Origin of the sequence: Thiocapsa roseopersicina, assembly GCF_900106925.1 — a bacterium.
GTDB classification, from domain to species: Bacteria; Pseudomonadota; Gammaproteobacteria; order Chromatiales; family Chromatiaceae; genus Thiocapsa; species Thiocapsa roseopersicina.
This window is the reverse complement of record NZ_FNNZ01000029.1, coordinates 1-43,688: the sequence shown is the minus strand read 5'-3', so window position 1 is coordinate 43,688 and position 43,688 is coordinate 1. Positions and strand designations below refer to the sequence as shown.

38 protein-coding genes and 2 tRNA genes are annotated in these 43,688 nt (G+C 64.8%); 9 read left to right on the top strand and 31 right to left on the bottom strand.

All coding sequences use genetic code 11. From position 1 onward, the window contains the following. Window positions 1-1,010: 1,010 nt before the first annotated feature. Window positions 1,011-1,445, top strand: a complete 435-nt coding sequence (locus BLV04_RS21000) for a hypothetical protein (RefSeq protein ID WP_093037180.1) — start codon at window positions 1,011-1,013, stop codon at window positions 1,443-1,445. A gap of 337 nt (window positions 1,446-1,782) precedes the next feature. Here BLV04_RS21000 and BLV04_RS20995 read toward each other — a convergent pair whose 3' ends face one another. From BLV04_RS20995 to BLV04_RS20945, 11 genes are all read right to left on the bottom strand, one after another. After that, window positions 1,783-4,686 carry a class I SAM-dependent DNA methyltransferase gene (locus tag BLV04_RS20995; protein WP_093037177.1) on the bottom strand — a complete coding sequence of 968 codons (2,904 nt, stop codon included), beginning with the start codon at window positions 4,684-4,686 and terminating at the stop codon, window positions 1,783-1,785. A 476-nt stretch (window positions 4,687-5,162) separates the two neighbouring features. Continuing rightward, window positions 5,163-5,239, bottom strand: a tRNA-Pro gene (locus BLV04_RS20990). Window positions 5,240-5,276: 37 nt separating this feature from the next. Next, window positions 5,277-5,651, bottom strand: a complete 375-nt coding sequence (locus BLV04_RS20985; RefSeq protein ID WP_093037174.1) for a MerR family transcriptional regulator — start codon at window positions 5,649-5,651, stop codon at window positions 5,277-5,279. Beyond that, window positions 5,632-5,931 carry an integration host factor subunit alpha gene (gene ihfA / locus BLV04_RS20980; protein WP_007194180.1) on the bottom strand — a complete coding sequence of 100 codons (300 nt, stop codon included), beginning with the start codon at window positions 5,929-5,931 and terminating at the stop codon, window positions 5,632-5,634. The genes BLV04_RS20985 and ihfA overlap by 20 nt, the downstream gene beginning before the upstream one ends. A 4-nt stretch (window positions 5,932-5,935) precedes the next feature. Then, complete coding sequence (pheT, locus tag BLV04_RS20975) at window positions 5,936-8,314, bottom strand: phenylalanine--tRNA ligase subunit beta (RefSeq protein WP_093037171.1); 2,379 nt, start codon at window positions 8,312-8,314, stop codon at window positions 5,936-5,938. Window positions 8,315-8,394: 80 nt separating this feature from the next. Continuing rightward, window positions 8,395-9,426 (bottom strand): phenylalanine--tRNA ligase subunit alpha, encoded by a 1,032-nt coding sequence (gene pheS, locus BLV04_RS20970; RefSeq protein ID WP_093037168.1) that lies wholly within the window; start codon window positions 9,424-9,426, stop codon window positions 8,395-8,397. Between the two features lie 116 nt (window positions 9,427-9,542). Next, complete coding sequence (gene rplT / locus BLV04_RS20965; protein ID WP_093037165.1) at window positions 9,543-9,899, bottom strand: 50S ribosomal protein L20; 357 nt, start codon at window positions 9,897-9,899, stop codon at window positions 9,543-9,545. A gap of 44 nt (window positions 9,900-9,943) precedes the next feature. Beyond that, window positions 9,944-10,141 carry a 50S ribosomal protein L35 gene (rpmI, locus tag BLV04_RS20960; RefSeq protein WP_093037163.1) on the bottom strand — a complete coding sequence of 66 codons (198 nt, stop codon included), beginning with the start codon at window positions 10,139-10,141 and terminating at the stop codon, window positions 9,944-9,946. A gap of 149 nt (window positions 10,142-10,290) precedes the next feature. After that, window positions 10,291-10,824 carry a translation initiation factor IF-3 gene (gene infC / locus BLV04_RS20955; protein ID WP_093037160.1) on the bottom strand — a complete coding sequence of 178 codons (534 nt, stop codon included), beginning with the start codon at window positions 10,822-10,824 and terminating at the stop codon, window positions 10,291-10,293. A 59-nt stretch (window positions 10,825-10,883) separates the two neighbouring features. Further along, window positions 10,884-12,803, bottom strand: a complete 1,920-nt coding sequence (gene thrS / locus BLV04_RS20950) for a threonine--tRNA ligase (protein WP_093037157.1) — start codon at window positions 12,801-12,803, stop codon at window positions 10,884-10,886. A 125-nt stretch (window positions 12,804-12,928) separates the two neighbouring features. Beyond that, window positions 12,929-13,005: transfer RNA gene (locus BLV04_RS20945), tRNA-Val, on the bottom strand. Between the two features lie 92 nt (window positions 13,006-13,097). On the opposite strand from BLV04_RS20945, the gene BLV04_RS20940 reads away from it, so the two are divergent. The 3 genes from BLV04_RS20940 (at window position 13,098) to BLV04_RS20930 (ending at window position 16,262) form a co-directional block, all read left to right on the top strand. Then, on the top strand, window positions 13,098-13,610 hold the full coding sequence (locus BLV04_RS20940; RefSeq protein WP_245731978.1) for a DUF29 domain-containing protein: 513 nt from the start codon (window positions 13,098-13,100) through the stop codon (window positions 13,608-13,610). A 101-nt stretch (window positions 13,611-13,711) separates the two neighbouring features. Then, window positions 13,712-15,235, top strand: a complete 1,524-nt coding sequence (locus tag BLV04_RS20935) for a fumarate hydratase (protein ID WP_093037154.1) — start codon at window positions 13,712-13,714, stop codon at window positions 15,233-15,235. A 13-nt stretch (window positions 15,236-15,248) separates the two neighbouring features. Then, complete coding sequence (locus tag BLV04_RS20930; RefSeq protein WP_093037151.1) at window positions 15,249-16,262, top strand: YhdH/YhfP family quinone oxidoreductase; 1,014 nt, start codon at window positions 15,249-15,251, stop codon at window positions 16,260-16,262. A 47-nt stretch (window positions 16,263-16,309) separates the two neighbouring features. Here BLV04_RS20930 and BLV04_RS20925 read toward each other — a convergent pair whose 3' ends face one another. The 4 genes from BLV04_RS20925 to BLV04_RS20910 all read right to left on the bottom strand — a co-directional run bounded on the left by BLV04_RS20925 (window position 16,310) and on the right by BLV04_RS20910 (window position 21,886). Further along, window positions 16,310-16,549 (bottom strand): acetyltransferase, encoded by a 240-nt coding sequence (locus BLV04_RS20925; RefSeq protein ID WP_093037148.1) that lies wholly within the window; start codon window positions 16,547-16,549, stop codon window positions 16,310-16,312. 120 nt (window positions 16,550-16,669) lie between these two features. Continuing rightward, a complete protein-coding gene (locus BLV04_RS20920) occupies window positions 16,670-16,912 on the bottom strand; it encodes a BolA family protein (protein WP_093037145.1) in 243 nt (80 codons plus the stop codon). A gap of 166 nt (window positions 16,913-17,078) precedes the next feature. Then, the gene (locus BLV04_RS20915) at window positions 17,079-20,621 is read right to left on the bottom strand and encodes an ATP-binding protein (RefSeq protein WP_093037141.1); all 3,543 of its coding nucleotides are present in this window, start codon (window positions 20,619-20,621) and stop codon (window positions 17,079-17,081) included. Continuing rightward, a complete protein-coding gene (locus tag BLV04_RS20910; protein ID WP_175534734.1) occupies window positions 20,618-21,886 on the bottom strand; it encodes a metallophosphoesterase family protein in 1,269 nt (422 codons plus the stop codon). Before BLV04_RS20910 ends, BLV04_RS20915 begins: the two co-directional genes overlap by 4 nt. Before the next feature lie 142 nt (window positions 21,887-22,028). Here BLV04_RS20910 and BLV04_RS20905 point away from each other — a divergent pair, with 142 nt between their 5' ends. Continuing rightward, window positions 22,029-23,108 (top strand): RibD family protein, encoded by a 1,080-nt coding sequence (locus BLV04_RS20905; RefSeq protein WP_093037135.1) that lies wholly within the window; start codon window positions 22,029-22,031, stop codon window positions 23,106-23,108. 40 nt (window positions 23,109-23,148) lie between these two features. On the opposite strand, the gene BLV04_RS20900 is transcribed toward BLV04_RS20905, so the two are convergent. The 6 genes from BLV04_RS20900 to mdoH form a co-directional block, all read right to left on the bottom strand. Next, window positions 23,149-24,042, bottom strand: coding sequence for a class I SAM-dependent methyltransferase (locus BLV04_RS20900; RefSeq protein ID WP_093037132.1), 894 nt, complete (start codon window positions 24,040-24,042; stop codon window positions 23,149-23,151). After that, the gene (locus BLV04_RS20895; RefSeq protein WP_093037129.1) at window positions 24,035-25,099 is read right to left on the bottom strand and encodes a glycosyltransferase family 4 protein; all 1,065 of its coding nucleotides are present in this window, start codon (window positions 25,097-25,099) and stop codon (window positions 24,035-24,037) included. The genes BLV04_RS20900 and BLV04_RS20895 overlap by 8 nt, the downstream gene beginning before the upstream one ends. Then, window positions 25,096-25,512, bottom strand: a complete 417-nt coding sequence (locus BLV04_RS20890) for a 6-pyruvoyl trahydropterin synthase family protein (RefSeq protein WP_093037126.1) — start codon at window positions 25,510-25,512, stop codon at window positions 25,096-25,098. Before BLV04_RS20890 ends, BLV04_RS20895 begins: the two co-directional genes overlap by 4 nt. A 137-nt stretch (window positions 25,513-25,649) precedes the next feature. Further along, window positions 25,650-26,684, bottom strand: a complete 1,035-nt coding sequence (locus tag BLV04_RS20885) for a zinc-dependent alcohol dehydrogenase (RefSeq protein WP_217633761.1) — start codon at window positions 26,682-26,684, stop codon at window positions 25,650-25,652. Beyond that, complete coding sequence (locus tag BLV04_RS20880) at window positions 26,665-27,435, bottom strand: FkbM family methyltransferase (protein ID WP_245731977.1); 771 nt, start codon at window positions 27,433-27,435, stop codon at window positions 26,665-26,667. Before BLV04_RS20880 ends, BLV04_RS20885 begins: the two co-directional genes overlap by 20 nt. Further along, window positions 27,425-29,218 carry a glucans biosynthesis glucosyltransferase MdoH gene (gene mdoH / locus BLV04_RS20875; protein WP_245731976.1) on the bottom strand — a complete coding sequence of 598 codons (1,794 nt, stop codon included), beginning with the start codon at window positions 29,216-29,218 and terminating at the stop codon, window positions 27,425-27,427. The genes BLV04_RS20880 and mdoH overlap by 11 nt, the downstream gene beginning before the upstream one ends. A 310-nt stretch (window positions 29,219-29,528) precedes the next feature. Between mdoH and BLV04_RS20870 the strand changes: the two genes are divergently transcribed. Continuing rightward, the gene (locus BLV04_RS20870) at window positions 29,529-30,971 is read left to right on the top strand and encodes a L,D-transpeptidase (protein ID WP_093037120.1); all 1,443 of its coding nucleotides are present in this window, start codon (window positions 29,529-29,531) and stop codon (window positions 30,969-30,971) included. After that, window positions 30,968-32,101 (top strand): aminotransferase class V-fold PLP-dependent enzyme, encoded by a 1,134-nt coding sequence (locus BLV04_RS20865; RefSeq protein WP_093037115.1) that lies wholly within the window; start codon window positions 30,968-30,970, stop codon window positions 32,099-32,101. Before BLV04_RS20870 ends, BLV04_RS20865 begins: the two co-directional genes overlap by 4 nt. On the opposite strand, the gene BLV04_RS20860 is transcribed toward BLV04_RS20865, so the two are convergent. The 6 genes from BLV04_RS20860 to BLV04_RS20835 form a co-directional block, all read right to left on the bottom strand. Next, window positions 32,098-32,283, bottom strand: coding sequence for a hypothetical protein (locus tag BLV04_RS20860; RefSeq protein WP_093037113.1), 186 nt, complete (start codon window positions 32,281-32,283; stop codon window positions 32,098-32,100). The two genes, BLV04_RS20865 and BLV04_RS20860, sit on opposite strands and share 4 nt — an antisense overlap. 97 nt (window positions 32,284-32,380) lie before the next feature. Continuing rightward, window positions 32,381-33,127 (bottom strand): bifunctional 2-polyprenyl-6-hydroxyphenol methylase/3-demethylubiquinol 3-O-methyltransferase UbiG, encoded by a 747-nt coding sequence (gene ubiG, locus BLV04_RS20855; protein WP_093037110.1) that lies wholly within the window; start codon window positions 33,125-33,127, stop codon window positions 32,381-32,383. Window positions 33,128-33,239: 112 nt separating this feature from the next. After that, the gene (gene zapE / locus BLV04_RS20850) at window positions 33,240-34,328 is read right to left on the bottom strand and encodes a cell division protein ZapE (RefSeq protein ID WP_093037107.1); all 1,089 of its coding nucleotides are present in this window, start codon (window positions 34,326-34,328) and stop codon (window positions 33,240-33,242) included. A 3-nt stretch (window positions 34,329-34,331) separates the two neighbouring features. Next, a complete protein-coding gene (locus BLV04_RS20845) occupies window positions 34,332-35,519 on the bottom strand; it encodes an aminotransferase class I/II-fold pyridoxal phosphate-dependent enzyme (RefSeq protein WP_093037103.1) in 1,188 nt (395 codons plus the stop codon). A 10-nt stretch (window positions 35,520-35,529) separates the two neighbouring features. Beyond that, window positions 35,530-36,309 carry an HAD family hydrolase gene (locus BLV04_RS20840; RefSeq protein WP_093037100.1) on the bottom strand — a complete coding sequence of 260 codons (780 nt, stop codon included), beginning with the start codon at window positions 36,307-36,309 and terminating at the stop codon, window positions 35,530-35,532. Between the two features lie 75 nt (window positions 36,310-36,384). Then, entirely contained in the window at window positions 36,385-36,849 is a 465-nt protein-coding gene (locus BLV04_RS20835; protein WP_093037097.1) for a c-type cytochrome, read from the bottom strand. A gap of 202 nt (window positions 36,850-37,051) precedes the next feature. On the opposite strand from BLV04_RS20835, the gene BLV04_RS20830 reads away from it, so the two are divergent. Further along, a complete protein-coding gene (locus tag BLV04_RS20830) occupies window positions 37,052-39,472 on the top strand; it encodes a 2OG-Fe(II) oxygenase (protein ID WP_175534733.1) in 2,421 nt (806 codons plus the stop codon). Window positions 39,473-39,484: 12 nt separating this feature from the next. Here the strand turns inward: BLV04_RS20830 and BLV04_RS20825 are convergent, their stop codons facing one another. Then, on the bottom strand, window positions 39,485-40,003 hold the full coding sequence (locus BLV04_RS20825) for an SRPBCC family protein (RefSeq protein WP_093037089.1): 519 nt from the start codon (window positions 40,001-40,003) through the stop codon (window positions 39,485-39,487). A 545-nt stretch (window positions 40,004-40,548) separates the two neighbouring features. On the opposite strand from BLV04_RS20825, the gene BLV04_RS20815 reads away from it, so the two are divergent. After that, window positions 40,549-40,941, top strand: a complete 393-nt coding sequence (locus BLV04_RS20815; protein WP_093037086.1) for a hypothetical protein — start codon at window positions 40,549-40,551, stop codon at window positions 40,939-40,941. A 136-nt stretch (window positions 40,942-41,077) separates the two neighbouring features. Here BLV04_RS20815 and BLV04_RS20810 read toward each other — a convergent pair whose 3' ends face one another. The 3 genes from BLV04_RS20810 to BLV04_RS20800 form a co-directional block, all read right to left on the bottom strand. Then, a complete protein-coding gene (locus tag BLV04_RS20810) occupies window positions 41,078-41,782 on the bottom strand; it encodes a transposase (protein WP_093037083.1) in 705 nt (234 codons plus the stop codon). A gap of 461 nt (window positions 41,783-42,243) precedes the next feature. Continuing rightward, window positions 42,244-43,248 (bottom strand): HNH endonuclease, encoded by a 1,005-nt coding sequence (locus BLV04_RS20805; RefSeq protein WP_093037080.1) that lies wholly within the window; start codon window positions 43,246-43,248, stop codon window positions 42,244-42,246. A 173-nt stretch (window positions 43,249-43,421) separates the two neighbouring features. Then, window positions 43,422-43,688 (bottom strand): IS4 family transposase (locus BLV04_RS20800; RefSeq protein WP_281241861.1); only part of this gene is annotated, 267 nt, incomplete at its 5' end.

Sequence of the window (43,688 nt, the reverse complement as noted above, 5' to 3'; positions counted from 1 at the left end):
GCCCACACCCCGGCCGCGCGAGACCGGGGGAGCGCTTCGCCGACCCCTATCACGCAACTTGATCGCGAAACCATCAAAATCGCTGACCGCACTCAAGGAGCAAACGGATGCGTCGGTTAAGTGAAACAGCCGCGATCTGACCACCCGTCTGCGTATCGATTAGCTGCGAACCGCTCTGGAGCTGGTCCGCGCGGCGAACATGCAATCCGCAGCGGGTCTCGCCGTCCATCTCGACGGCGATTGAGGACGTCGCCTCGTGCAACGCCTTCGGTATTAAGCCCAACAGGTTCCCGACGCCGAGAGGATGAACGCGATCTTGCCCCCCGTCCTAACAGCCCGGTCTTAATGTGATTCGATACGTTGGAATCGTCCGCCCGCTCCACGGGTCGACCACGCCGCCGGCGCCGTTGGACTCGTACCGCCGCCCGTCGCCGCCGATCAGATCGCGGCCTGACCTGGAGAAGGTCTGCCCGGTCTGCACATCCATGCCGTTGCTGATGGATCGCGGGGAAGAGTCGCGTTGCGCGCTCGATCGGCCTCCGGCATGCCCCCAAACATTCCCGTTCGCGCCGCGCCATGCGGTCGAGTCGTCGGGGTAGGTTATCAACTCGTCGGCGCTTGTTGAGCCGACAGAGATAGCCGCAGCCGCGGCAACCAGCAGGATAAAAAAAGTCCGTTTCATGGCAATTTCCTTCGCTGCCCGCCCCGCGCGCCGGGGAGAGTCGGGACAACTGTAGGTCATGCACGCAATGTTTTCTTGTGACGTGCCTCACGATTACGATGCGGGCCGTGGACAGAGGCACCCGGCCGACACCCTGGACTCGGCCGCAATCCTGAGTGCCACCGGACAGGTCGCAATGATGCTCCGTATCGGCGCCGTGACCCTGTTCGAGCCGAAGAAAAAACTGGAAACCGAAGAAGATGGATGCGGACGAAGCCGGCCGGTCCCCTTGCCTTTCCCGTTACGTGACGCATAATCGGAGCATCCCGAATTCGCGTAACGTGACGCCATGACCGCACCCGTATCGACTCCCAAACCCCGCGGTCGGAAGCCCTCCGGCACCGCCTTGACGGCCGCCGAGCGCCAGAAGCTCTACCGGGAACGCCAGAAGGCGAAGCTCGCAGAAGCGCCGGCCATTCCGTTACGTGACGAGAAGGCCGAGGCGCGCACCGTGGAGCTGAACCGCAAGCTGGCGGATGCGCTGGAGGAGGTCTCGCGGCTGAACCGGGAGAGCGACGCCCTTGCCTACAAGGTCGATCGGCTCACCCGCGACCTGAAAGCCGGGCAGCGCGAGAACATCCGCCTGCGCAAGCGCCAGGATGAGCTGGTCAAGGATCTGGAGCATCTTCGGAGCCGAGTAGCCCGCTGGAAGGCCCAAGACGGGAGCGAGACCACCGAGGAGCCGATCCGCCCGAAGACCAGGCGGAGAAAAGCCGTCACGTAACGGCTTGGGTCGGCCGCTTCAGATCCGAGGCGGCATCGGCGGCATGAGCAGAAGAGGCCCCTGCGGCTTGGTGGGTTGACGCATCTGCCGACGCCGCCGGCATCGACCTGACTTCAACCCGCTCCGCAGGGGTGAGTGAACCGTAGATCAACGACCGACCGAGAACAAGGCGCAATCGGTCAAGGGGAGCCCCTGCGGCTTGGTGGGTAGACTCGACTGTTCGAGACGATGGTCTCGACCCGACTTCGACCCGCTCCGCAGGGGCTCCGAGACGGTAGCCCATCGGCTGATATCTTGCCAGCAGAGCACAGCCGGTCGAGCTGGCGCTTCCCCTCGCTTACCCGCCGCTCGATCGTTCCAGGTTGAGCGCCAAGAGCCGCGCGAGGATCTCCTCCTCGGACATGTCGGGCGAGTAATCGGACCACTCGTAAGCCGCCGCAACGGTAGCATCAAGCGCCTTGTGGGCGTTGTCGAGCCAGGTGGGACGCGCGTTGTAGAGGTTCGTGAGGGTGCGCTTCTTCAGCTCCGCCACATGCTCGGGTTTGGGGATGATCCGGTCCGGATAGCCGGGCACAACCTCGGGGACACGATCGACCCACTCGGGCGGATTCAGCCAGTTCTCGCGGAGCTGATTCAGCCGATGGGCCGCGTCGGCGATTGCCAGGGCCGCCGCGCGCCGCTCCGGGGCGACAGTCGGTAGGATGACCCCGGTATCCAGGGTCTCGGTCGGGCCGGCCGTGTCGGCAGGCGTAAGGCCCTCGGGGAAGGGGAAAGTGTCGAATGTTTTCGACGGTGAGTACCTCGGATCATTGCCGACGCCGTGTCTTCCACCTTGTCGAAGTGACCAAAGCTCATGGATGCGAGATTGAAGGATTCCAAACGTAGCGTCGTCCTCTCTCGCAATCACCATGATCTTCGAATCCGCCAACACCGGTTGCGGTAGCCAGGCGAAGATCCGGTGCCGTGAAACTTCTGGCGTGACGAGGAACCTTCGAAGTCGGGAGACCGCTGCACGCATCGCTGGCTGCCCGTCGCCATGTCGCCACCAGTTCTTTCGTCTGGTATCTCTCCGATTCTCATCCCTCTCAGGCTTCACCACGTTTAGGACATGTTCAAACGGCAGTTCATATAGCGAAGCGTTGTCCACGGAAAGGATAAGGCCAAAATCAACGATCCAGACATCCCTTGAGCGGCGTGTTATGTCAATGCCATTGCAATATGGAAACAGTACCTCGGCATTTGAACGATTGTTGGGGTTTGGTTTCCTAAGCCAGTCCCTTGCGACATGGTAAGGAATATCGAACGAGCCGACCTTCTTAGAGCCCTGAAAAGAAGTGCGTGCGTTTTCTGCGAGCTTTGAGGCGGCACCAAAACGCAATCCTTCGGCGATTGCAGTCAGGTCCGGCTCGATACCATCGACTGCGCAGCCGTTCAGATGTGCCAGCCCCGGGTGATCCTTTCGGCTGAAAGCCACCAGAGACACCCGCACGGCAGCACCTTCGTTGACCCACGGCTCATCGGACCATGCCTGGAAGATTCTTCCGGAGTTTGAGATCCGCTCCAGCACGACGCGATTACTGCCCTTCCTGATCGCCTGGGTTGCGACCAATCCGGCGTATCGGACCCTACCCGCCTCAATCTGCGCGCGCGCCTTCTCGAACCAGTAGGTGACGAGATCCGCCCCGCCTGGCACGCGCCCACTGTAGAGCTTGCGAAGCTGTGTCACATACTCCTCGCCGAGTGCCCCGAGCATCTTCTTGTCGCCCAAGAACGGCGGATTCCCCACGATGGCATCCGCGTCGGGCCACTCGAGTTCCGTCCCGTCGGGGTTCACGACCGCGTCGCGCTGTTGGATGGTATCGAGCGGTTTCAGGATAGGGTTCTTCGACAGCGAGAAGCCGTGACCGAGCATCCATTGAATCTCGCCGATCCAGATGGTGACCCGTGCCAGCTCCGCCGCGTAGGGGTTGAGCTCGATCCCGAGCACGTTCTCGGGTCCGACCATCGGGAAACCCCGCGGCAAGCCAAGACCCTCGGCTTCGAGCAACACCAGATGCTCCAGATCCTTCAGCCCGAGCAGCGAGAGCAGGAGGAAGTTCCCGGACCCGCACGCCGGATCGAGCACGCGAAACCGTCGCAGTCGCTCCAGGAAGCCCTGAAATAGACTTTGGGCCGCGAACCGCGCCTTGGTTGCCGCCCCGCCGTCTTTGGTAGCCGCGGCAGCCTTCTCCATCAGTGCGGCGATCTGCTCGCGTACCGCCGCCCACTCGTCCCGCAGCGGATCGAGCACGGCCGGATCGACCAGACGCATGATCGAGGGCTCGTCTGTGTAGTGGGCGCCGAGCTGCGCCCGCTTCTCCGGATCAAGCCCCCGCTCGAACAAGGTGCCGAAGATGGACGGCTGGATCGCCGACCAGTCGAGCGCCGCAAGGTCGAGGAGCTGCTGAAGATCGGCCTTCTCCAGCGGCAGGGCATCGCGTGCCGCGAACAGGCCGCCGTTGAACCAGTCGATCGACGTGAAGCCGATCCGCCCGCCCGTGGCCATCGCCCCGAAGAGGTCTTCGAGCATCGCCTTGGAGCCGGCTGGATCCCGGAGCCCCGCCGTCACGAGCTGGGTGAAGAGCTGACTCGGAAGGAGCCCGATGTCTTCGGCGAACAGACAGAACAGCACCTGTTGGCTGAAGTGCGCCACCTGGAAGGGGTCGTGACCGCGGGATCGCCAGACTTGGGCGAGGTCGCCGAACTGGCCCGCCGCCGTCTCGGTGAGCGCTGCCCTGGTCAGGTCGGGCCGGAGTCGATCGGGATCGGTGAAGGCGTCCTTGAGTAGCCGCCGCTTGGTCGAGTCGCGGAGGTCTTCGAGGGTCAGGACATGGACCGCCGGCACCAGGCCGGTGAAGGCGGTATGAATGACGATGCTCTGAATGTCGGAAACGATCAGGAGCGGAGGGTATTCCAGCGCCGGGGTGTAGAGCTGGAGCTGCTTGAAGGCTTTCTTCAGATCGCCGCCCGGTCGCTTGTACTCCCACCCGAAGTGCCGGCGCTTCCAGACATCCGCCCAACCGTCCCCGCCGCCCGCCTTGTCGGCACCTTTCTCGAAGGCGTAGCGCGTCCCGGTCGGGTCCGCCTCGGTCGGGGTCTGCTCTCCGAGCATCCGACAGATGTCGATGAAGTGCTCTTGAGCCGAGGCGCGCTCGGTGAGCGTTACACCCTGCCACTTGGCGATGAAGTCATCCGGGGACATGCAGTGTTCTCCTTGTCCTCATCACCCTAAGGGAATCGCTCATCCCTTCTGGTGCCATGGTGGACGATAGCGCTCCCGAGCATCTGCCCAGCGGTCCGGACCCGCACGGAGACCTTGAGGCCCCGCCGTCTTGATCAGATCCGGAAACGGGTACCCGATTCGGTAACGGTTACCGAATCGCGGTCCGGGCGTTACGGTAACGACCCGAGCCGGTCGGGCGGTCCCGAGGTGGAGCCCGACACCGCCCCAAGCCCTTGAACCTGAGCGAGGTCTCGACCCGGTTTCCCGGTTTCCCGGTTCGCCGTGAGCCCCGAAGGCCCGGCAGTCTCGATCAGGTTTGGCCGGCCGGATCCCCGACCGCGGTTGACCTGCTGGTCCTGGAAGCCCGGAAACCCCGAAACCCGTCCGGGTGGTGACTCTATGGTGACTCAAATGAAAACGGCTTAGACTCGATAAGCCTAAGCCGTTGATTTTATTGGTCGGGGCGAGAGGATTTGAACCTCCGACCACCTGAACCCCATTCAGGTGCGCTACCAGGCTGCGCTACGCCCCGATAAGACGGGCAATAGTAGGGGCAAGCCCTTCTGCTGTCAACGTCGCAGCAGCTGAAGGACGTCTTCGAGCTCTGCGCGCATCTGGCGCAGGATCTGGTGGGTCTGACTCAAGTCGTTCTTGGCGCCCTCGCCGCTGAGCTGTAGGCGCGCGCCGCCGATCGTGAAGCCCTGCTCGTAGAGCAGATTGCGGATCTGGCGCACCATCAGCACGTCGTGACGCTGGTAGTAGCGACGATTGCCGCGCCGCTTGACCGGTTTGAGCTGAGGGAATTCCTGCTCCCAATACCGCAGCACGTGCGGCTTGACGCTGCAGAGCTCGCTCACCTCGCCGATGGTGAAGTAGCGCTTTCCCGGGATCGGAGGAAGATCGCCGGGGCCGTTGTCCTCGCCCTTATCGGTCGGTTCCAGCATAGGCCTCCACTCGCTGTTTTAGCTTTTGCCCCGGACGAAAGGTCACCACGCGCCGCGCCGTGATCGGGATCTCTTCTCCCGTTTTGGGGTTGCGGCCGGGCCGTTCCTTCTTTTCACGCAGATCGAAGTTGCCGAACCCGGAGAGCTTGACCTGCTCGCCGCGCTCCAACGCCGCGCGAATCTCCTCGAAGAACATCTCGACGATGTCTTTGGCCTCACGCTTGTTCAGGCCAAGCTCATCGAACAGGTGTTCGGCCATATCGGCCTTGGTCAATGCCATGGGGTCAATCCCTCAATCTTGCGTCAAATTCCGAAGCGAGGCGGGCTATGATCCGCCTCACGGTGTCTTCAATGACAGCGTCTGTAAGTGTCTGAGAAGAAGCCTGTAAAATCAATCCAAGAGCGAGACTTTTTCTGCCCGATTCAATGTTTTTGCCGGTGTAGAGGTCGAACAGGACCAGGTCGCGCAGCAGCTCGGTCTCTGTGGCGCGGATACAGTCCGCAATCGCGGCGTAGGTTACTGCCTCGTCGACGATGATCGCGATGTCGCGGCGAATGCTCGGGAAGCGCGAGATGGATGCGTGCTTGGGCAGGGCACCGACGCTCAGGGGCGCGATATCCAGCTCGAATAGATAGGCATCGCCCGTGATGTCAAGCTGTGCGGCCAGGCTGGGATGGAGCATTCCGAGCAGACCGACGGACTGACCGTCGCACTCAACACGCGCCGTCTGACCGGGATGCAGCGCCGGATGTGCACCCGGAACGAAGCTGAAACGCCCCGGTGCGCCGGTCAGCGCCAGCAGGGCCTCGACATCGGCCTTCAGATCGAAGAAGTCCGCCGCGCGGCTCGTCAGGCCCCACTGCTCCGGCTCCGGGCTCCCGACGATAAGGCCCGCGAGACCCTGTGTTTGGGTCAAACCATCCGCGCCGATCCGAAAGCGTAGACCGGACTCGAAGATCCGCACCCGCTCCAGCTGTCGCGCCTGGTTGTAGCGCGCGGTCTGGATCAAGCCCGGCCAAAGGCTGGTGCGCATGGTGGAGAGCTCGGCGCTCAACGGGTTCGACAGGCGCAGCACCTCTTGATCGGGATCGACCAACGCCTGCATCTCGGGGCTGACGAAACTATAGGTGATGACCTCGTGGAAACCGCGGTCGACCAGTGCCAGACGGGCGCGATCCAGATCGAAATCCGTCTCCGGGGTCGATCGCGTGACCGATGCCGAACTCGCGTGGCTCACCGGGATTCGATCGTAACCGTAGATGCGGCCGATATCGGCGATCAGGTCGACCTCTTGGATCAGGTCGAAGCGGGCACTCGGCGGCGTGACGAGCCACCCTTCGGCGGTCGGCTCGGTCTGCATTCCGAGACGGACGAGGATGTCCAGGATGGTCTCTTCGGGTAGCGCGAGTCCGAGCACTTGGGCCACACGCGCGGGGCGCAGCGTCAACGTCCGAGGCTCGGGCCGATCGGCCTCCGAGATCGCCTCGACCACGGGTCCCGGCTCGCCCCCGACGATCGCGATCAAGATTCGGGTCGCGCGCTCGATTGCCCGGATCTGGAGCTCGGGATCGACACCGCGCTCGAAGCGATGCGACGAATCCGTGTGCAGACCGTAAGAGCGCGCCTTTCCGCTGATGGCGAGCGGCGCGAAGAAGGCGCTTTCGAGCAGTACATCGCGGGTCTCGGGACCGACGGCGGTCGCGGACCCGCCCATGATCCCGGCCAGCGCGACGGCGCGCCCGGCATCGGCGATCACCAGGGTGTCGGCGCGCAGGGTCGCTTCCTCGCCGTTGAGCAGGGCGATGCGCTCGCCCTCGGCCGCCATGCGCACGCGGATCTCGCCGTCGAGTTTGGCGAGATCGAATCCGTGCATCGGCTGGCCCAGCTCGAGCAGGACATAGTTGGTCACGTCGACGACCGGGCTGATCGCTCGGATCCCGCCGCGGCGCAGGCGCTCCTGCATCCACCAGGGCGTGGTCGCGCTCGGATCGATGTTGCGGATGATCCGGCAGACATAGCGTGGGCAAGCCGTCGGAGCCTGGAGATGCACCGGCAGGGACTGGTCATGGACGGGCGCGACCGGTTGGATCGCGGGTGTCGCGAGCGGCGCACGGTTGATCACGGCGACCTCGCGCGCGAGTCCGGACACACTCAGACAATCGCCTCGATCCGGGGTGAGATCCACCTCGATGCAGTGGTCGTCGAGCGCCATCCAGGCACGGATGTCCTCGCCCTCCGGGGCATCCGCGGGCAGCGGCAGGATGCCCTCCGATGACTCGGCAAGTCCCAACTCCTTCGCCGAGCAGATCATGCCGAAGGACTCCACACCCCGCAGCTTGGCCTTCTTGATCTTGAAGTCGCCGGGGAGCACGGCGCCGACCGTCGCGACCGGGACCTTCATGCCCTCGGCGACGTTGGCGGCCCCGCAGATGATTTGGAGAAGTGCGTCCTCGCCGAGATCGACCCGACAGATCCGCAGCTTCTCGGCATCCGGGTGGGGCGCGACGGACTGCACCCAGCCGATCCGCACGCCGCTGAAGGCCGGGGCCGCGGGCTCGACCGCGTCGACCTCGAGACCCGCCATGCTGAGCTGGTCGGCCAATTGCCGGGTGTCGACCGGTGGGTTCACCCACTCCCGCAACCACGCCTCGCTGAATCGCATCTGCTGCTGCCCTGTACGCTAGTTCTTATCCCGTTCAACGAGACGAGAATCGATTGGATTGCAATGGGTTGACGCCGATTTCATGAAAATTGGCGAAGATATCTCAGATCGTTCTCGAAATTCAAACGGATGTCGTCGATTCCGTAACGGAGCATGGCCAGGCGCTCTACCCCCATGCCGAAGGCGTATCCCAGATAGCGATCGGGGTCGATGCCGACGTGCCGAAAGACCTCCGGATAGACCATGCCGCAGCCGAGCACCTCGAGCCATCCGGTCTGCTTGCAGACCCGACACCCGCTGCCGCCGCAGATGACACACTGGATGTCGACCTCGGCCGAAGGCTCTGTAAAGGGGAAGTAAGACGGCCTGAAACGCAGCTCCAGATCGCGCTCGAAGAAATTCCGCAAGAAGTCGTAGAGCACGCCCTTCAGATCGGCGAAGCTCACCTGCTCGTCGACCAGAAGACCCTCGACCTGATGAAACATGGGTGTATGGGTCAGGTCGGAATCGCAACGATAAACCCGACCCGGCGCGATGATCTTGAGCGGCGGCGCCTGCTCCTCCATGACCCGGATCTGGACCGGCGAGGTATGGGTGCGCAGCAGCAGCTCGGCATCGAAATAAAAGGTGTCGTGCATCGCCCGCGCGGGATGGTGCTCCGGGATGTTGAGCGCCTCGAAGTTGTGATAGGCGTCCTCGACCTCCGGCCCCTCCACGACGGCAAACCCGGCATTGGCGAACAGACGCTCGATGCGCCGCATCGCACGGGTCACGGGATGCAGCCCGCCGGGCCGCCGGCCGCGTCCGGGCAGACTCACGTCGATCCGCTCGGCGGCGAGTCGCGCCGTGAGTGATGCCTCCTCCAGGACGACCTTGCGCTGGTCGATGGCATCCTGTACCGCAACCTTGGCCTGATTGATCTCCTGACCTGCGGCGGGGCGCTCGTCGGCCGGCAGCGTGCCGAGCTGCTTGAGCAGTGCGGTCAGCTCCCCGCTCTTGCCGAGATAGCGCACGCGCGCCTGGTCGAGATTGGCAAGATCGGCCGCGGCCGCGATCGCTTCGAGCGCCGCGGCCTGCAGAGCCGCGAGACCGAGTCCGGTGTGTTCAGCCATAGTCGAGTCTTCCGGCTGGGTGTCTGGTCCGCCGCGAGGCCGTGAAACGAAAAAGGGAAAGACCGGGGCCTTTCCCTCTTGTATCGCCGTGAAACCCGGGCGAGAAAGGAAACGGCTTAGGCCAATGCAGTCTTCGCTTGCTCGGCCAGCGCAGCAAAGGCGACGCTGTCGTGGAAGGCGATGTCGGCCAGCACCTTGCGATCGACCTCGACCCCGACCTTCTTCAGCCCGTCGATGAACCGGCTATAGGAGAGACCGTTCTCGCGAGCGGCGGCATTGATGCGCGCGATCCAGAGCGCGCGGAATTGGCGCTTCTTCTGGCGACGATCACGGTAGGCGTATTGACCGGCCTTGATGACGGCCTGCTTGGCGACTCGATAGACCTTACTGCGGGCACCATAGTACCCCTTGGCCTGATCAAGGACCTTTTTGTGACGAGCGTGGGCGGTAACGCCCCGTTTAACGCGTGGCATTGTTTGACTCCTGAGATTCGTTCAAGTGCACTGCGATCGGCAGATCAGCAGTAGGGGATCATCCGCAGCGCGACCCGCACGTCCGACTTATGGAGCCGCTTGGGCGCACGCAATTGGCGCTTCCGCTTGGTGCTCTTCTTGGTCAGGATATGACGCCGATGAGAGGAATTGCACTTGACCGAACCGGAGGCAGTGCGCTTGAAGCGCTTCGCCGCCCCGCGATTTGTTTTCAGCTTGGGCATGGGTTTTTTACTCCGCGATTTGCCGAATGATTATATTGCGACGCAGGTCGAGCCGAGGTTTTTTCAAGACGGCATCGGTCGTATCGACCGACAATCGTCTCCTCGAGACACTCAGTGTGATTCGCCCGTTGGCTTGACGATGCGCGTCGCTATTTCTTTTTGGGGCCCAGCACCATGACCATTTGGCGTCCTTCCATTTGGGGTTGTTGCTCCACGATGCTGACGGACGCAAGGTCGTTTTCGATCCGCTTCAACAGCTCCAGACCGAGCTCGCGATGCGCATGCTCGCGCCCGCGAAACCGCATGGTGACCTTGCCCTTATCCCCTTCGTTGAGGAAACGCATCAGGCTGCGTAGTTTGACCTGATAGTCTCCTTCGTCCGTTCCCGGGCGAAACTTCACTTCCTTGATTTGAACCTGCTTCTGCTTCTTCTTGGCTTCGTTCTTCTTCTTCTTCTGGTCGAAGAGAAATCTGCCGAAGTCCATGAGACGACACACCGGAGGTTCCGACGTTGGAACGATCTCCACGAGATCGAGGGCGGCCTCCGCGGCCATCTCCAATGCCTCGCGCGTATTGACGACTCCGACCTGGTTTCCGTCCGCGCCGATCAGACGTACTTCCGGTACGTTGATCTCCTTGTTGACGCGGTTTCTCTTTGGTGCAGCGATAGCAGGTTCCTCCAAAAGCGCTGATAGACACGACGCGCGCGACGATCGCGCGGCCCCGCTGTTCAGGGCGGGCGTCAGTGGGTCCGGTTCGCGATCTCTTCGCTCAGACGGTCGATGAAGGCATCGAGCTGAAGGATTCCGAGGTCCTGGCCCGCACGGTCGCGGACGGCAACGGAGCGGGATTCGACCTCCCGATCACCGACGACGAGCAGATAGGGTACTCGTTGCAGGGTGTGCTCGCGGATTTTAAAGCCGATCTTCTCGTTTCTCAAGTCCGTGTCGGCGCGGAAGCCCTTCCCGCGCAAGGTCTTAGCGACCTCATTCACGTAATCCGCCTGCCGGTCCGTGATATTCATCACCATCGCTTGAGTCGGCGACAGCCAAACCGGCAGTTGACCCGCATAGTGCTCGAGCAGGATGCCGATAAAGCGCTCCACCGAGCCCAGGATCGCGCGATGGATCATCACCGGGACCTGCTTGCTGTTGTCCTCTGCGATGTAGTGCGCACCCAGACGCCCAGGCATCGAGAAGTCGACCTGAATGGTGCCGCACTGCCAGGCACGACCGATGCTGTCGTGCAGCGTGAACTCGATCTTGGGGCCATAGAAAGCGCCCTCGCCCGGCTGCACCTTGAACTCCAAACCTTTCGCCTTGAGCGCCTGGTCCAGCGCCGCCTCGGCCTTGTCCCAAAGATCGTCGCTGCCGACGCGCTTGTCCGGACGCAACGAGAGAGCCAGATCGATCTCGGTGAAGCCGAAGTCGTGGTAGGTCTCGAAGACCATGTCGATCAGGGTCGCAACCTCGTCCTGCAGCTGCGCCTCCGTGCAGAAGACATGCGCGTCGTCCTGGGTGAAGCGGCGTGCACGCATCAGACCGTGCAAGGTGCCCGAGGGCTCGTTGCGATGCACCACGCCGAACTCGGCGATGCGCAGCGGCAGATCGCGATGGCTCTTGAGCCCTTGATTGAAGAGCTGGATATGACCGGGGCAGTTCATCGGCTTGATCGCATAGTCGCGATCGTCCAGATGAGTCGTGAACATGCCGCCCGCGAACTTATCCCAATGACCCGAGCGCTCCCAAAGCGAGCGATCAAGCACCTGCGGAGTCTCGACTTCCTGATAGCCGTACTCGTCGAGCTTCTCGCGCATATAGCCTTCGGCGAGACGGTAGATCACCCGCCCCTTGGCATGCCAGAAGGCCATGCCCGGCGCCTCGTCCTGGAAGTGGAACAGATCGAGCTGCTTGCCGAGCTTGCGATGATCGCGCTTCTCGGCCTCTTCCAGGCGATGCAGATAGGCCGCCAACTCCTTCTTGTCGCGCCATGCGGTGCCGTAGATGCGCTGGAGCATGGGATTCTTCGAATCGCCGCGCCAATAGGCACCCGCCAGCTTCATCAGCTTGAACCCGTTGCCGAGCTTGCCGGTACTCGGCAGATGCGGACCTCGGCAAACATCGAACCAATCGCCCTGACGATAAACGGAGACCGCCTCGCCCTCGGGGATGATGTCCTCGATGATCTCGACCTTGTAATGCTCGCCGAGCTCGGCGAAAGCCTGCTTGGCCTGCTCGCGATCCCAGATCTCGCGCACGATGGGGAGATCGCGCTTGACGATCTCGTGCATACGCGCCTCGATCGCCTCGAGATCCTCCGGCGTGAAGGGCTCGTCGCGAGCGAAGTCGTAGTAGAAGCCGTTCTCGATAGCGGGGCCGATGGTCACCTGCGTGCCCGGATAAAGCTCCTGCACCGCCTGGGCCATCACATGCGCAGCGTCGTGACGCAACAGCTCGAGCGCGGTCTCCTCATCCTTGACGGTGACGATCGCCAGGTCCGCATCCTGTCCGATCATGAAGGAGGTATCGACCAGCGTCCCGTCGACCCGACCGGCGAGCGCGGACTTGGCCAGGCCGGCACCGATGGAGGCGGCGACGTCCCGAACGGACACGGGGGCATCGAACTGACGCTTGGAACCATCCGGCAGGGTCACGACGGGCATAACGAAACCTTCAAAGTGCTCAGTGGTGATCGATACGAGGGATCACATGAAAAAACCGCCAGCCCCAGCGCGGGGCTGCTCGAAAGATGTCGAGCGGCCAACGGCCGGAGCTGGCGGCTGATGTTTGGTAGGCGCGATTGGACTCGAACCAACGACCCCCACCATGTCAAGGTGGTGCTCTAACCAACTGAGCTACGCGCCTGTCGTTGCGAGCCCGGAATATTACAGGCCCCTACGATCTTTGCCAAGCCTTTTTTAATCGACCATGGGCTGCCTGTACGGAGGATCGGGTCTATGCTTCACTCGACCAAACCACGAGGCGATGCCCGAGAGCACTCCGACATGACACGCGCGGCAACGATCAACGCACCCGCCACCTCACCCGATACCGACTTTCATGCTTGGGCGCTCCAGACCGCCGAGGCCATTCGTGCACGTCGATTTGCAGGGATCGATTGGGATGCCGTCGCCGAAGAGGTCGAGGACATGGGACGAAGCGAACGGCGTGCATTGGAGAGTCGGCTGGAGGTTCTCCTGACCCATCTCATCAAGTGGCGATTCCAGCCCGAGGCGAGATCGAGCTCTTGGACCGGCACCATCAAAGAGCAACGACGCAAGGTGCAGCGCTTGCTGAGTCAGAACCCGAGCCTACGTCGACCTCTTCCGGAGATCGTCGCGGACGTCTACGGCAGTGCCAGTGCCATGGCCGAGCGCGACACCGGGATCGATGAATCGACCTTCCCCGCAACCTGTCCGTGGAGCTCCGACGAGATCCTCTCGGAAACCTTCCTGCCGGATCACGCCTGAAGCATCGACCGCCTTTGCCGCCTCGCACGGCGGCGCTCCGAACCCGGCTCCTGGCCACTTGCTATACTGCGTGGATGTCCGCAACGAGACGCCGCCGACCCATGACCATCATCCGCGAAACCGATTTTGTCCAAAGCATCGCCGACGCGCTGCAATTCATCTCCTACTATCACCCGCGCGACTATATCCAAGCCCTGACAGCGGCTTACGCCATCGAAGAATCACCTGCCGCGAAGGATGCGATGGCGCAAATCCTGGTCAATTCCCGGATGTGTGCAGAGGGCCACCGGCCGATCTGTCAGGACACCGGCATGGTGGTGGTCTTTCTGAAGATCGGCATGGATGTGCGCTGGGACGCGACCTCGGGGATTCAGGAGATGGTCGACGCGGGTGTGCGCCGGGCTTACTGCCATCCCGACAATGTACTGCGCGCATCCATGGTCTCGCCCCCCATCGGTGAGCGCAAGAACACCGGGGACAACACGCCGGCTGTCGTGCATGTCGAGCTGGTTGCGGGCGATCACGTCGAGGTGCGTCTGGCGGCAAAGGGCGGAGGCTCAGAGAACAAGGCGAAATTCGCGGTCTTGAACCCGAGTGAGAGCCTGGTCGACTGGGTGCTCAAGACGGTGCCGACCATGGGTGCGGGATGGTGCCCGCCCGGGATGCTCGGCATCGGCATCGGCGGATCCGCCGAGAAGGCGATGCTCCTCGCGAAGGAGTCGCTGATGGAGGACATCGACATCCACGAGATCAAGGCTCGCGGACCGGCGAACCCCATCGAGGCGCTGCGCCTGGAGCTGCACGAGAAGGTCAACGGGCTCGGCATCGGCGCGCAGGGTCTCGGCGGGCTCACCACGGTGCTGGATGTGAAGATCCTGACCTATCCGACCCATGCCGCCTCGCTCCCGGTCGCCATGATTCCGAACTGCGCGGCGACGCGGCATCTGGAATTCACGCTCGACGGCTCCGGGCCGGTTGCGCTCGTTCCGCCGAGTCTGGACGATTGGCCTCCGATCACCTGGGACGCGGCAGCCGGGGCGCGTCGCGTCCAGCTCGACGGCCTGACCCGCGAGGAGATCGCGACCTGGCAGCCGGGCGAGCGTCTTCTGCTCTCGGGCAAGCTGCTGACCGGCCGGGACGCCGCGCACAAACGCATCGCCGATCTCCTGGATCGGGGCGAGCGCCTGCCCGAGGGCGTGGATCTCACCGACCGGTTCATCTACTACGTCGGCCCGGTCGACCCGGTGCGGGACGAGGTCGTGGGTCCGGCCGGACCGACCACCGCCACACGGATGGACAAGTTCACCGACCAGCTGCTCGAGCGCACCGGACTGATCGGGATGATCGGCAAGGCCGAGCGCGGTCCCGCGGCAATCGACGCCATCAAGAAGCATGGAGCGGTCTACTTGATGGCCGTCGGCGGCGCGGCCTTCTTGGTCGCCAAGGCGATCAAGTCGTCGCGACTCATCGCCTTCGATGACCTCGGGATGGAGGCGATCCGCGAATTCGAGGTCGAAGACATGCCGGTGACCGTCGCCGTCGACAGCCGAGGCGAGTCCGTTCATCAAACGGGGCCGGCCAAGTGGCGCAGCAAGATCGGCCTGATCCCAGTGCAGATCATGTAGCGGAGGTGATCTAGTGGAAACCTATCGCGCATTCCGGATTCATCAGGACGAACTGGGTCACCGCGCCGGTCTCGAGGCGCTGCCGAAGCAGGCCCCCGAGACAGGCGAGGTCCTGGTTCGGGTCACCCATTCGAGCGTCAATTACAAGGATGCACTCGCAGGCACGGGACGCGGCAAGATCCTGCGCACCTTCCCGCTGGTCGGCGGTGTCGATGCAGCCGGCATCGTGGAGCAATCCAACGATCCCGCCTACCGGGCAGGCGATGCGGTCGTGGCGACGGGCTGGGGTCTGAGCTTCGATCACGACGGCGGCTATGCCGAGTATCTGCGGGTGCCTGCGACCTGGTTGACGCCGATTCCGGTCGGATTGGATCCGCGCTCCACCATGATCCTCGGCACCGCCGGACTCACCGCAGCACTCGCGGTTCATCGGATGCGCGTCAACGGTCAGCGACCCGAGACGGGTCCGATCCTGGTGACGGGCGCCAGCGGCGGGGTCGGCTCCATGTCCATCGCAATCCTTGCCCGGCTCGGCTACGAGGCGGTCGCGCTCTCGGGCAAACCGGAGCTTGCGGACTGGCTCAAGGCGATCGGTGCGGCTCGCATCATCGGGCGCGATGCACTGGCCGAGGCAAAACGACCATTGGAGAAGGCCCTCTGGGGCGGTGCGATCGACAATGTCGGCGGCGAGATCCTGGCACAGATCACCCGCACCACAGTCCCGAACGGGAACATCGCCAGCATCGGGCTCGCCGGCGGCCATCTGCTCGAGACCACCGTGATGCCCTTCATCCTGCGCGGGGTGAGTCTGCTCGGCTGCAACTCGGTGGATATCCCGCAGGCCCTGCGTACCGAGCTCTGGGGCCATCTGGCCGGCGACTGGCGCCCGGCCGACGTGGACCTGCTACTCGGAGAGACCGTCGATCTGGATGCCCTGCCCCGGATCTTCGAGGACATGCTCGCGGGGAAGACGCATGGGCGCGTCTTGGTGCAGGTCAAGCCTGCATCCGGTGCGGAGGGAAGCTAAGACGTGAAGATACCGGCCCGAGCAGGCTCGGGCCGGTCCGCATCCGTTCAGGATGCCTTCTTGTAGTAGTGGTGGATCTCGTCGTCGCGATAATGACTGTCGGTCCAGCAGCGCGGCAGCAACTCGTCCGAGATGAACATCAGCTCGGTCTTGTCGAACGTCTCCGGCTCTTGGGCCTCTTCGCCATAGTGATAGCGCCCGACGATCTTCGGGTGCATCGGGTTGAACAGGTCCCGCTGACTCAGGACCTCGATCATCTTGCCGGTAGTGCGATGTTTGAGAAACATGGCTTGACCTCCTGCGCAAGGCGCTCATCCGTCACTTTCAAGTATGACAGCGGGTCCGCCCTTGGCAAGGTTGGAGCATCCCAGACCGGACCGGACCGGATCGGATCGGATCGGCCGTAGTCAGCCGCCTTGCTCGGCGCGTTGCGCGGGAGTCAAGGTCTTGATCGACAGGGCGTGAAGCTCCCCGCTTGCAATCTGCGATTTGACGGTGTCCATCACAAGCCGTTGCTTTTTGATCGGCGTGAGGCCCTCGAAGACCTCGCTGACGACGACGGCGTCGAAATGACTCCCGTCGCCGGAGACCTGGACCTCCGCGCCGGGGAGGCCCTGGCGGATGAGTTGTGCGACTGCTTCGATTTCCAACGCTGACTCCTGATTGCATCGATTCCTGTTGCCCCCGGCGAGCAGCCGCCGGTCGCGCGCTCGCCGCCAATCACATTAAATAGGGCTTCGCACCCGCAGAGCAAGCAAGAGACGCCTGCGAACCCTCGAGCGGCGCTGGATCCCGTCGGCAAACGCCCTGCGGGCGTCACGCCAAACGGTGGACCCAAACCCGCTCCCGGCGCGGATCGAGCTGCCGGGCCTGCTCGATGTCGCGTCCATGGTGCGTGAAGAGGATCACCTGGGTCTTGGCCGAGAAGTCCGCCAGGGTCGCGAGTGTGGCGAGCGCGCGCGCGTCGTCGAACTGGATGAGGATATCGTCGACGACGAACGGCATCGGCTCGGCGTTTGCCAGATAGTGCTCCAGGTTGGCGAGACGCAGCGCCAGGTAGAGTTGATCGCGGGTACCCGTGCTCATCGCCTCGACGCGCAGCCGCTCGCCGCTGTTGCGCAGACCGACCAGGACGGGCTGGTCGGCCTCGTCGAAATCGGTCTCGACCGCACTGAAGGCACCGCAGGTCAGGCTCGCGAAATAGCGGCTGGTGAGCCCGAGGATCGGGTCGCTGTTTTGGCGGCGGAAGCGTTCGATCTCGTCGCGCAGGATGCGCGCCGCGAGCTTGAGCCGGACATACTGCTCGGCATGGGTGCGGATGCCGGCGAGGAGCTGCTGGACCTCCTCGGCGAGCGCGGCGGCAGTGCCCTCGCCGCCCATCGCCTTCAGGGTACGATCGGCGTCGGCCTTCTCTTCGATCAGCGCGCGGTGCGCGGGGCGCAGCTCCTGCTCGAGGCACGCGTCGATCTCGGCGAGCCGCGTGACGACCCGTTCCTGATCGACGGCGTCCGCCTCCCGTGCGAGTGCATCGATCCCCAGACCGTCGCCGGCCTGAATGAGTGCGCGCTCGATTGCCGTCAGCTCGGCGGCGAGTCGCCGCCGCTCGCGCACGCGCTCCTCGATCAGGGGCAATTGCTCCGGGGCCTCGCACGCGGCTTGGCGACAGAGCTCCGCGAGAACGCGCTCGGCCACCGCGATCGCGGTCTCGGCCTCGCGCACCTCCTCCTCGGCTCGGCCCGCCTGAGTACGCAGTTCTTCGAGACGTGTCCCGAGCGCCCGTTGCTCGCCGAGACGCGCATGCAGGGTCAAGATTGCCTCCTCGACCGGCCGATCCAGCAGATCGACGGCCAGCCGACCGAAGAGGTCGCGCGTTTGCCCGAGAAAAGCCACAGCATCCCGATCGATGCCCGCGATGCGTGCCCCCAAGACCGCGCCTGCCTCGACCTTCGCCACCGCGTCCGCGATCGCCTGAAGATCGTCCGAGACCTCGCCCGGCGTGGCATCCGGCGCGAGTCCCAGCTCGGTCATGAGGACCGTCCAGTCCGCCTGCCACTGCGCGCGCGCGGTCTCGGCGTCGGAGAGCGCCCGCCCCAGCCGTCGGACCCGCTCTTGGAGCTCCGCAACATCATGCTCCAGTGCAAGACGGGCGCGGGCGCCCTCCTCGGCAGCGCGTTGCCGACCCTCCGCCAAGCGGATGAGCCCGCCGAGATCCTGCGCGTCGATCGCCGTCGATGCGCGGTCGGCCGTGCTGCCCGGGGCACTCAAGACGCTCAGCAGGGCCGCACGGTGCGCGTCGCGGAGCGCCTCGCGGGCCTCGATCCGGTCGCGCAGCTCATCGGTCTGTCGAATCCGGTCGCGAAGCCGTGCGGCTCGGGCGAGCCAGGGCAGCATCTCGGGCGGCGACAGCGGGGTCAGGCCGCAGCCCGACCAGAGGGCACCCCAGGCCAGCTGCGACCGGCCCGCATGCAGCTCCAGATCGGCCAGCGCACGCTCCGCCTCGTCGTGCTCATGCCGCGAAGCCTCCGATCGCGCTTGGGTCATCGCGCGCTCATGGACGCGCTGCGCCTCGCGGCGCAGGCGATCGGCGACCTCGTCGGCCCCGGTGACGGCCCCTTCGAAGGCATCCGCAAGCGGGGCTTGCGCACTGTACTGCGCGACGTCCGCGCTCACGTCAGCGCCGTCGAGCCAGGTCCGCTTCACCAGCTGCCAACCGAAATCCCGATGCGCGCGGGTCTGCGTCAGGTCATCCTCGGAGGGCACCGAGCCGCTCAGCTCCAAGACCCGCAGGGCCTCTTCGCAGCGCCATCGTTCGGCCATCGCCTCGGAGCGCTTCGCGGCCAGGACCTGCCGTTGCTCCTGCAATCCGCGCGTCTCGTCCGCGAAGCGTCGCAGGCTCTCCTCGTCCGGCAGCGGTGCGGCGAGGAGGTCGGCCAACCCGCCCGACCAGAGACCGAGCGCGCCCAGATCCTGCTCGCAGGCCTTCAGTTGCGCGGTCAGCCCGAGTCGCTCCTCGACGATCGTTTGATCCAGGTCTCCGGCTCGACGCGCGGCATCCAGCGCCGCCTGCAGATCGGGCGAGACGACCGTCGGGGGCAGCTCGGCCAGCGCTGCGGTCCGCCGCTCGAGGCGCGCTTGCGTCTCGGCAAGATCGGCGCGGGTCTTGGTCACCGCCTCGCTCAGGGCTGCCTGTCGGGTACCGAGATCCGTCGCGCGCCGACGCCGTGCCAGGAGCGGCGCCAGACGGGCGACATCGGCAGGCATCTGATCGGGGGTCAGGTCAGGCCGCACCTGTCGCAGCAAGGCGACGGCCTCGGCCTCGCGCCGGGCCTGCTCGGCCATGAGGTCGGCGCGATCGCGCGCGGCCTTGCGATAACTGCCGAGACGTTCCCGAAGATCGTCGATCGACTCTGACTCGCGCAGAAGGTCATCCGAAACATCCTTGCCCAGGTCGCGAATGCTCTCGCGCAGCCCTTCGAGGCGATGTTGCGCATTCGCGCGCGCCTCGCCGGCCCGGGTCTGTTTCGCGAGGGCCTCTTCGCGTCGCGCCGCGAAGTCCTCGGCCAGCGCCGGCACCTCGCCGATCCCGTCCAATTGCGCCTGCACCCGCGCCATGCGCACCAGCTCCGGAAGCGTACGCCGGATGCGCTCGAGTCGGTTGCGCTCGAGCGTCATCCGCTCGATCTCGCGATCCATCGAGGCCAGCTCGCGGACCGTCCGATCGAGCGACTCGCGGGCCTGCTCCCACTGACGGACCGACAGGCTTGCCTCGCGCAGGCGACGCTCGGTCTCGCCAAGGTCCCCGATCAGTGCATTGATCTTCGGCTTGGAGGCGCGCGGCAGAAACAGCCCGTTGGCCTCTTGGTCGAGCCGGTCCAGAACCCGGTGGATCGCCGTCGCACCGAGGGCCGTCCCGAACAGGGCCTCGGCCTCCCTCCCCCGCTCTTCGAGCAAGGCTTGACCGCCGTCGATCAGACCCTCGTAATCGATCCCGAAGAGACGCTCAAACAGGCCGTCGTCCACCTCGCCGAGAAAGGGCGCCAATGCGTCCTCGCCGATCGCCTTGCCCTCGACATCGAGCAGGGTGCTCTTGCGTCCCTTGCGTCGGACAAATTCCAGCTCCTCGCCCAGTCGGCTGCGCAGGCGTCCACCGAGCCGCAGCTCCTGCTTGCCGTGCCGAAAATCGTCGCGGGTGCGCTCCGCAATTCCGAAGAGCAAGGCGCGCAGGGCCCGCAGGGCCGAGCTCTTCCCTGCCTCGTTCGGTCCGAAGACCAGGTGCAGGCCCTCGCGGCCGGCGCTCAAATCGAGCCGGCGATCCGTGAATGGACCGAAGGCGCGCAGGTCCAGCTCCAGGATCTTCATTGCGTGCCCTGCCCGCGGAGTCGGTCCACCAGAAGCGCCTTCACGTCTTCGAGACAACCGAGCAGATAATCGGGTCGGGTCGGGTCGAACGCATCGTCGCCGGCCCGCAAGGCGGGCGGCAGCTTGAGCGCGAGCGCCTCGACCTCCCCGCTCAGCGCGGAGAGACTCTCGCCGTCGAGCTCCAGATCGTGCAGGGTGCGCAACAGGCCGCCGAAGGCATCCTCGCGGACCTGCGCAGGGGCTGGGTCCGAGACCGGCGCCGACGGATGCGTCTGCACGACCAGCTTCTCGATCCAGACGTCCGCCAAGCCTGTCGAGGAGATCAAGGCACGACACTCGTTCGTCACACGCTCATGCTCGGCGTGGAGCCGCGAATGGATCGGGCTGCGTCCGACCAGCTGCACACGCACGGCGAGCGGGCGGCCCTCGGCCGTCTCGGTCGCCTCCGCGAGTGACTGCTCGACCAGCGGGAGGATCTGATCCAGGGTCCGCGCCTCGCTCACCTCGACCCGACACGTCGCCCAGCGCACCACGTCCAAGGCCCGCGACTCGACCTCGACCGCCTGTCCATCTTCGACCCGCACCAGGGAGCAGCCTTTCGGGCCGGTCTCGCGGATATGGCGGCCCTGGATGTTCCCGGGAAAGAGGACGTAGGGATCCCGGGCGAGCAGCTCGCGCTGGTGGACATGCCCGAGCGCCCAATACTGGTACCCTTTCGCTCTCAGACCGTCCAAAGTGCAGGGCGCGTAGGGCTCATGACCGGGTCGCCCGTCGAGCGAGGTGTGGAGCAACCCGATGTTGAAGAGTGCGGGATCGCCTTGCGGATAGGACCGGCTCAGGTCGTCCGTCACCGCGCGGCTCGGAAACCCTTGACCGTGAATGGCCACGCCGAGGTGCTCGAGGATCCGGGTCTCGGGTGCGCGCGTGGCGAAGACCGAAAGGTTCGGCGGCGGGCGCAGCGCCTTGGTGATTTGGCTCGCGGCGTCGTGGTTGCCGGCGATCAGGAAGACCGGGATCCCGTGATCGTTGAGTCGACCCATCTGGCCCGAGAAGAAGAGTCCGGTGTTGTAGTCGCGCCAATCCCCGTCGTAGATGTCGCCGGCCAGCAGGACGAAGTCGACCGACTCCTCGATCGCCAGTGCGACCAGATTCTCGAAGGCCCGGCGGGTCGCCCCGCGGATCTCCTCGACCGGTGCGCCCTCGTAGCGTTCCAGTCCGCGCAGCGGGCTGTCGAGATGCACATCGGCGGCATGCAGAAATCTCAAGGCGATCTCCTCGTTCCGTGGTTTTTGGCCGTTTCACCGAGGGCGCGTCGATGGCGAAGACCGATTCGCTCGGCTCGATTTCCCGGCGCACAGCGCCATATGCGCGTTGTGCCGGGATCAACTCAACCAGGAGAGGCCGCCGATGATCCGACCCAAGATCACTCAGCGCGAGCGATCCGACCCGCCGCGTCGCCATGACACCGACGCCGCTCGCGCCTGGTCGCTGATTCTGAGTGCCGCACGACTGGCGCGCAATGCGTCCTGGTCACTCGACCATCCGCTCGCCCTGCGTGCCGACCCCGACGGACGGGTGTCGCCGGTCGATCCGGCGCATCGCTCGCAAGCAGACCTGCTCTGGCTGCCGCACGCGGGCTGGCGCCCCGGAAACCGAGCAGGGGATCACGCCGAGGATTGCCATCGCGAGGATCCGGCGCGCGCACTCTTCGATCTTTACCTGCCCTTGTGCCGCCCGCATCCGGGTTCCGTTGAGGTCATCGCCCATCTCGGTCAGAGCATCGACGGCTACATCGCCACGGCCAACGGGGATGCCCGCTTCGTCACCGGCGAGGCCAACATTCGGCACCTGCACCGGATGCGTGCGCTGAGCGATGCCGTGCTGGTCGGGGCCGAGACGGTCGCCGCGGATGATCCACGCCTGACCACTCGGCTGGTCCTCGGACCGAATGCGGTGCGGGTGGTCTTGGACCCGCGCCGACGTCTTTCCCCCGAGCGCCATCTGTTCAACGACGGCGCGTCCGCGACACTGCTTTGTTGCGATCGCGCCCGCATCAAGCCCGGCGAGCAGCACCACGGGCAGGCCGAGCTGATCGGGCTGCCGGCCGTGTCCGACGGACTCGATCTGGGCGCGCTCCTGGGCACCCTCGCCGAGCGGGGTCTGCTCAGGATCTTCGTCGAAGGCGGCGGGACCACGGTCTCGCGGTTCCTTCAGGCCGGACGACTGTCGCGCCTGCAGATCGCGGTCGCCCCGCTCGTGATCGGCAGCGGCCGGCCGGGTGTGCGACTGCCGCCGACCGAGCGCTTGGCGGATGCATTGCGCCCGGCGACGCGCATCTTCCGGATGGGCGAGGATGTGCTCTATGACTTCGAGCTGGGCGCGGGAGTGCCCGAGCCTTCCGCCGATGCGATCCCCCAAAATACGATCAACGAAGACACGGTCACCCAGGCCGTGCTCAGCCGAGCGGAGCTTTCCCGCATCCGCTAAACCGCGTCCAGAGCGAATCGCATACCACGCCGGGCGCGGTTTAAGCCCGCCGCGGGATGGCGAGAAGATCGCGATGACCGACGATGATTCGGGAGCAACCACGCTCCACGGCGGCAAGCCTAACCGCCTCCCAGTGCGCGATCTCCGCCTGATCCGATGCGGGCGCCTCTTCGCGGGCTGCCCCGGACCAGCCGCGGATCAGGGCCGCCTGCAGCTCCCGCTCCGAGCGTCGGATCCGCCAGTCGCTCATGCGCACCTCGATCCAATAACCCTGAGCAGCCGCCAGGATCGCCAAGCGACCGTTCGCGCTCGGTCCCAGCGCGGGGCCGAATCCCTTGTCGCGACCCTGGTGGCGATTCACGGCCTCGATCACCTCGCGATCGAGGCTCAAGGCGGGCTCGAAGGCGACACGCCCGTCGTAGGTCAAGGCCGTCAGGATCGGCGCGCGAACCTTCGCGCACTGCGAGACCAACCCTGCAAGCCAGGACTCCGATACCAGGTCGAGCAGCGCAGAGGCCGTGACCAACCCGATGCCTTCGAGCGGAAGCTCGGCCAGGTCGCGCGCGAGGTCGAAGCGACGGGTCGCCAGAGTGCAGGTCAAATGAGGAGTGTAGGTTAGATGAGGCTCGGCCGCCGTGACCCGTTGATTCGACGCGTCCCAATCAAAACCCGATGCCTGCGCCCAGGCTTGGGTCTCGCCCGCCACTCGATCCAAGAGGTCGGTATCCGCATCCAGACAAAGCCATGCCTGCTCGCCGCCCAAGGCCGACGCCAGCGCACGCAGGTTGGAACCGGTTCCGCACCCCAGGTCCAGGACACGAAGCATCTGCCCTTTCGGAAGGTGCGGACGCAACAAGAGCGGCAGATCTGCGGCTCGTGCACGGCTGTCCGCGGGCGCGCGAAGTCGCAACCAGTCGGCGTCGAAATCACCCATCGTGCAACCCTTCCAAGACGCGTCCGAACTCTGCGCTTGCAGCATCCCAATCGCACAGGCGAGCGCGCGCAGACCGAGCACCCGCGGCCAGACTGCGGCGCAGCCCCGGGTCGTCCAGCACCCGTGTCAAGGCGACCTCGAGCGCCGGCTGGTCGTCGGGCTCCACCAAGAGCCCCGCATCCGCAGGCACCAGGTTCGGGATCGGCCCGGTTCTGGTGCTGACGATCGGCAGACCGCGGGCCAATGCCTCGGCCAGGACCATGCCGTAGCCCTCGAAGCGGGTCGGCAGGACGAACAGATCCGCCCGATGATAAAAAGCCTCGAGCCGAGGCTCGTCGACCGTACCCGTGAAATTCACGCGCTCGGACAGCCCCAAGCGTTCCGAGAGACGCCGCAAGGCGATGCTAGTGCGCGTGCAACGCGTCAGGCTGCCGACACAGTCCAGGCGCCAGGGCCGGTCGACCAAAGGTGCAAGTGCGCGCAAGAGGGTGTCGTGACCCTTGCGCGGTGTCGGGGCGGCCACGCAGAGCAGGTTCAGGACGGATTCCTCCGAGCCTGCCGCGAGCGGTGCCGGATCGGTGCCGGGCTCGACGACGCTGATCCGCTCCTTCGGGACCCCGTAGTCCCGGATCAGGACATCCCCTGTGGCGGCGCTGGTCACCACCACTCGGCGGGCGGCCACCAACGCCCGTGATTCGCTCATGCGCAGCGCTTCGGCCCGCGCGGCAAACAGACCCGTCTCCAAGGCGAGGGGGTGATGGACGAGCGCGATCAAACGCAGGCGACGTTCGTGGAGTGCGGCAACATCCCCGAGCAGACCAAAGGCCAGGCCGTCGATGATCACCGTGTCGCCGTCCGGAATGGTTGCGAGGCGCCGGTCGGCATCCGCAAGAGCATCCGCGGTCGGCTCGGGAAAGCTGTCGTCGAGACGCTCGGCCTGAACTCGCCAACCCGAGCCGATCAAACCGTCGATGATCCGGCGATCGTAGCGATAACCGCCGGTCGGCGTGGTCAGGTTACCGGGGATCAGGAACCAGATGGGGCCTGCGTGTTTCATGCGTGCTGTTGCTGCGGCAGATCGGAGGCGTAGGCCGCCCAAGCAACGTGCGACTCGCTCAACTGCACGCGCAGGGCCGTGATCGCGCGTGCTCCCTCGCCGAGCGCGCCCGCGCTCAACTGCTCGGCCATGCGATCGAAGACGACACGCGCGAGAAATTCGGTCGAGGTATTGCGGCCCTGAAAGACAGGCTCCTCGTCCAGATTCCGATAGTCCAGATCGGCCAAGAGCGCGCGCAGTGCCTGGCTCGCGAGCCCGATGTCCACCACCAGCCCGTCCGCATCCAGCTCCGGACGACGGAACTCCACATCCACGACATAGGTTGCCCCGTGCAGCCGCTGTGCCGGTCCGAAGACCTCCCCTCGAAAGCTATGCGCGATCATGATGTGGTCGCGAACACAGACGCTGTACATGGTGTCTCCCGTCCCGGTTTTTGTACACGCCGCAAGAATAAACGAAACGGCGTTCTTCGGCGCAGTGATCCGCAGGCGGGATCCACAGCGAGAAACGCACCGTGGTCGGATTCGAGGTCGAAACCCTGAGCGTTTGATCATCGATACCGGATGCGATGCATCAGGGCATCGCCGGGATCCTCGGCCAGACGCGCCTGTACCGCGGGCAGATCATCGAAGTCGTCCTCGCCGCTGATCAAGCCATCCAGCGCCGGATCGACGAGCAATGCCAACGCAAGACCGAGGCGCCGACGATAGTCCCACCGCGCACGCTGTGCCGTCGCGACCTGGCCGACCTGGGAGGAGCGCAGGGTGAGACGGCGCCGGTGGAAGGCCGCGCCGAGCGGCAGGGTGACGGGCTTGGTGCCGTACCAGCTCAGCTCCAGGACGGTCGCCTCGAAGCCGGCCAGCGCGAGCGCTTGCTCCAAGCCCGCCGAGGAGCCGCTGGCATGGATGACGAGGTCGGCATCGCCGCGCGCATCCGCGGGCAAGGCAAAATCCACCCCGAGCCGCTCGGCGATCTCGGCGCGGCGCGGATTGATGTCGATCAGCTCGACCCGGCAGCCCGGGATCCGCGCGGCCAACCAGGCGCAGAGCACGCCGACCGAGCCGGCACCGACGACGGCGATGCGATCGCCGATCCGGGGTGCGGCATCCCAGAGACCGTTGACGGCGGTCTCGAGGTTCGCCGCCAAGACGGCACGCCCCGGCGGGACCGCGTCCGGGATCCGATGCAGGGCCTCGATCGGGACGCAATAGGCGCTCTGATGCGGATAGAGACAGAAGACCGACTGCCCGACCCAATCGGGCGGACCGTCCTCGACCCGGCCGACGTTGCAATAGCCGTATTTGACCGGCCAAGGAAAGTCGCCGACCTGAAAGGGTGCGCGCATCCCGGCGAATTCGCTCGGCGGGACCTCGCCGCGCAACACGAGTGCCTCGGTCCCGCGGCTGATACCCGTGTAGAGGGTCCGCACCAGTGCCTCGTCCGGGCCGGGCGGCGCAAGCGGCTCATCGCGCAGCTCGCCCTGCAGGGGGCCGGTGACCCAGTAGGCGCGGGCGGACGTCGGGGCCTCTCGCTGCGACGGCGTCCGGGCCGATCGGCTCGCGTTCCTAATCGACTCGCCGGGCATAAATGTCTCCCGAGTTGGCGGTGTGCGGCAAGGCTTCCAGCCAGCGGCCGATCGCGGCGGCGTCGACCCAGACGTCATGGACAAAGACATAGGACTCGCCCAGAACGGCGTTGAATCGCACATAGCCCAGTCTCGAGCACTCGGCCAAGGCGCTGCGTGCGACGTCCTTCTGGATCGTCGTGAATTCGAACGACAAGGCATCGACCGGCCGGGTCAAACCGCCGAGGACCTCGGCCTCGTAACCCTCGACATCGATCTTGATGAAGCGCGGCATGCCGTGGCGCTCGATCAGATCGTCCAACCGGGTGCAGGCGACCTCGACCGCACCGTCCCAATGCTGCCCTTCCCAGCCCGGGGCCTCCCGGGCCGCCGAGATGAACCCGGTCGAGAGCGTGCTCACCGTCGGGTTGGCGCGGTTGAGGCGCAGATCCGCCCGACCCGACGCGCGCCCTACCGCCGTTGCCTCGATCCGGACCGCCGGATCTCGTCCGTAGAGCCAGCGCAGTGTTCTCACCAACACCGGCTGCGGCTCCACAGCCAGCACACGGGCGCCGATCCGCCGAAAGCAGCCGATGCGATCGCCGACATGACTGCCGATGTCGAAGGCCAGATCTTGCGGGGCGAGAAAGGCGCGATAGAAGGCGTCCATACGCGACCGACGCCCATGCAGATAGTAGATCTTCAAGGATCGCGCGACGCCGAGGGCGGCCCGCAGGCCATCTCCGCGGGCGTTGCCGCGATCAGTCGACACCGATCGAATCCGCCGCGACCTGATCCGAGGCCGGAACAGACGCACGTTTTCGGCCGACCAAGGGTAGACCGAGGGATTGAATCAAGGCCGGCGGATCGACCTCCTCCGGGATCCGCCAGAGACCGATCCGGGCCAGCCAGGCGCCGAGCGCAGGCCAAGCGGTCAGCACGGCGATCGGCACGGCGAGCAAGGCGCCGAAGATGAAGGGCGACAGAAAGACCGCCCCGGCGGCATCGGTCGAGATCAGCCAGAGCAACGCCGCGAGCCCGAAGAGCGTCTGCGGCCAGAGTCGCCGCAAGGCCTGCGTGAGCTTCAGTCGATAGGTGTCGCGACGCTGGGGTGACCAGACGATCGCCTTGCCGAACAGCAGCCCGCCCATGAAGAGCGAGTGCGCCAAGGCCATGACGGGCGCGAGCAGGGTCGAGAAGAGGATCTCGCCGAAGGCGCCGGCCAGCAGGCGCGGCCCGCCGCCGAAGTCGGCGCGCCCCTGTCGGGACAGGAGCAGGCTGCCCAGGGTCGCAAGCTTGGGCGCGAAGACCATCGTCATGATCAGCGCGAAAAGCAGCCAGCCGAGGACCGGATCGAACATGGGACCGGACTCGGGTACGCGGCCGATCTGCAAGGCGGCGAGCGTCATGAAGAGGACCCAAGCCGGCGAGCCGATAAACATAAGGATCGCCAAGACCAGTTGAACCCGCCCGATCGGGCGCAGACCCGGCGTCCCCAGAAGGCGCAGATATTGGAGGTTGCCCTGGCACCAGCGAAGGTCGCGTCGGACGAACTCGACCAGGGTGGGCGGGTTCTCCTCCCAGCTTCCGCGCTCGAGGGGCAGCACGCGCACGGCATAGCCGGCGCGACGCATCAGCACGGCCTCGACCTGATCGTGGCTTAAGATCCAGCCGCCGAGCGGCGGGCGACCCGGCAGCGGGTCGAGTCGACAATAGGCGCGAAAGGGCTCGACACGCAGGAGCGCATTGTGTCCCCAGTAAGGCCCGCTGTCGCCCTGCCACCAAGCACTGCCGAGCGAATACGAACGCATGCCCAGGCGCATCCCGAACTGAAAGATCCGTGCAAATGCGCTCGTCGAGGGCAAGCCGACAACCAGACTCTGCAGAATCCCCAGACGCGGGTTGCGCTGCATGATGCCGACCATGCGCAGAATCGTCTCCGGGGCCATCAGGCTATCGGCATCCAAGACCAGAGCGAAATCGAAGTCGTCACCCCGGCGCGTCATGAAATCCTGGATGTTTCCCGCTTTGAATCCGGGGTTGTCCGGGCGGCGTCGATAGCGGATGCTCATATGTGGCGACCAGCGCTCGCGCAAGCGCCGAATGCCGGCTTCTTCAGCCTCGATACATTCCGACCAGGTCGAGTCGCTGAGAACGAAGATCTCGAATGCCTGTCCATATCCCGACTGCTGAAGACCCTGGATCATCCGATCGAGATGACGCACGACCCGATCCGCATCCTCGTTGCGGATACAGCTGAGAATGGCGGTCTTGGCGGTGACGGCGTTCGGTGGGTCGGCTTCGAGCGGACAGACGGCGGCGGCCGGGTCGCGGTGGCGACGCATCAGAGCAAAGCCGACGACGGCGTTCCAAAATCCGATCACGGTCCAGGGCAAGGTCAACGCGAAGCACAGGGTCAGCACCGCATCGAGAAGGTCGAAGCCACCGCTCGACAGGGTGGCGACCATGAGGGCGATCGCGAATGCGGTCGTGGCGACGACCAAGAAGAAGAACAGGGCGCGGCGGCGCGACATCACCGCCTCATCGGGTTCCACGCCATCGGGTCCGGTGACGTGCCTGGGGTTCGAGGCGCGATCCGTCAGCATCCGATACTCCCTTACAAATGACCGCCGCATCGGCGGGTCAGAGCGTCTATATGACCGGTCTTACGGAATTCGGACCGCGACCGCATGTCGGCTCGGAAAACAAACCTCCTCGCTTGCGGGCTAGGTCGGTGCGAAGACGAGGAAGTCAAGAAACGACCGATCGGCGTGCCCTTCGCCCTTCATCGCGTTATCCTTGACCCGAATTGACCAATCGCAATGTCCCGGGCTTGGCCGGGACCCCGGCAAAGAACACGACGCTATGAGCCAGATGCAACGACGGGGCTCGCCCCACACCTTCTCCACTTTCATCACGGCCCTGGGTGCCTGCGCGATGCTTCTGACCCTCACGGGTTGTACGGAGCTGGCGCGCTTCATCGGCAAGGCCGACGCGAAGCCGGACGATGCAGTCGTCGCCGCGGAGGCGGCACCTGCGCAGACGGAAGAACGCGTCGAAGGACCCGTCGAGAAACCGAAACCCTCCAAGCTCTACGAGTGGAACGGCGACGGGCGCAAGGTCTCGCACATTGTCATCGATACGGACAAGCAGAGGGCAAGCTTCTTCGTCGGCGAAGACGAGATCGGCTGGAGCACCGTCGCCAGCGGTCTACCCAAGCACCCGACGCCGACCGGCAAATTCGCCGTCATGGAGAAGGTCGAGAACAAGCGCTCGAACCTCTACGGAAAGGTCGTCAAAAACGGCAAGGTCGTCCGCTCGAACGCCAAATCGGGTCGCGACCCGATCCCGGCCGGCGCGCGCTTCGAAGGCGCACACATGCCCTATTTCATGCGCCTGACCTATGACGGAATCGGTCTGCATGCCGGCCCTATACCGCGCCCCGGTCAACCGGCTTCGCACGGCTGCATCCGTCTGCCGAGTACGCTCGCCCCGGTCCTCTTCCAACACGTCTCGCACGGGACGCAGGTCACGATCGTCGGATCGGGACCGAGCTATGGCAACTACGTCGAGAAACAGCGTATTGCAGCCGCGCGTGCCAAACGCGAGGCCGAGCAGCGGCGTATCACCCAAGCCAATGCAGCAGAGGCGGCAGCGACCGGCTCCGATGTGACGCCCGCCACTGCCAGCGCCGCGCCCGCGACGACAACGCCGCGCCCAAGCGCCAGCTCGGGCCCGACCGAACAAGCGGCGACGACCGCGCCCGCAGAGTCGTCCCCGGCTACCGAAGCGGCTGCGCCGGCTGCCGATCCAGCCAGCGCGGCTCCGGCATCTACGCCGGAGACGTCGACCGCGTCTGCTGCACCTCGGGATCCGAGCCCGACATCCGCCTCCACGGCGGCCGAGGTCCCACCGGCAACGTCGGCTACAACTGCACCGGCTGCGGCGATGGAGTCGCCCCAGAGGGCACCGCAGACCGTCGCGGAACCGGTCGCAGCACCTGAGCAGGCAAGAGCGGAACCCAACCCGGCTGCGCCGCCCGAAGCGAAGACAACGGCAACTGCGGAGACGGCACGACCGGCCGATGTCGCCGCCCCGCCGGCACAGTCGTCGACAGCAACACAGGCACCGACACAGGCAGCCCCGGCGGCAGCCGCGGAGTCGGATCCGGCGCCGCAAAGTCCGCCCACCAGCGGCAGCGCAGCGTCGCCCGCTCCCGCGCCTGCAGCACCACCGGCCGCGCCCGCTGCACCGCCGGCCCAAGCACAACAGGCACCCGCTGCCGCGGCAACGGGGAGCAACGATTGAGTCTCGCTCCGGACGAATTCGACCTCGACCCGAGTCTCTGCCACCTGAATCACGCGGCCGTCGGACCTTGGCCGCGGCGCGCAGCCGAGGCCGTCGCGCGGTTCGCCGAAGAGAACAGGCTGCTGGGGTCGCTGCATTATTCGCAGTGGCTGGCGACGGAGCGCCGACTGCGCGAACGTCTGGCGCGTCTCGTCGGGGCCGAGTCGACGGCGGATATCGCGCTCGCGAAGAACACCTCCGAGGCACTCTCGATCATCGCCTACGGCCTGACGTGGCAACCCGGCGACGAGATTGTCGGCGTCGCGCAGGAGTTTCCGTCCAACCGGGTCGTCTGGGAGTCGCTGGCGCCTAGAGGGGTGACCTGGAAGGCGCTCGATCTGGACAGGTCCACCGATCCCGAGGCCGACATCTTCGCGCTCTGCACCCCGCGCACCCGCATGATCGCCGTCAGCTGGGTGCAATATGCGCGCGGCCTGCGGCTCGACTTGGAGCGTATCGGTGCCTTTTGCCGTTCCAAGGGCATCCTCTTCTGTGTCGACGCCATCCAGGGCCTCGGTGCCCTGCCCTTCGACCTCTCGCGCACCGAGGCGGACTTCGTCGTGGCCGACGGACACAAATGGATGTTGGGTCCGGAGGGCGTCGCCCTGCTCTATGTTCGCCCCTCGCTGCGGCCCACGCTGACCCTGCACCAGTTCGGATGGCACATGCTCGAGCACTCGGGGGACTTCGACCGCCGGGACTGGCAGCCCGCCGAGGACGCGAGGCGCTTCGAGTGCGGCAGCCCGAACCTGCTCGGCGTCCATGCGCTCGAGGCGAGTCTTTCGCTCATCGAAGAGGTCGGCATCGAGCAGATCCGGAGCCAGCTCCAAGAGCGGACGGCGCATCTGATCGAGGCGATCGATCGGCATGGCTTGGAGCTCTTGTCGCCGCGCCCCACCGAGAGACGCGCGGGCATCGTCACCTTTCGGGTGCCCGGGACACCGTCGGCCGAGCTTTACGCCGGCTTGATGCAGCGCCGCGTTCTCTGCGCCCAACGCGGCGGTGGCATTCGCTTCTCACCCCACTTCTACACACCTGTCGAGGTCATCGACCGTGGCCTCGGCGAGGTGCTCGCAATCGCGGCGGGTTAGGCCGCGGCTGCCTTCGGTTTGGTTTCGGCAGGGGGCAGGAACACCGTTCCCTTGCCGAAGCGGTTCACCGCCGTATCGCGGACCCACTCCGGGGCGTCGGCATAGAACCGAATGTAGGTAAAACCGCAGTCCCCGCGGGACACGGAGGCGACCCAACCCTCGAATTCATCTTCTCTGCTCATCTCCTGCCCTCCAAACCCAATCACCCCCGCAAGGGACTTGCCTCGACAACCTTACATTGGACAAGATCGCCGCTTCATCCGTTTCACCACGTCGCGGTCAGCGACGCTGCATGAACAACATATAGTTCACGCCCATCCAACGCGTATAGCTGAAGACACGATTGAATGGATTCACCAGGACTCCCGTGCGGTCTTTGACTTCGAAGTCCTTGCCCAGCAGCGCCTCCACCTCCCGAGGCGGAACCAGTTTACGGTAGTGATGCGTGCCTTTGGGGAGCCAGCGCAGCACATACTCGGCACCGAAGATGGCCACGATGAAGGCCGCGATCGTTCGATTGATCGAGGCAATGAACATCACCCCGCCCGGTCGCACCAAACGCCCGCAGTCGGCGAGAAACTCGGGCAGATGCTCGACATGCTCGATCACCTCCATGTTCAACACGGCGCCGAACTGCTCGCCGCCGCGCACCAGATCCTCGGCCGTGCCCAAGCGATAATCGATCGCTAGGCTGCTCCACTCGGCGTGGAGCTGCGCCACCCGCACGTTCTTCTCGGTGATCTCCACACCCGTTACCGAGGCACCGAGCCTCGCCATGGACTCGCTCAGGATCCCGCCGCCGCACCCGATGTCGAGCACCTTCAACCCTTCGAACGGGCGCTCGGCCGCCGGATCCAGCCCGAACGACGCGGCGAGATGTCGGCGGATGTAGTCGACGCGAAAGGCGTTGAGACGATGCAAGGGCCAGAACGGACCCTCCGCATCCCACCAACGGTGTGCGAGTCGTTCGAAATAGGCGACCTCGTCCGGATCGATCGTGGGCGCGCTCAGATGCACGACGCTCATTTTCCCGCTCCTTGTGATAACTGGTTCAAGGGCGAGATCGTGGTGAACCTGCTGGATTCCAACGGCAAGGATCAGCTACAGGTGCGGACGGCTCGTCGGCGTTGCGGGCGACTCAGGCGGACGGCGCGGCGAGATAGGTCTCGGACTGCATCTCGGTGAGGCGGCTGAGCAGCCGCTCGTGGGCGAAATCGATCAATCCACCTGCGTAGAGACGATCGATGGGGGCGGCCGTGGAGAGGATGAGCTTGACACGCTGGTCGTAAAACTCGTCGACCAGATGCAGGAAACGACGCGCCGCTGCCTCGTGCTTTGGCCCCAGGACGGGCACACCGGACAGCAGCACGGTGTGGAACTCGCGGGCGATCTCGATGTAGTCCGCCGCGGATCGGGCACCGCCGCAGAGTGCGTCGAAATCGAACCAGATCACGTCCGCACTCTGGCGACGCACCGGAAAGGTTCGACCGTTGACCGAGAAGGCATCGGATCCGCCCTGATGTCCGCCGGTGAGGCGATCGAAATAGTCCGCCAGACCGCGCTCGGTCTCTTCCCAACCATTCTCTTCGACGACGAAGAAGACGCCGTTCCTGGTCAGTGCGCGCAATCGGTAGTCGTTGCCTCCGTCGAGCTCGAACACGCGGGTGTGGCGCTTGAGCAGATCGATGGCGGGAAGGAAATTCCCGCGCTGCAGTCCGTTGCGATAGAGATCGTCGGGGCGGGTGTTGGCGGTGGTGACCAGCGTGAGACCGCGGGCGAAGAGCGCATTCAGGAGACCGTGGAGCAGCATGGCGTCGGTGATGTCGGTCACCAGGAGCTCGTCGAGACAGAGGACGCGGACCTCCGCGCACAGACCTTGAGCGATCACCTCGAGTGGATCGGGCTGTTTCGGCAGGCGCGACATCCGGTCATGCACGTCGCGCATGAAATGATGAAAATGGATGCGGCGCTTGCCCGGCAGGGCGAGATCCTGAACGAACCAATCCATCAGGTAGGTCTTGCCGCGGCCGACCCCGCCCCAGAGGTAGAGGCCCGGGACCGGGGTCACCGGGCCGCCGCGCCGGCCCGCCAGACGACCGATCAGCCCGCGTCCGAGAAAGCCTCGATCGGCTTGACGTGGCGGTGTGTACAGAAGGGTTTCATGCAGCGCGAGGAGCAGCTCGCTTGCCTCGCGCTGGGCGGCATCGAGCGGTTTGAAATCGGCCATGGGTCAGACCCTCGCCAGCCAGTCGCCGATACGCCGGACCCCTTCGTCGAGATCCTCGATCTCGCGGGTGTAGGCGAAACGGACATGACGCCCCGCGGCGTGTCGGCCGAAGTCGTGACCGGGCGTCAGGGCAACACCGGCCTCTTCCAGGATCCGGCTCGTGAGGGTCATGGAGTCGATCTCCAGACCCTCGGGCAAGCGGGCGTAGAGGTAGAAGGCACCGCTCGGCTGCACCGGGATCCCGAACCCGAGATCGCGCAACGCGGGCAGCAGACGATCGCGTCGCCTCTGAAACGCCAGACGGCGCGTCTCCAGGATCTCGATGGTGGCCGGGTCGAAGGCCGCCAGAGCGGCGTACTGAGCCGGCGTGTTCGCGGCGATGAAGAGGTTCTGCGCCATCCGTTCCATGACCTCGACCGCGTCACGCGGACCGGCGAGCCAGCCGAGCCGCCAGCCCGTCATTCCGAAGTATTTCGAGAAGCTGTTGATCACGTAGAGATCATCCGAGCCGAGCGAGAACGCGGTACGGTCCGGGATATCGTAGGTCAGACCCTGGTAGATCTCGTCGACGACGAGAGCCGCACCGCGGTCTCGGCAGAGCGCATAAAGCTCGGTCAGCACCTCGGGCGCGATCGATGAGCCGGTCGGATTGGACGGCGAGGCGACGACGATCGCACGCACTCCCGGCACCCAAGCGGCCTCGGCCAGCGTGGCCGTCAACTGATAATCGGTGTCCGAACCCACGGGAACGGCGATCGGCTCGACCCCCATGAGCTGCAGCACCTGCCGATAGCAGGGATAGGACGGATCGCAGATGAGCACGCGATCGCCGGCTTCCAAAAGGGCCAGGAAGACGAGCTGAAGCGCACCCGAGGCCCCGGGCGTGATCAGGATCCGCTCGGGTGCGACCGGGGTGTCGTACCGCTCGACGTAATAGGCGGCAATCGCCCGGCGCAGCGCGGGAAGCCCGCCGGCCGAGGTATAGCGGGTACGGCCGTCGGCCAAGGCGCGTCGGCCGGCCTCCAAGATGGGGCCGGGTGTCGGGAAATCCGGCTCGCCGACCTCCATATGGACGATCGAGCGACCGAGCGCCTCGAGCTCGCCGGCACGGGCGAGCAGGCGCATGACATGGAAGGGTTCGACCCGACGGGCCTGCCCGGACAACCGGCTGACGGCGGTGGTCGGTGTCATGAGGCTCGACTCAGACCCGACCGAAGGCGGCTCGATGCAGCCGATCGAGCGTCTCGAGATCCACCATCGGGCTGTCGCCCAAGTCACCGATCAGGGCGCGTGCGGGACGATCCGGCTCCCCGAGGTGATCCACTACCAGCGGGGCATCGCTCAGATCCTGCGCAGCCGTGTAGTCGTTCACCGTGACCAACAGGGCGCGCAAACCGGCACCGAGGGCAGAGCGGACACCGTTGTCGGAGTCCTCGACCGCAACGCAATCGGCGGCATCGAGCCCCAGCTCGGAGAGCGCCAGCAGGAAGATATCGGGCGCCGGCTTCTTCGCAGGCACGACATCGCCGGCAGCGATCACCTCGAACCAATCTCGCAGGCCCGGCTCCCCGGCGTTGTCGAGCAACACGCTCACGTTCTCGGGTGTCGTCGTGGTCGCGATCGCCAGCCGCACGCCGGCCTCGCGTGCCTCGCGCAACAAACGCAGCACTCCAGGCCGCAGCGGGATGGCGCCGCCTTCGAGCAGCGAGACATAGTGGCGGGTTTTGGCGCGATGCAGACCGGCAATTACAGCCGCCGCGTCGAGCGACGGATCCAGACTGATCCCCTCCTCCACGATGTAGGTCGCAATCCGCTCCTTGCCGCCCGTCACCCTCAGCAGCTCGCCGTAGCGCTCCACGTCCCAGTCCCAGTCCAAACCGGCCTCGTCGAAGGCGGCGTTGAAGGCCGGGCGATGTCCGTCTCGCTCGGTGTCGGCGAGCGTCCCGTCGACGTCGAAGATGAGTGCCTTGAAGCCAAGCATCGTCAGCCCTCCGCGGGCATCATGAAAAAGGCCGCCAACGCGGCGGCCTTGTCGAAAATCCACGAGGATCGCGGATCAGTCCTTCATGCGGTACTTGTCGTGACACGCCTTACAGGCTTGCCCGAGCTCGCCGAATGCCGTCGAGACCTCGACCTCGTCGCCCCCGGCAGCGACTTTCGCAAGATTGTCGGCCGCCGACACGAAGTTCCCGGCAATGGTTCCGACATCCTCCATGTTCTCGAAGAGCTCAGGCTTGACCCGAGTCTTGACGTTGCCAACGTCTTTGTCGGTGCCCGGCCCGAAGAGCGCACCCATGCCGGAATTGGCGATGGCGGCGATCGCATTCGCGGCGGCGGCGACCTGCTCCGAGTTATAGTCACCTTCCAGATTCGACTTGATCTTGCCCATGTTCCAGCTCATGAAGCTGTAACCGGCCTGACGGAACTGGATCTGCTCCTCGGGCTTGAGGTCGGCAAGTGCCGTGCTGGCGACGCCCAGGGCGGCAAGCCCGAGAAGGGTGCTGGCTAGGATTCGGTTCATTCGACTGTCTCCATGTTGGTTTGATTTCCCCGCCCGGCGCAACATGGGGGAGCTCAGGGGCAAATTCCAGTGCCCCGCCTGTCGACCGACGCTGCTGCCCGAGCATGAAAGGCGGGCCGATGATAACCCATGCATGCCGGCTTGCCACCCCGAGCGAAGCGGCCGGACCGCCTCGCGCGAGGGATGAAACCCGATGCGGTCGGTGGCAAAATCCACATCCGTTTTCGACCTGTTCGGATCGGCACCAAAGGCAATTATCCGAGGCAGCGATCCGATCCCTCTTCAATGGGGTTCCATAAGCGTTCAACTCAGCCGATCACTGGGGACACTTCTCGGCGAGGTCGAACGGCCCGGCGACTTCCACGCGACCGGCACCATCGACATGCATCCGCCGCGCATCCAGGTCGAGGGCGTCGGGACCTTGTCGCTCCCGCTCTTGGCCTCCCAGGCAGAGGCCCTCGTCGCCCGAGCGGAGCAGGCCCCCTACGGCCGCGGCACCGAAACTCTGGTCGACACCGGGGTGCGCCGGACCTGGCAGATCGACGGCGCGCGAGTGCTCATCTCGGGCAAGGCGTGGGCACAGGATCTGGAAACCATGGTCGCCCGAGCGAAGTCCGGGCTCGGCGTGAACGGAGCGGTCTCGGCCGAGCTCTACAAGCTGCTCGTCTACGACACAGGCAGCTTCTTCATCAGCCACCGCGACAGCGAGAAGGCGCCCGGCATGTTCGCCACGCTGGTGGTCGTCCCGCCTTCGGAGCACCGCGGCGGCGAGCTGCTGGTGCGTCATCGAGGTCGCGAGGTTCGCCTGGATCTGCGTCGGGACGAGCCCTCCGAGGTCGCCTTCGCGGCCTTCTATGCGGACTGCCTCCATGAGGTCTTGCCCGTCGTCTCGGGGTATCGACTGGCGCTCATCTACAACCTCATCCGCACCGGAGAGGATCAGCCGCTCGGACCCCCGGACTATGATCGCGAGCACCAATGGGCGGTCAAGCTGCTGCAGGCCTGGGGCACGCCCTCGGTCGGCGAGTCGGCCGAGCCGACCCTCACGAAGCTCATCTATCCGCTGGAGCACGCCTACACCCCGGCCGAGATCGGGTTCAACCGGCTCAAGGGCGCCGATGCGGCCGCCGCGGGTCTCTTGGTCGGGGCCGCGCGCGAGGCCGATTGCGACCTCTATCTCGCACTGGTCTCGATCGAAGAATCCGGCTGGGCGGAACACACCGGCGGCGGTTACTGGGGCCGTCACGACGAGGATGATTTCGAGGTCGGCGAGGTCGACGAGAGCCGCCGGATCGTCGAGACCTGGCGCCATCCCGACGGCAGCCATCCCGACCTGGGTCCGTTGCCCTTCGAGCTGGAAGAGCTTTCCCCGCCAGGCGCCTTCGACGACTTGGAGCCGGACGAGCTCGAGTTTCAGGAGGCCACCGGCAACGAAGGGGCCAGCTTCGATCGGCTCTATCAGCGCGCCGCACTCGTCGTCTGGCCACGCACCCATCGCGCAGCCGTCCTCAGCCAAGGCGGATTGGAGGTCAGCGTTCCTTTCCTCGGCGAGCTGGTCCGGCAGTGGCGAGAGGCCGGTGCCGATCCGCAGGCGCCGCTCCGGGAGGAGGCGCACGTGCTCGCCGAACGGATTCGCATCGACTGGCCCGACGCGGATTGGGACCGACGCAAGGCCAGCGCAGACGGCGCCGCGGCGGCCTACTTGAGGCACCTCACGGCCCTGGGCGACCTCGCCGAGATCGACGCCTTTGCGGGCGGACCGATCGTATCCGGGGCCTACGGGCAAAACGACAATCTCGCACTGGTGGAGGCGCTCGCAAGCCTCGCGCCCGAGCGGGCGCACCGGCTGATCCACGACATCATCGCGGGGAATGCACAAACCAACCCGGTCGCCTGCGCCGATCTGCTTGCCCGCGCAGCAAACCAGGTCATCGAGCGCAGGACAGGGACGGCCGAGAACTTGCGTCCGGCCGCCGAGGCACTCGTACGCGCCCTCCCCGGCCCACGCGCCACGCAATCCCCTGTCGATGCCTACCGGTATCTCAGCGAATCGACCGGCTCGGAGCCGACCGATGCCATGGTGGCGAATCTCCTGAGCGGGCTCGAGCACATCGACCCCGATCTGGCGCGACAGGCCTTCGAGCATCTCCTGAAGCATCCCGACCGCTACGACATCGACCGTGTCCTCTTGCCCGCAGCGCTTACGCTACACGCCGGCGAAACGACTCGAGCACTCCCCTCCGCACAAGCGCTGCGTGGCCTGACGCTCGCGCACCTTCGCCGGCGGATCGCGGAACCCTTGGAGCCCCCAGAGGATTGGCGGCGACCCGCTCAGGTGACCTGCGCCTGCGCCAACTGCCAAGAGCTCAGCCGCTTTCTCGCCGATCCGACCCGACCGGAATGGGCCTTCCGAGCGGCTCAACGCCATCGCGATCATCTCGAGGCTTCGGTGCGAACCGATCGCTGCGACCTGGATCTAGTCATCGAACGACGCGGCAGTCCGCACACCCTGCGCTGCACCAAGAACCAGGCGAGCTACTTGCGGCGCGTCGCACAGAGGGAGGGCGACTTGGCGCACTTGGCCCAACTCGGGGCCCAACTCGACGGGGTCCCCGAGACCTGACGACGCACTCTGCTAGAGAGCTCCCCGCGACAGGGCAGTGTCCGCCGTCAAATCGATACTCTCTTGGCTCACCAGGCGCGCACCGAGTCGCCGTGCCAACCCCTCGGCGCCCCGAGCCATGATTCGCGTATGGTTGCGGATAAACAGCGAACGGGCGAACGGGGCGATCAGATTCATCCACCAGCGTGTGCTGCGGACGTGCCACTCGTACCGGACGATACTCAACGTGCCCTGGCGAGCGAAGTGCCAACGGCCGATCCCCTCGAGGTCACCCTCGGCAGTGCCCTCGATGAGATCGAGATTCTCGATGCGGGTCGCGCGCACCTCGAACACGACCCGATACGGCAAACTCCCTTTCCAGACGTAGCGCCGGACATTGTCGATGCCATCGGCATCCCCAGCTACCACCTGCTCAACCTTCTGAACACCCGGCCACCAGTCCGGCCAACCCAGGGAGTTCTGGATCGCGGAGTACACTGGCTCCAGCGGTGCTTCGATACGCCAGATCGTCAGCAAATGATAGTCCGCCATGGGGCCTCCAGCGACTCCGACTCAATGATAACAGTGCCGCGGCTCGGGTCGTCACGAGCCGGAGAACCAGGATCATAAGCCAAGGTCAGGGCTCGACTTGTGCCTCGCCGAAACGCCCGTCGCGTCCAGCCTCGGCCGGGCGCCTGATGCAGGGTGATCTGGGTGAAGGGGATCTCCCAGCCCTGGTCGTTGCAGGCATCGACCAGGATGCGCTGGATGCCGTGGCGGATCAGCGGCATGCGGCGTGCGGCCTCTCCTGACAGATCGACCTGGATCTCGTCATCCAGGGACGAGGCCGCGGCCGACTGAAAATAGACCGCACAGAAGGCACCGACGGTCGGGAGGAGATTCAGTCCGCGGGTCTGAAAGAAGCGCTTGGCGTCGTCGGTCGTCCCATCCAGCGATCATCATCGAATCACATCCGCGCCTGCACGTTCAGCCAGTGTTCAGGTTCGCCCGTGTAACCTTGCCCCACCCCGGTACGGACACCAAGCTCAGCACGGCCACTTCACGCAACCGACATCCGACCGACGGAGATCCGAGCCATGTCCGCAGCCCCCCTCTTTCTCGGCGCCTCGCTCCTGATGACGATCGGCGCCACGACCGTCTTGGCCGACCCACCACACCAAGGCGGCTTGCCGCCCGGGCTCCAGATTCAGCATGATCGCGGTGAGACCCTCCCGCCAGCCTGGAGGGAGCGAGCGGGGCAATTCAGCTACGGCCGCGGCGACGATAATTATGACGACGATGACGATGACGATGACGATGACGACGACTATGACTACGACAGCTACGGCTACAGCGACTACGATCGTTACGACGACGGCTACCGCAGTGCGACGCCCTACGATGATCGGTACGCACCCGAGCCCGTCGAAGACGCCGTGTATCGCATCATCCAGGATGTCAGCGATCTGACGGAACGCCTATCGCGATAGACACGACCCTCGTCAATCGCACCCGCCCGATCTTTTGAATTCCGGGGACGAATTCCGGGAATTCCGGGAATTCCGGGGACAAGACAATTCCGGGCAATTCCGGGGACGCAATTCGACAATTCCGGGGACAGTTTACCTAATCCCGTTCCAGCAGCTCAAAGAGGTCCCGGGTGTGAGAGTCTCGTCGCGCTGCCTTCGGCCCGGGCTTCTGTCGCTTGAGCGCACGCCGAAGGCGTTGCTCCAGATCTTCAACAAAGGAGTCCGGACCGAGCGGGCGGCCGGTGCTGGCATGCGCGTGCAGCAGGTCAGCGATGTCCGGCGCGTCGGGCTCGCCGATGAAGCCAGCCCAGTCGGATATCAGCTCCAACAGCGGACGCACGCTCACGAGCGCGTCGTCAGCTCCGGCCAGATGGGCCCGGGCGCTCGACCACGGCCAGTCCTGCGGCCGTGCACAGAGCAGTGCACGGACGGGATTGCGCTCCACATACCTCGCAGCGGCAATCAGATGCCGCTCGTCCATCACGAACGAGTGAAAACGCTCCTGCCAAAGGTGCCCTCGCCAGCCTTCCCGGAAATTGATCATACGCGTATAGCGACGATGCGCCTCGCCCAGCGCGTCACGCAAACCGAGCTCATCGCCCGGCACCAGGATTAGGTGCACATGATTCGGCATAAGGCAGTAGACAAGCACCTGCGTGCCGCACGCTCGACAAGACGTCGACAGCAATCGCCAACACGCGGCGTAGTCCTCGTCACCAAAAAAGGTTCGCTGGCGTCGATTACCGCGCTGTGTCACATGATGTGGAAGTCCCGGGACAACCACTCTCGGAAGTCTGGCCATCGGTCGATCAATCCCTCGCCACGGAAACGTCACTTCGTGTTCTAACCGATCCGAAGCATCTCGTCTAGGGAATTAAGTAAACTGTCCCCGGAACTGCGGAACTGCTCAGGGAACTCAGGGAACTCAGTAAACTGTCCCCGGAACTCCGAACTCCGAACTCCGAACTCCGAACTCCGAACTCCGAACTCCGGAACTGCAACTGCGAACTGCCACTGCCCGAACTGCCCCGGAACTGCAACTGCGGAACTGCCGGAACTGTCCCCGGAACTCGCGGAACTCGCAGTTTGGCGTCGGGGCTGGTGGGCGTGTTAGGCTGTTTCTCCTCTATTCTCTACCGGGTAAGCGCCAGAAATAAGTAAACTGTCCCCGGAACTGAGGAACTGAGATCTCCCTCTAGTTGAATCTAACGTGGAGTTCAGGGGCGCGCCGCCGGTAGGCGGAGCGTCCCCTGGAACGACAGGTTAGAACTCATTAACATGGCCGAGCAACTCGCCGAGCGTGAATATCCCCGATTTTCCACCATTGATGCTACTTAAATAGACCTTCGTAACATCTGAGGCAGCGGCTATTCGTTCGAGGTCTTTGGCGTGGAAAACGGCGCCCATACCAAGCATTGAGCAAACCACACCGGTATGCGCAACTACAGCAACATGGTACGTATGCTGGTTATGGTTGGTCAGGTGCTTGATGAAACCATCAAGAGCGGGCGGAACCTGCGGAGCAACGTTCAGATGCTTGGCAGCTTCAATCCATTCCCACGGCTCCGGGTCATCAGCGCATTGGGCTAGAAGAAAAGTTCGGAGTCGTTGCCCGGATGCGCTATCTCGGAAGTGATTGCCGAACTCAAGGCAACAAATTTCATAAATGACTTTAACGTGCTCAACAAACAGTACTTTGAGATCAATCGTCCAGCTACCGCCCAAGGATGACTGTATCGGCTCGGACTTAGGGGAAACTTGTTTGGCTCCTTCAATCGACTTCTGGATCGCTTTTTCTTTTTCTTCCTCCGACCACCCAAGCTGCATACCATCTTCTGACTTGAAAAATCGGGAGAGGGTTGTTCTGATGATTTTGGGGATGTCATTCATGTCCCTTACGTCGCGGGACAAGCTAAGACCAATTTCACCGTTTTCGGTGATCCATACCTTTGGTGCTTGAGGTACTACCCTCGGCGCAAAGTTTGAATCCAGCTTTATCTGTAGCGGTGACTCTGAGCCATCAATGGAGTACGTGTCGGAAAATGGCTGGGGCACCTTTCCCGTTTTTCCTTGAATCTTGTAGGTAGCACGGGCTAGTTGAATATGTTTTTGGTCCACATAGGGCGCATCAACCCGATGGCCCAGCTTGTCATTGCATGTCTTGCATAACAGATACTTCGAAATGCTTCCCCCAGCGGCTTCTGGAAAGATGTGTTCTTCCGTCAGCGGCTTACTTGACTCAAGGCAGAGTATGCAGGTATCGGACATTTCCAAGGTGCTCAGAGGCGATGAGTTCTAACGTTCGAGCTAACCGGGAGACAACGGCAGGCCACCAGCCCAGGGCTGGTGAAAATGTACCGCGTACCACCAGCGCGGGTCTGGTGGCCTGCCGTTGGCTCTCCGGTTAAGCGAGGGGTTAGGCCCATCCCATTACACACATCTCATGAATCATGAGCCTGTCGCGCATATCTGAGACCCGCGGCGAAGTCCGTGACGCGTTGCAGGCCGAGCCAAATCGTCTTCACGCCGGGCTCCCCGTCGCCCTTGCGCCCGAGGAATCCGCCGAGGCCGGCGATCAGGCGGACCACGGTGTTGAGGCGTGGCGGCTCTTTGGGCAGGGGTTTCTCGGAGAGAATGTAGGCGGCCTGCCATTCTTCGGGCGCGAGGAACAGCTCGGCGTCCAGGTCGGGCAGGGTTCGCCCCAAGCG

What these genes read in the sequence shown, in the direction of transcription:
- BLV04_RS20810 (WP_093037083.1), bottom strand. Translation starts at nt 41,782, where the DNA reads ATGGCCAGACTTCCGAGAGTGGTTGTCCCGGGACTTCCACATCATGTG.
- BLV04_RS20915 (WP_093037141.1), bottom strand. Translation starts at nt 20,621, where the DNA reads ATGAAGATCCTGGAGCTGGACCTGCGCGCCTTCGGTCCATTCACGGAT.
- BLV04_RS20840 (WP_093037100.1), bottom strand. Translation starts at nt 36,309, where the DNA reads ATGCTTGGCTTCAAGGCACTCATCTTCGACGTCGACGGGACGCTCGCC.
- BLV04_RS20900 (WP_093037132.1), bottom strand. Translation starts at nt 24,042, where the DNA reads ATGGGTGATTTCGACGCCGACTGGTTGCGACTTCGCGCGCCCGCGGAC.
- BLV04_RS20995 (WP_093037177.1), bottom strand. Translation starts at nt 4,686, where the DNA reads ATGTCCCCGGATGACTTCATCGCCAAGTGGCAGGGTGTAACGCTCACC.
- BLV04_RS20860 (WP_093037113.1), bottom strand. Translation starts at nt 32,283, where the DNA reads ATGAGCAGAGAAGATGAATTCGAGGGTTGGGTCGCCTCCGTGTCCCGC.
- BLV04_RS20985 (WP_093037174.1), bottom strand. Translation starts at nt 5,651, where the DNA reads ATGCTGGAACCGACCGATAAGGGCGAGGACAACGGCCCCGGCGATCTT.
- BLV04_RS20835 (WP_093037097.1), bottom strand. Translation starts at nt 36,849, where the DNA reads ATGAACCGAATCCTAGCCAGCACCCTTCTCGGGCTTGCCGCCCTGGGC.
- BLV04_RS21000 (WP_093037180.1), top strand. Translation starts at nt 1,011, where the DNA reads ATGACCGCACCCGTATCGACTCCCAAACCCCGCGGTCGGAAGCCCTCC.
- BLV04_RS20905 (WP_093037135.1), top strand. Translation starts at nt 22,029, where the DNA reads ATGATCCGACCCAAGATCACTCAGCGCGAGCGATCCGACCCGCCGCGT.
- BLV04_RS20890 (WP_093037126.1), bottom strand. Translation starts at nt 25,512, where the DNA reads ATGTACAGCGTCTGTGTTCGCGACCACATCATGATCGCGCATAGCTTT.
- thrS (WP_093037157.1), bottom strand. Translation starts at nt 12,803, where the DNA reads ATGCCCGTCGTGACCCTGCCGGATGGTTCCAAGCGTCAGTTCGATGCC.
- ubiG (WP_093037110.1), bottom strand. Translation starts at nt 33,127, where the DNA reads ATGAGCGTCGTGCATCTGAGCGCGCCCACGATCGATCCGGACGAGGTC.
- BLV04_RS20845 (WP_093037103.1), bottom strand. Translation starts at nt 35,519, where the DNA reads ATGACACCGACCACCGCCGTCAGCCGGTTGTCCGGGCAGGCCCGTCGG.
- BLV04_RS20805 (WP_093037080.1), bottom strand. Translation starts at nt 43,248, where the DNA reads ATGTCCGATACCTGCATACTCTGCCTTGAGTCAAGTAAGCCGCTGACG.
- BLV04_RS20885 (WP_217633761.1), bottom strand. Translation starts at nt 26,684, where the DNA reads ATGCCCGGCGAGTCGATTAGGAACGCGAGCCGATCGGCCCGGACGCCG.
- BLV04_RS20895 (WP_093037129.1), bottom strand. Translation starts at nt 25,099, where the DNA reads ATGAAACACGCAGGCCCCATCTGGTTCCTGATCCCCGGTAACCTGACC.
- BLV04_RS20925 (WP_093037148.1), bottom strand. Translation starts at nt 16,549, where the DNA reads ATGTTTCTCAAACATCGCACTACCGGCAAGATGATCGAGGTCCTGAGT.
- BLV04_RS20815 (WP_093037086.1), top strand. Translation starts at nt 40,549, where the DNA reads ATGTCCGCAGCCCCCCTCTTTCTCGGCGCCTCGCTCCTGATGACGATC.
- BLV04_RS20935 (WP_093037154.1), top strand. Translation starts at nt 13,712, where the DNA reads ATGACCATCATCCGCGAAACCGATTTTGTCCAAAGCATCGCCGACGCG.
- ihfA (WP_007194180.1), bottom strand. Translation starts at nt 5,931, where the DNA reads ATGGCATTGACCAAGGCCGATATGGCCGAACACCTGTTCGATGAGCTT.
- zapE (WP_093037107.1), bottom strand. Translation starts at nt 34,328, where the DNA reads ATGGCCGATTTCAAACCGCTCGATGCCGCCCAGCGCGAGGCAAGCGAG.
- pheS (WP_093037168.1), bottom strand. Translation starts at nt 9,426, where the DNA reads ATGGCTGAACACACCGGACTCGGTCTCGCGGCTCTGCAGGCCGCGGCG.
- BLV04_RS20825 (WP_093037089.1), bottom strand. Translation starts at nt 40,003, where the DNA reads ATGGCGGACTATCATTTGCTGACGATCTGGCGTATCGAAGCACCGCTG.
- pheT (WP_093037171.1), bottom strand. Translation starts at nt 8,314, where the DNA reads ATGCGATTCAGCGAGGCGTGGTTGCGGGAGTGGGTGAACCCACCGGTC.
- rplT (WP_093037165.1), bottom strand. Translation starts at nt 9,899, where the DNA reads ATGCCACGCGTTAAACGGGGCGTTACCGCCCACGCTCGTCACAAAAAG.
- BLV04_RS20870 (WP_093037120.1), top strand. Translation starts at nt 29,529, where the DNA reads ATGAGCCAGATGCAACGACGGGGCTCGCCCCACACCTTCTCCACTTTC.
- BLV04_RS20940 (WP_245731978.1), top strand. Translation starts at nt 13,098, where the DNA reads ATGCTTCACTCGACCAAACCACGAGGCGATGCCCGAGAGCACTCCGAC.
- rpmI (WP_093037163.1), bottom strand. Translation starts at nt 10,141, where the DNA reads ATGCCCAAGCTGAAAACAAATCGCGGGGCGGCGAAGCGCTTCAAGCGC.